General features: G+C 41.0%; 58 protein-coding genes and 1 pseudogene (1 of these 59 running past the window's edge). 19 read left to right on the top strand and 40 right to left on the bottom strand.

Annotated elements, in window-relative coordinates; all coding sequences use genetic code 11:
- The 14 genes and pseudogenes from Q0C11_RS00290 to Q0C11_RS00225 all read right to left on the bottom strand — a co-directional run.
- A protein-coding gene (locus Q0C11_RS00290; RefSeq protein WP_293004706.1) for an oligosaccharide flippase family protein crosses the window boundary here: on the bottom strand, positions 1-136 show its beginning. It extends 1,388 nt beyond the left edge of the window; only the first 136 of its 1,524 coding nucleotides appear in the window; it begins with the start codon at positions 134-136; the stop codon falls past the left edge of the window.
- Positions 133-1,347, bottom strand: a complete 1,215-nt coding sequence (locus Q0C11_RS00285) for a glycosyltransferase (RefSeq protein WP_293004704.1) — start codon at positions 1,345-1,347, stop codon at positions 133-135. Before Q0C11_RS00285 ends, Q0C11_RS00290 begins: the two co-directional genes overlap by 4 nt.
- Before the next feature lie 449 nt (positions 1,348-1,796).
- Positions 1,797-2,672 (bottom strand): sulfotransferase domain-containing protein, encoded by an 876-nt coding sequence (locus Q0C11_RS00280; RefSeq protein WP_293004702.1) that lies wholly within the window; start codon positions 2,670-2,672, stop codon positions 1,797-1,799.
- A gap of 62 nt (positions 2,673-2,734) precedes the next feature.
- A pseudogene (tnpA, locus tag Q0C11_RS00275) lies at positions 2,735-3,123 on the bottom strand (IS200/IS605 family transposase).
- A gap of 44 nt (positions 3,124-3,167) precedes the next feature.
- The gene (locus Q0C11_RS00270; protein WP_293004701.1) at positions 3,168-4,322 is read right to left on the bottom strand and encodes a glycoside hydrolase; all 1,155 of its coding nucleotides are present in this window, start codon (positions 4,320-4,322) and stop codon (positions 3,168-3,170) included.
- Between the two features lie 263 nt (positions 4,323-4,585).
- Complete coding sequence (locus tag Q0C11_RS00265; protein WP_293004700.1) at positions 4,586-5,449, bottom strand: sulfotransferase; 864 nt, start codon at positions 5,447-5,449, stop codon at positions 4,586-4,588.
- Between the two features lie 42 nt (positions 5,450-5,491).
- Positions 5,492-6,211, bottom strand: coding sequence for a sulfotransferase family 2 domain-containing protein (locus tag Q0C11_RS00260; RefSeq protein WP_293004698.1), 720 nt, complete (start codon positions 6,209-6,211; stop codon positions 5,492-5,494).
- A 197-nt stretch (positions 6,212-6,408) separates the two neighbouring features.
- Positions 6,409-7,926, bottom strand: a complete 1,518-nt coding sequence (locus tag Q0C11_RS00255; protein ID WP_293004696.1) for a hypothetical protein — start codon at positions 7,924-7,926, stop codon at positions 6,409-6,411.
- A gap of 178 nt (positions 7,927-8,104) precedes the next feature.
- A complete protein-coding gene (gene epsI, locus Q0C11_RS00250; RefSeq protein ID WP_293004694.1) occupies positions 8,105-8,791 on the bottom strand; it encodes an exosortase-associated protein EpsI, B-type in 687 nt (228 codons plus the stop codon).
- Positions 8,792-8,906: 115 nt separating this feature from the next.
- Entirely contained in the window at positions 8,907-9,797 is an 891-nt protein-coding gene (gene xrtB, locus Q0C11_RS00245; protein WP_293004692.1) for an exosortase B, read from the bottom strand.
- A 15-nt stretch (positions 9,798-9,812) separates the two neighbouring features.
- Positions 9,813-10,718 carry a chain length determinant protein tyrosine kinase EpsG gene (epsG, locus tag Q0C11_RS00240; RefSeq protein WP_293004690.1) on the bottom strand — a complete coding sequence of 302 codons (906 nt, stop codon included), beginning with the start codon at positions 10,716-10,718 and terminating at the stop codon, positions 9,813-9,815.
- 28 nt (positions 10,719-10,746) lie between these two features.
- Positions 10,747-12,111 (bottom strand): chain length determinant protein EpsF, encoded by a 1,365-nt coding sequence (gene epsF, locus Q0C11_RS00235; RefSeq protein WP_293004688.1) that lies wholly within the window; start codon positions 12,109-12,111, stop codon positions 10,747-10,749.
- Between the two features lie 83 nt (positions 12,112-12,194).
- On the bottom strand, positions 12,195-13,010 hold the full coding sequence (gene epsE, locus Q0C11_RS00230; protein WP_293004686.1) for a polysaccharide export protein EpsE: 816 nt from the start codon (positions 13,008-13,010) through the stop codon (positions 12,195-12,197).
- 63 nt (positions 13,011-13,073) lie between these two features.
- Entirely contained in the window at positions 13,074-14,039 is a 966-nt protein-coding gene (locus Q0C11_RS00225) for an EpsD family peptidyl-prolyl cis-trans isomerase (protein ID WP_293004684.1), read from the bottom strand.
- A 703-nt stretch (positions 14,040-14,742) separates the two neighbouring features.
- Here Q0C11_RS00225 and Q0C11_RS00220 point away from each other — a divergent pair.
- On the top strand, positions 14,743-15,054 hold the full coding sequence (locus tag Q0C11_RS00220; RefSeq protein WP_293004682.1) for a cupin domain-containing protein: 312 nt from the start codon (positions 14,743-14,745) through the stop codon (positions 15,052-15,054).
- An 88-nt stretch (positions 15,055-15,142) separates the two neighbouring features.
- Here Q0C11_RS00220 and rpmE read toward each other — a convergent pair whose 3' ends face one another.
- The 5 genes from rpmE to Q0C11_RS00195 all read right to left on the bottom strand — a co-directional run bounded on the left by rpmE (position 15,143) and on the right by Q0C11_RS00195 (position 19,571).
- The gene (gene rpmE, locus Q0C11_RS00215) at positions 15,143-15,355 is read right to left on the bottom strand and encodes a 50S ribosomal protein L31 (RefSeq protein ID WP_293004681.1); all 213 of its coding nucleotides are present in this window, start codon (positions 15,353-15,355) and stop codon (positions 15,143-15,145) included.
- Between the two features lie 332 nt (positions 15,356-15,687).
- Positions 15,688-16,320: a response regulator transcription factor gene (locus Q0C11_RS00210; RefSeq protein WP_293004679.1), complete on the bottom strand. Its 633-nt coding sequence runs from the start codon at positions 16,318-16,320 to the stop codon at positions 15,688-15,690.
- 3 nt (positions 16,321-16,323) lie between these two features.
- Positions 16,324-17,766: a response regulator gene (locus Q0C11_RS00205; RefSeq protein WP_293004678.1), complete on the bottom strand. Its 1,443-nt coding sequence runs from the start codon at positions 17,764-17,766 to the stop codon at positions 16,324-16,326.
- A 6-nt stretch (positions 17,767-17,772) separates the two neighbouring features.
- Entirely contained in the window at positions 17,773-18,219 is a 447-nt protein-coding gene (locus Q0C11_RS00200) for a response regulator (RefSeq protein ID WP_293004676.1), read from the bottom strand.
- Positions 18,220-18,224: 5 nt separating this feature from the next.
- Positions 18,225-19,571, bottom strand: a complete 1,347-nt coding sequence (locus Q0C11_RS00195) for an ATP-binding protein (RefSeq protein ID WP_293004674.1) — start codon at positions 19,569-19,571, stop codon at positions 18,225-18,227.
- A gap of 616 nt (positions 19,572-20,187) precedes the next feature.
- On the opposite strand from Q0C11_RS00195, the gene hypA reads away from it, so the two are divergent.
- From hypA to Q0C11_RS00170, 5 genes are all read left to right on the top strand, one after another.
- Positions 20,188-20,532 carry a hydrogenase maturation nickel metallochaperone HypA gene (gene hypA / locus Q0C11_RS00190; protein WP_293004672.1) on the top strand — a complete coding sequence of 115 codons (345 nt, stop codon included), beginning with the start codon at positions 20,188-20,190 and terminating at the stop codon, positions 20,530-20,532.
- A 10-nt stretch (positions 20,533-20,542) separates the two neighbouring features.
- On the top strand, positions 20,543-21,436 hold the full coding sequence (gene hypB, locus Q0C11_RS00185) for a hydrogenase nickel incorporation protein HypB (RefSeq protein WP_293004670.1): 894 nt from the start codon (positions 20,543-20,545) through the stop codon (positions 21,434-21,436).
- Positions 21,360-22,571, top strand: a complete 1,212-nt coding sequence (locus Q0C11_RS00180) for a carbamoyltransferase HypF (RefSeq protein ID WP_293004669.1) — start codon at positions 21,360-21,362, stop codon at positions 22,569-22,571. Before hypB ends, Q0C11_RS00180 begins: the two co-directional genes overlap by 77 nt.
- A gap of 33 nt (positions 22,572-22,604) precedes the next feature.
- A complete protein-coding gene (locus Q0C11_RS00175; RefSeq protein WP_293004668.1) occupies positions 22,605-23,459 on the top strand; it encodes an Hsp33 family molecular chaperone HslO in 855 nt (284 codons plus the stop codon).
- Positions 23,460-23,777: 318 nt separating this feature from the next.
- The gene (locus Q0C11_RS00170) at positions 23,778-24,167 is read left to right on the top strand and encodes a response regulator (RefSeq protein ID WP_293004667.1); all 390 of its coding nucleotides are present in this window, start codon (positions 23,778-23,780) and stop codon (positions 24,165-24,167) included.
- A 998-nt stretch (positions 24,168-25,165) separates the two neighbouring features.
- On the opposite strand, the gene Q0C11_RS14645 is transcribed toward Q0C11_RS00170, so the two are convergent.
- On the bottom strand, positions 25,166-25,243 hold the full coding sequence (locus Q0C11_RS14645) for a hypothetical protein (protein WP_367273714.1): 78 nt from the start codon (positions 25,241-25,243) through the stop codon (positions 25,166-25,168).
- Here Q0C11_RS14645 and Q0C11_RS14640 point away from each other — a divergent pair.
- The gene (locus Q0C11_RS14640; protein ID WP_367273713.1) at positions 25,242-25,667 is read left to right on the top strand and encodes an ATP-binding protein; all 426 of its coding nucleotides are present in this window, start codon (positions 25,242-25,244) and stop codon (positions 25,665-25,667) included. The genes Q0C11_RS14645 and Q0C11_RS14640 overlap by 2 nt on opposite strands.
- A 61-nt stretch (positions 25,668-25,728) precedes the next feature.
- Here the strand turns inward: Q0C11_RS14640 and Q0C11_RS00160 are convergent, their stop codons facing one another.
- A complete protein-coding gene (locus Q0C11_RS00160; protein WP_293004664.1) occupies positions 25,729-28,119 on the bottom strand; it encodes a DNA internalization-related competence protein ComEC/Rec2 in 2,391 nt (796 codons plus the stop codon).
- 500 nt (positions 28,120-28,619) lie between these two features.
- Here Q0C11_RS00160 and Q0C11_RS00155 point away from each other — a divergent pair, with 500 nt between their 5' ends.
- The gene (locus Q0C11_RS00155; RefSeq protein ID WP_293004662.1) at positions 28,620-29,669 is read left to right on the top strand and encodes a class I fructose-bisphosphate aldolase; all 1,050 of its coding nucleotides are present in this window, start codon (positions 28,620-28,622) and stop codon (positions 29,667-29,669) included.
- An 80-nt stretch (positions 29,670-29,749) separates the two neighbouring features.
- On the opposite strand, the gene Q0C11_RS00150 is transcribed toward Q0C11_RS00155, so the two are convergent.
- Entirely contained in the window at positions 29,750-30,427 is a 678-nt protein-coding gene (locus Q0C11_RS00150) for a tetratricopeptide repeat protein (protein WP_293004660.1), read from the bottom strand.
- A 34-nt stretch (positions 30,428-30,461) separates the two neighbouring features.
- Complete coding sequence (locus tag Q0C11_RS00145) at positions 30,462-31,211, bottom strand: ankyrin repeat domain-containing protein (protein ID WP_293004658.1); 750 nt, start codon at positions 31,209-31,211, stop codon at positions 30,462-30,464.
- A gap of 364 nt (positions 31,212-31,575) precedes the next feature.
- On the opposite strand from Q0C11_RS00145, the gene Q0C11_RS00140 reads away from it, so the two are divergent.
- From Q0C11_RS00140 to purD, 5 genes are all read left to right on the top strand, one after another.
- Positions 31,576-32,748 carry an FAD-dependent monooxygenase gene (locus Q0C11_RS00140; protein ID WP_293004656.1) on the top strand — a complete coding sequence of 391 codons (1,173 nt, stop codon included), beginning with the start codon at positions 31,576-31,578 and terminating at the stop codon, positions 32,746-32,748.
- Between the two features lie 173 nt (positions 32,749-32,921).
- Positions 32,922-33,929, top strand: a complete 1,008-nt coding sequence (dusB, locus tag Q0C11_RS00135; RefSeq protein WP_293004654.1) for a tRNA dihydrouridine synthase DusB — start codon at positions 32,922-32,924, stop codon at positions 33,927-33,929.
- Between the two features lie 3 nt (positions 33,930-33,932).
- The gene (locus tag Q0C11_RS00130; RefSeq protein ID WP_293004653.1) at positions 33,933-34,175 is read left to right on the top strand and encodes a helix-turn-helix domain-containing protein; all 243 of its coding nucleotides are present in this window, start codon (positions 33,933-33,935) and stop codon (positions 34,173-34,175) included.
- The gene (gene purH, locus Q0C11_RS00125; protein ID WP_293004651.1) at positions 34,172-35,731 is read left to right on the top strand and encodes a bifunctional phosphoribosylaminoimidazolecarboxamide formyltransferase/IMP cyclohydrolase; all 1,560 of its coding nucleotides are present in this window, start codon (positions 34,172-34,174) and stop codon (positions 35,729-35,731) included. The genes Q0C11_RS00130 and purH overlap by 4 nt, the downstream gene beginning before the upstream one ends.
- A gap of 14 nt (positions 35,732-35,745) precedes the next feature.
- Positions 35,746-37,053 (top strand): phosphoribosylamine--glycine ligase, encoded by a 1,308-nt coding sequence (purD, locus tag Q0C11_RS00120; RefSeq protein WP_293004649.1) that lies wholly within the window; start codon positions 35,746-35,748, stop codon positions 37,051-37,053.
- A gap of 21 nt (positions 37,054-37,074) precedes the next feature.
- Here purD and flgL read toward each other — a convergent pair whose 3' ends face one another.
- From flgL to flgB, 11 genes are all read right to left on the bottom strand, one after another.
- A complete protein-coding gene (gene flgL / locus Q0C11_RS00115; RefSeq protein WP_293004647.1) occupies positions 37,075-38,283 on the bottom strand; it encodes a flagellar hook-associated protein FlgL in 1,209 nt (402 codons plus the stop codon).
- A 27-nt stretch (positions 38,284-38,310) separates the two neighbouring features.
- Positions 38,311-40,227 (bottom strand): flagellar hook-associated protein FlgK, encoded by a 1,917-nt coding sequence (gene flgK / locus Q0C11_RS00110; RefSeq protein WP_293004645.1) that lies wholly within the window; start codon positions 40,225-40,227, stop codon positions 38,311-38,313.
- An 82-nt stretch (positions 40,228-40,309) separates the two neighbouring features.
- On the bottom strand, positions 40,310-41,317 hold the full coding sequence (gene flgJ / locus Q0C11_RS00105; RefSeq protein ID WP_293004643.1) for a flagellar assembly peptidoglycan hydrolase FlgJ: 1,008 nt from the start codon (positions 41,315-41,317) through the stop codon (positions 40,310-40,312).
- A 16-nt stretch (positions 41,318-41,333) separates the two neighbouring features.
- Positions 41,334-42,443, bottom strand: coding sequence for a flagellar basal body P-ring protein FlgI (locus Q0C11_RS00100; RefSeq protein ID WP_293004641.1), 1,110 nt, complete (start codon positions 42,441-42,443; stop codon positions 41,334-41,336).
- A gap of 46 nt (positions 42,444-42,489) precedes the next feature.
- Positions 42,490-43,206, bottom strand: coding sequence for a flagellar basal body L-ring protein FlgH (locus Q0C11_RS00095; RefSeq protein WP_293004639.1), 717 nt, complete (start codon positions 43,204-43,206; stop codon positions 42,490-42,492).
- A gap of 25 nt (positions 43,207-43,231) precedes the next feature.
- Positions 43,232-44,014 carry a flagellar basal-body rod protein FlgG gene (flgG, locus tag Q0C11_RS00090; protein WP_293004638.1) on the bottom strand — a complete coding sequence of 261 codons (783 nt, stop codon included), beginning with the start codon at positions 44,012-44,014 and terminating at the stop codon, positions 43,232-43,234.
- A gap of 27 nt (positions 44,015-44,041) precedes the next feature.
- Positions 44,042-44,785 carry a flagellar basal-body rod protein FlgF gene (gene flgF, locus Q0C11_RS00085; protein WP_293004637.1) on the bottom strand — a complete coding sequence of 248 codons (744 nt, stop codon included), beginning with the start codon at positions 44,783-44,785 and terminating at the stop codon, positions 44,042-44,044.
- A 28-nt stretch (positions 44,786-44,813) separates the two neighbouring features.
- Entirely contained in the window at positions 44,814-46,088 is a 1,275-nt protein-coding gene (gene flgE / locus Q0C11_RS00080; protein WP_293004636.1) for a flagellar hook protein FlgE, read from the bottom strand.
- Between the two features lie 13 nt (positions 46,089-46,101).
- The gene (locus tag Q0C11_RS00075) at positions 46,102-46,770 is read right to left on the bottom strand and encodes a flagellar hook assembly protein FlgD (protein ID WP_293004635.1); all 669 of its coding nucleotides are present in this window, start codon (positions 46,768-46,770) and stop codon (positions 46,102-46,104) included.
- Between the two features lie 11 nt (positions 46,771-46,781).
- The gene (flgC, locus tag Q0C11_RS00070) at positions 46,782-47,186 is read right to left on the bottom strand and encodes a flagellar basal body rod protein FlgC (RefSeq protein ID WP_293004633.1); all 405 of its coding nucleotides are present in this window, start codon (positions 47,184-47,186) and stop codon (positions 46,782-46,784) included.
- 3 nt (positions 47,187-47,189) lie between these two features.
- Positions 47,190-47,600, bottom strand: a complete 411-nt coding sequence (flgB, locus tag Q0C11_RS00065) for a flagellar basal body rod protein FlgB (RefSeq protein ID WP_293004631.1) — start codon at positions 47,598-47,600, stop codon at positions 47,190-47,192.
- A 217-nt stretch (positions 47,601-47,817) separates the two neighbouring features.
- On the opposite strand from flgB, the gene flgA reads away from it, so the two are divergent.
- The 5 genes from flgA (at position 47,818) to pbpG (ending at position 51,044) form a co-directional block, all read left to right on the top strand.
- Positions 47,818-48,540: a flagellar basal body P-ring formation chaperone FlgA gene (gene flgA / locus Q0C11_RS00060; RefSeq protein WP_293004629.1), complete on the top strand. Its 723-nt coding sequence runs from the start codon at positions 47,818-47,820 to the stop codon at positions 48,538-48,540.
- Positions 48,541-48,667: 127 nt separating this feature from the next.
- Positions 48,668-48,946, top strand: a complete 279-nt coding sequence (locus Q0C11_RS00055) for an acyl carrier protein (protein ID WP_293004627.1) — start codon at positions 48,668-48,670, stop codon at positions 48,944-48,946.
- A gap of 95 nt (positions 48,947-49,041) precedes the next feature.
- Positions 49,042-49,410 carry an Mth938-like domain-containing protein gene (locus tag Q0C11_RS00050; RefSeq protein WP_293004625.1) on the top strand — a complete coding sequence of 123 codons (369 nt, stop codon included), beginning with the start codon at positions 49,042-49,044 and terminating at the stop codon, positions 49,408-49,410.
- A 205-nt stretch (positions 49,411-49,615) separates the two neighbouring features.
- Entirely contained in the window at positions 49,616-49,843 is a 228-nt protein-coding gene (locus Q0C11_RS00045) for a hypothetical protein (RefSeq protein ID WP_293004623.1), read from the top strand.
- A gap of 310 nt (positions 49,844-50,153) precedes the next feature.
- Positions 50,154-51,044 (top strand): D-alanyl-D-alanine endopeptidase, encoded by an 891-nt coding sequence (gene pbpG, locus Q0C11_RS00040; protein WP_293004621.1) that lies wholly within the window; start codon positions 50,154-50,156, stop codon positions 51,042-51,044.
- On the opposite strand, the gene Q0C11_RS00035 is transcribed toward pbpG, so the two are convergent.
- The gene (locus Q0C11_RS00035) at positions 51,041-52,546 is read right to left on the bottom strand and encodes a carboxypeptidase M32 (protein ID WP_293004620.1); all 1,506 of its coding nucleotides are present in this window, start codon (positions 52,544-52,546) and stop codon (positions 51,041-51,043) included. The two genes, pbpG and Q0C11_RS00035, sit on opposite strands and share 4 nt — an antisense overlap.
- Before the next feature lie 120 nt (positions 52,547-52,666).
- Between Q0C11_RS00035 and hemJ the strand changes: the two genes are divergently transcribed.
- A complete protein-coding gene (hemJ, locus tag Q0C11_RS00030; RefSeq protein ID WP_293004618.1) occupies positions 52,667-53,110 on the top strand; it encodes a protoporphyrinogen oxidase HemJ in 444 nt (147 codons plus the stop codon).
- A gap of 146 nt (positions 53,111-53,256) precedes the next feature.
- Here the strand turns inward: hemJ and Q0C11_RS00025 are convergent, their stop codons facing one another.
- Genes Q0C11_RS00025 through ligA form a run of 5 tightly spaced genes read right to left on the bottom strand, consistent with a single transcriptional unit; the run spans position 53,257 to position 57,550 of the window.
- Positions 53,257-53,646 carry a hypothetical protein gene (locus tag Q0C11_RS00025; RefSeq protein ID WP_293004617.1) on the bottom strand — a complete coding sequence of 130 codons (390 nt, stop codon included), beginning with the start codon at positions 53,644-53,646 and terminating at the stop codon, positions 53,257-53,259.
- A 27-nt stretch (positions 53,647-53,673) separates the two neighbouring features.
- A complete protein-coding gene (def, locus tag Q0C11_RS00020) occupies positions 53,674-54,207 on the bottom strand; it encodes a peptide deformylase (protein WP_293004615.1) in 534 nt (177 codons plus the stop codon).
- Positions 54,197-54,943 carry an S-methyl-5'-thioinosine phosphorylase gene (locus Q0C11_RS00015; protein WP_293004613.1) on the bottom strand — a complete coding sequence of 249 codons (747 nt, stop codon included), beginning with the start codon at positions 54,941-54,943 and terminating at the stop codon, positions 54,197-54,199. Before Q0C11_RS00015 ends, def begins: the two co-directional genes overlap by 11 nt.
- A gap of 19 nt (positions 54,944-54,962) precedes the next feature.
- Complete coding sequence (locus Q0C11_RS00010; protein WP_293004611.1) at positions 54,963-55,508, bottom strand: hypoxanthine-guanine phosphoribosyltransferase; 546 nt, start codon at positions 55,506-55,508, stop codon at positions 54,963-54,965.
- A gap of 14 nt (positions 55,509-55,522) precedes the next feature.
- Positions 55,523-57,550: an NAD-dependent DNA ligase LigA gene (ligA, locus tag Q0C11_RS00005; RefSeq protein ID WP_293004610.1), complete on the bottom strand. Its 2,028-nt coding sequence runs from the start codon at positions 57,548-57,550 to the stop codon at positions 55,523-55,525.
- Positions 57,551-57,671 lie beyond the last annotated feature (121 nt).

The raw sequence follows: 57,671 nt of genomic DNA, 5'->3' as shown, positions 1-57,671 counted from the left end.
AATTTACCGGAGATAATAAGCGAACCAACCAGATTATAAAAATGAAAGAGGCAATTGCTTGCGCAGTTCGCCCTAGTAGATAATGCAGTATAGCTTGACGAAAACGGTTGCCGGAATAAAGACCGGAACTATTCATGCTGCCGATCCAAGCAATATCTTATATTGTGATTCTACTAAGTCGGCAATAACATTATATGTACGATACTCTCGCACCCAATCTGGTCCTTTTGATGCCAGCATTCGCGCACGTTCAGGGTCATCCAGCAATTTACAAACTTCATCAACAAAAGACTGCTCACCCCACGATACACAACGACCAATTCCACTCGACTCCATCACTTGACATTGCTCAGGATGCTCATTAGCAACTATGCATTTCGCCATGGCCATATATTCGATAAGCTTTGTGGGCGAAGTGGAAAGTAACACAGGAACAGGATAGAAAGGCGAAAAGCAGATATCCGCCTGTGCAACCAGTTCCCAGGCTTTCTCCATAGGCATAAAACCAGTCACTGTAACAGCTTCTGACAATTGCAGTCGAGATGCCTCTTCCTCTACTGCTTGACGATCGCTTGGCAACTGACCATCGCCCACATATAACAAACGAGCGTTAGGATAACGTAAACGCACTTGCTGCAGCACACGCACCAGCATCTCAGATTGACGCAGTTGCATAATGCTCCCAAGGTGCAATAACATGGGCGAATGCACATTAGGGGCTTTAGCATCTTCCGCTTTACCTACTTGATCAGCGCGAATACCCATAGGAACGGCAGTCATCTTGGCAGGAGAAACACCCTCTTGTGCAACATCTTCTTTCATTCGGTCGCTTTGCACAAAAATATAATCTGCCGATGGCAGGATTACCTTGTAAAGTAAATTACGGATAATCTGCCCTTTGAGCCAAACAAGTCGATGATGTGGCACAAGCTTATTATGGGCTTGATACAATTTAGATTCGGCGAACGGATAAGACATCCAGTAAATAAAGCGAGCACCCGTCAAGCGGGCTGCCAACCAAGCAATCAAGCTAGCAAAAAACTTATCGCGCACTTGAATTACGTCATACCGATTCTTGAAGGCAAGGTACAAAATCATTAAATCGCCCTGCATACCCAGCAAGTTGTTCAGTATCCGACCGAACAATCCCTGTCGTTTACTCCGCGGAGTGAGATAGACAGTATTTCCCAACCAATCTGTAGGTGATGACAAACTGAGCGCATCTGCCCCTCTTTGCATCAGCCAATCGATTTGATGACCGCGGCTTGGCATCTGTTTAGCGAACAACTCCACCACATCTGCACGGAATGGAGGAAAGCGATCTTCTACAATGTAAAGCATCTTCATAACATCTTTTCTATTAGCAGATTACAAGAATTCAGTATGCTCACTTCCAATCCTTAATTCTTCATTTTTTATTCTGTAAGCAAAGAATTACCATGCTTTTCCGATTAATCAATTTACCGAACGCGCAATTTTTCTGACTTAATTTATTGCTCAGAATCCGCTCTTCACTAGACTTATTAAAACATTAGTGCATTCGGCCAAATATATTTGAACTTAGACAAATTCTGCACACCAGATTAAGTGAACAAACACAACGCTAACGACATAGAATACTGAATTATATCAATACAGTAACATTAGATTAGCATATTACACCAACCTGCTTTTCTTCTAAATGAAAGTTTGAGGCAAAAAAGTCAGGCATTTATTAGCTTATCTCGATCTAATTTTACACAAGTAGCGTAAGTTATACTCTTTAGGAAACACAAAATAAATATCTTACCAAACAGCTATATTGCTTGATTTCTAGGCGCTTTAACTTTTAACCAGCACGATAGATCTAGTTGCAAAATATCTTGCACACGTAAAATATCGTCCCGATAATATCTTAGCCATTGTTGTTGCACATCGACTGCTAATACTTCTGCAGGCGCAAGATTCTTATCTCTAATTCGCGCAAGACGGTTTCTAATAAAAGGAGGAGTATATCGCCGTAACCCAGGTATACGCTTTAATGCACTCAAGCCATCATGTAACCAAGGAAACTTAGGAGTGCCACCGGGGTTGAATCTATATTCAGTATTGACCTGAAAATTTGAGTCGACACCGACAAAGTCAAACAACTCAGACATCAATGTTTGTGGGTCATCAATAAGATCATCAAACAATACAAATTTAAGTTGATCATGACAAAACATCTGCTGATAATTTTGTATTGCATCGGCATACAAGCTAGCTTTTACCCAAAAAGTATCTTCAGTAAAAGCTTCTTCAGGTGATTTTGTTTCCTTCCCCGAACGAAGTCGCATTAGATAATGCGAATAAGCTCGCCCGACCGGATTTCGTAAACACGCAATCATTTTAATAGTCGGCACTACTTTTTTCATTCCTTGCGCAGCAACAGAGCTATATAAATAATAAGGAGAAACTTCCCCTTTAATTTGATCAACCCGGGCATCTTCAAAAAGTGACTCATACTCGGCAAGATTGGATACCATAAACTGCTGGCGATTCATTTCGGCATGTGCTCTATTATTTGGATCAAAAGCAAAAAAATTGGGTTCTTTTACTTTTGTCATAAAAACATTAGGGTGCTGGCCAAAGTAATGATGCAATGAAGTTGATCCCGCTTTAAATGCGCCAATTACTACAAAGTCAGGTAACATTTTAATAACTCTCACTTAGAAAATTACCTCCGGCAAAGCCAGAGGCTTATGGGGTGAGCGCCTCAAAGGCGCCCTAAACCATGAGTCGCCCAAGGGCGGTTAACGTCCAATATAAATTGGTCGTAGCGTTCATCCTCATGCTCTTGATTTCGGATATACGTCCTGACTATTCCTTCTCAAGCCATAGTCGAAACAAAATACCCTCGAGCCCAGAAAACCTTGCCAGTGAGATTCTTTATTCGACCTCCGAAATGCCTCGCTATTACAATTGCACTCTTCCCCTTGATGTACTCCATCACGTTCGATACCGCATATTTTGGCGGAATGCTGAGGCACATGTGCACGTGACCCGACATGATGAGCCCTTCTACAATCTGTGCTTCTTCGGAATGAATACCACATGGCACTTACAATCCCACCTTGTGTGGGACAAGCTCTGATACTCTTTCATCTTGAATTTCCTTCACTTAGTCGAAATAAAAAATAAAACTATTTTTAATCAACACAAGAAGTATAGGCCTTGGGGCAAATCGAGTTCAAACCACCAAAAGGATCTCTCGCTATATCAGGTCCATTTAGTAGTTCAAGCACCTTGGAATAGTATTTCGGATTACGCGTCCAGAAAATATAATTGGATTTCAGATTATCTCGTGCGAAAGCAAATATTTCTGGAACAGTTGGCACACTACCTGCACCATCGTTACGAGTATTCATATAATTTTTGTGCATCACCTGAGGAGCTAAGGGTATGATTCCTGAAAGTTCGGGATAAAAATGATAAATGCCTCTTGGTGCGTTTCGCACAGCATTACGATTCAACCCCGGCTCATCTTTAAAAACATCCGGGCCACTTAACGCCGTTCCCATTTCTTTTAATCTCCTCACAAATGACTCTAGAATTGGGTGGGGGTAATTTACTTCCTGAATCGTCATAGTATTCGGAAAGTAAGACCGCATTTTCTGGTGAACGCTAAGCAAATTTTCATAGAATTTAGACAACTGATGAGCAGGCTGGGGAACGATCGGTTCTCCATATGCAGTTTCTATCATACCAATACCCTCAAAGTATGGGTGAGAATTGTAACGCTCCCCCATCACCCTGAATAACTCAACCAAACGATCATGCACCTGCGAATTCCATAATGCAATATTGTATCCTCTTGGCGCCGTGCTGCCATGGCTACTATAAGCAAACTCACCACCATCATAATCACTTGCCTTCAAGTAATCTGGCACAAGCTTCCCTGTTGGCTTCCCTATTGGAACAAATGACTTTGTTTGCACCTGAATGACAAGACGTTTTCCTATTGCAGCAAGTTCAGCAAGCCGCTGATCAATCGATGTGAAGTCATACACACCTTTTGCTGTTTCTAGTTCTGCCCAGAAATAGCGAATTTGTATCCCACGCAATGCTGGTGTTGCTTTGAGCTCCTTATAAACTTGTGTCATATATTTCGGGTCATTTTTACCCAGACCTAAAATAGTACAGTAATGTCCTGGATGCCATTTCACTGGATTAGCTTTTGTGCTATGACTAAATAAGAAAGTACTAATGGTGAAAAGCAATACAAGTCCGGTGAAATACTGCTTTTGTCTAACCCCGATGATGCTAGGTGTTATTAATGTGATTATGACACTCGCAGCTTTCATTAGTATTTTAAAGTTTCTATATACGGATATCATCTAAATTTAATTAAAAGTTGAACCAATTTAGCGAAGTTACTCTGCGACAGAGCACGAATAACACCTTGCGAGGAGGTCTGCAATGAAGAACTAATTGACACGCCAACATATTTTCTCGGCAACATTCATAATAGTGACGAGGCTATGGCAGCCGCTAATTTAACCCAAATCTTTTGACCTCCGCGAATTAATTAGCATAAAGCCAGCTTATCTACCGTAATTGATCTTGATCAATCCTGCAACGCTACCCAGCTCTGCCAAGGTAATTTCTTTAGATTAAGCTGACGCAATAATTCGTTCATGTCATTAGCCAATTCTTCTTGCAAATGTTTTCGTGTATCCTCACGCATCGGTGGAACAACTTGCCTCAATTCAATTTGATTATGATTTCGACGCAAATTACGGACTAAATCATTATTCTTAACTGCTTCGACAATTCTCTTTCCACCCACATATCGGCCAATTCTTCCAAATTGTTTAAGCAGCTGATCCAATTTAGCATTTTTAACAACAATACTTTCATTCACTTTTTTCTCTAGAAACCAAGATTGATGATCCTCATTAATGCTTAAGAAACGGTATAAATTACGTGCTTGTATCTTAGGATTATCGCGAATATCTTCTTGGAAGATTACTGACACTTGATTTTCTGGGAAGATTTCCAACCAACGAGCGAGGTGCTTAGCGTAGCGAGACTGTTCTACATACATTGGATTATTGGCTAGTCCATCTTCAAAACTTAATTTCTGGCCAGAAAAATATCCTTGTCTTACCACGTGCAAATGGTTGGAATAAGCACGTTCAATTGGGTCTCGCAGCAATATCACGATCCGCATTTCTGAATTGTATAGAAAAACACGACTAGGTGTATCGCTATCAGCAAAGTACGAAGGTGAAATTTCTCCTTTGGCATTTACCGCACTGGCATCCCCTACTTGTTTCTCGTACCACTGATAACCACGACCATAATAAGTTGAGAAAAAATCGCTTTCCTTACCTTGAAATATCGCCACTTCCGGATGATCTGATAGAACACGATGCACCCATGTAGATGCGCATTTCTGTGCACCAACACCTATAAAATTGATTTTCATATTTAATTTATTTTAGGAGATAAAACGACATCGGCGTGGCAATTAATGGTCAAATGAATAACCAAACAATTCAATATCGCGCGAATATAACTTAGCCACGACCTCAGCGCTAGCATCATTGTAATAACTACGATAATCTCCTTTCAGGCTATGATTTATTTTTACTAAATTAGTCGCCACTCCCAGTCTTTCGGCCAAGATTTCAAAATCGCTCCCCAAGGCTTCGAATCTACCAATAAAATCTACATCGACTTTGCCATTCTTGCCGACTACATATTCCCACTGTGGAATAAAATGTAAAACACGGTAAATGTCAGAGGATGTCAATCCATACAAAATAAAGCTTTGGAAACTATCAAATTTATCCAGATATTCACGTGACCATACTTTATCCTGCTCAGTTAACCCCCCCTTCTTTAAAAAAACATAAGCAGATACTAATCGATCCCAAGGATTGCGTACAAAGGCAAACTTAAAATAATTATTATAACATTCGGCTCCAAATATCACTTGATAAGTTCGTGCTGTAAGGTGTCCCCCACCTAAACAACCGAAGAATGCTTGACAAACTGATATACCGGCAGTTTTGGGAATATGTATAAAAATGCATTGCAAGTCGTCATACGGTTTTAAGGAATAACCATCACTACTGACCTGCTGCCTTAGCGCTTTGTATTGTCTCCGCCGAGTATATCCTTTAATATCTTGGCGCACTCCGAAAGGAATTATTTTTCCATAAACCTCTTTGAGCCATCCTTGCATCAGATTTCCTTGAAAATTATTATAAAAATATCTTTTTATAAAATATAACTGATCATAATCTTTCTTCAGTGTGTCGTACTTGCAATCCCATGTCCTATGCGCCAGTATCTAATAATCTCTCACTTGATTCATTGATAACTTATGTAAATCAGGTAATCGATTTCTCGGAAAAATCTTTATCAGTCTCCTGATATAACTCAAGAATTACCGCATTTATTTAAGAATCTCGACCAGTAAGCAGCCTGACCTAACATCAGCATCATAAGAAACTGAATCGGGTTCGAGTACAAATGAAAGTTCTTATAAGGCATTGTTAAAATCAATAAGAATAATCCTACCGCACCTATCCTCAAAAAAATACGATGAATTTCTGGAATAACATCATAGCCAGCAGCACGCTCCGAAGCTTTTGCTCCTAGTAGTAATATAAAGAAGAAAACCAAATGTCCCAAAATACCTACTTCCCATAATAATATGAGGGATGAAGATGTATTTATCTTGTAGAGGAAGCGATCCACTAGTTCCCCTGTTCCGATTCTACTTTCATAAGTTGCTCCCATACCGTAACCAAATAAACTGTGTTGCAAATCACCACTACCAACGTTAATATTCCACCAATTTAGTAACAGATTTACACGACCCAATTCACGACCATCATATGTCTCCGTCTCAGGATCTAAGGCTCTCATCACTCGATCATAAGTTGAAGTAACTTGATTTTTCTTGAATGTATGCGTTGAGACGTCTCCATAGTGAAGTTTCTCATAAAATGTAAATAAAGCTCCAACTAACAGAACAGCACCTATCATAACAACAATAAACTCAACAGGTCGCTTCAGCAGCACTTTACGATAATACAGGCCTATGATAACCGGAAGCAGTATGACTGCTGCTTTAACTTCCGCCAAACCAAGCGTAAGAAGCCCAAACAATACAACTAAAACCACCTTTAAACCAGTAAGTTTTCCTTCACGCCATAATGCAATCGCAGTTAACATAGCAATCAACAACATAATGGCCATTGCAGCGCTATCTCCTCCGCCCTCTATAACACCATGAAATGTGCCTATCACAGCATCCCACGGTGACGTCCGTACACTACTTGGAACTACAAAAAAATATTGATAAATCGCCATCGGGAACTGTAGAATAGCTACAATCATAAGAGCTTGCCACAATTGCATTATCATTTTCTCAGATATTAAGCCAAACATGATAACCAGCATTAATGGCCACATGAGAAGATAATACCGTGATGCATTTATAATTTCAGAAAAGTAAGGTCGATCAATCACAGTAGAAAAAAGTACCAGTACAACTAGGATGATAGGACCCCAAAGTTCACTAGAGAATGAAACTGACTTTATACTTGTTCTAGCACGTAACAAATGAAGCAGCACTGGTAACAACAATGCCGCACTTACCAAAACTGTAAACCATTGAAGCTGTGAAAAACGGAGAAAATAGGCGCTTGGTCCAGTGACTAGAAATGCCCCCCAAAATAATATCCAAACTGTCCAAGCAACCGGTGCAGCAAGAATAAAAAAAATGCCAAATAAAACCAGCAGAGGAACCAGAAGAATTAAGTTTCCAGATGCGGCAAGTATGCCACTAAGAATTGATAAAATTAGTACACTAAATAGCAACAAGACAAAAACTAACGTTTTGGAATTTAGATTACTATTAAAAAGTCTGGATGATATTTCCGCTTTCATAATAAACAAGGCCTACTTATATCTCACTTAATTTTGTTGTATACATGAAAGATTGACCAAACTCATATGCTCACTATTTTTGCACGCTGAATTTGTATTTCCTATTTTATAATCATGGATTTATAGACCAATACTGACCATGTCTCCAGCACTCTTCCCAGCATCCATAGATATACTACTATGCCTGAAAAGAACCTATTAATCTTACTCGTTCATTAACATTAACAGCTAAAAGTAGATCTTGAATAAAGATAGCTTGAAGTTGATAAGCCACATCATTATCATTATCTATAGAAGAAATTCTCACCAAAATGCCGTCTGGAATATTTCCTGTCAAACCGTAACGTAATTGTTGCAACTTTTGATCAAATCCTGGCAAAACAGCTTTATTGCCAACCGTAACCCAATATGTAATTGGTTCATTTCGATTACCTTTGGTAGCCAGTAAACGCTTAATCGGTAATTTTCCATATTGAGTCAGTAGCTCTCCAGGAAAAATCTTCCTTATCTCGAAACCCTGTGCGTAATAACATACTTCAGGCTTATGTACCGACAGATTATCACTCTGATCTCCCCCGTAAGCCACTGAAAGCATAATGCGCTCACCTTGGGAATTGACATAAGTTCTGGCTAGTGTTTGGTTATAAATTTTGTCAAGATTAGCTTGAGTCTCAGCGTCTACTTGTAATGGAACAATTGTTCTGTCGATTTGCCAATCTCCAAATCTATCAGGAATCATCGTTTCAAGATTGATCTTTTCCTGATAATCAGCAATTTTCTCGGTGGGAGTAAAAGCCATTGTTAAAGCACCTGATGACACCATCAATACTCCAATTAATATATTAATTATTAGAGGCTTATTCATTAATACTCTCCTTTTTTACTAATAGCACTAAAGAAATGTTGTTTTATAAAATTATTCTTAAGCAACCTAATTCACATCTCCACCAACCACTAAGTAATATCTAATTAATTGATAACTAGATATTACTTAGTGGTTGAGTAACATTGACACGCTGCGCTCGCGAAAAATACTGCAACAATCCGTCCACTCCAAGAATTAGTACTAATGCACTAATAAATAAAACCATGCCAGCAAACCCATGAAGAAACCCTTGTCCTGCAGCGTCACCATAGTGGTAAGTTATCAAAGTAAGTACGATAACGCGAATAACGTTAGCAGTAAAAGAAATAGGTATTATAAGAATAGCCAATGCCACGTTTCGAAAAACCGAAGTATGATTGACAAGATTCAGATAAAACAAACCTAATGCCTCCAAAGTTAGTAATGTCTGTAATCCCGCACATGCATCAGCCACAAGAAGTTGATATTGACCAATTTGCAAAATCACACCATTTCTCGCGATAGGATAATTTGCCCAAAACAAAATATTCTCTGCAACATACGAAACTGCCATCTTCATCGGCATAGTAAAAAAACTAACTATTGCACCTGGTAACGGAATCATAAATAACAAGAAAAACAATGGGAACCACATGATTTTTAGCGCAATATAACCGCGCTTAATAAGTAATATCGCTGCTAAAACCAGAATAAAAGAACCAATCTCTAATATTAATATCTGTTGAGAACCGCCAATAATGTAAAAAATTAGAGCGACCACGAGGATGACCCACCCGAAGACTGAAGTTGATTGGGCATCACTTTCTTTAATCATTATTTTCCACTTTCGGAACATAAGCCACAATGAAAGTATCAAAATTATTGGCCCGTGAGCCTGCTCTTCATTTGTCCATATTCCATTTGCCAAACCATAAAAAGTGGGAATATATAAAGCCAATGCGCCTAAAATTATAGGCCACCAGTTTAGTATCTCTGATTTAGTACTACTTAATTGATATGAAGGCATGATTAAATTTATCTACTAAAAATCAATTAGCACTGAGCCTACAATCTCAGCGCCGCTATATTTTAGTTGTTCACTCATTGCGTTGATATCAGTTAAGCGAGTATTGTTCTTGTGCGCAACTATGAGTGCGCCATCAGTGCGAGCGGCTATAGCAAGCGCATCAACTCCATTAGAAAATGCTAAAGTATCATAAAGAATAACATCGTACTGACTCGCAAGTTGATCATTCATTTCGTCGAAAGAAGAACGATTAAGGAGTTCCAAGGGATTTGGTGGCAACGTGCCCGCAGGCAACACCGAAAGATCAACAAATGAATCTATTTTAGCAATAACCTCAGACACATTAGCGCGAGCAACAAGCACATCAGACAAGCCTTGTTTGTTTTTCAAATTAAAAATCTCATGCTGCTGCGGACCACGTAAATTGGCATCGATTAACAGTGTCCGCTCACCAAGTTGAGAAAACACTACTGCAAGATTCGCAGTAAAAAGACTTGCCCCTTCATTTGGGTTACAACTAATTATTGCTAGTGCTTTACGTTCAGAAGTAAACCAACGTAGCATTAATTGGCTTCTTACTGCGCGAAAAACTTCAACCTGAGTGCCAAATGGTTGATATGCAACTACCAATTCCGGCGGATGATTTCCTTGTCCAGGTAATAAATACGGATAATCGAATTGTTGTGCTAATACTAACTGGATATCTGCTTCAGTAATTAGGCCTAACTTTATTGCCGCATCACCAAAGCGCAAGCCACTTTCTTTCTGCAATCGTAATATACGCTCAGCCTCAACAGGAGTAATTTTCCCCATATCCAACAAAATGTGCCCGATACTAAACTTACGTACAGCAGCCGCGTTTGTAGTGATAGAGCCGGAACCGCTCAGCTTCTCTGTTTCTAAAGAATCTGGAATGCTCATTTTCTTTCCTTTAAACTTTCTGAATCATTCATCGTAGCAAACGAGGTAATGCTAATTGTAAGCGTCTTTGTTTTGGAATGCCTCGCTTTATAATGCCAAGCACGGGAGCATGGAGTACATCTATCAAATCCTCTGCTGAGCGCACACGACGATCAATCATCTCTGCAAGTAATCCTGCCCCTACCCCCAACAAGGTTCCCAAAAATGCTGAAAGAACTAAATTGAGTAGTATCTTAGGACTATCTGGCTTATCCGGAATTTTTGCTGTGTCAAGTATGGAAACACTTGATAAGTTAGATTGTCCCTCAAGAGTCGTTTGATTTAAACGTTGCATTGCACTGTTATATGCCTGTTGCGCACCTTCCACGTCTCTTTCAAGAATTTGAAGCTCATCTCTCGAACGATTCAATGTTAGTATTTTCTTTTTCTGCTCTTCAAGAGCCTTACTAATCTCGGCCTCTTGATTAACAGCGCTTCTGTCAGTAAAACTTATGTGCCTACTAAGTTCAGATCTAAGTTTGTCAACTTCTGCTTTTGCTCCAATGTAACTGGGATGATTTTTTCCCAATTTTTGAGAAATATCAGAGAACCTTGATTCGGCTTGCGATAAATTTATTTTAAGATTGTTAATGACCGCATTTCTAGTAACACTAAGTCCTTCGCTTGTCCGGCTAGTACCATCTAACTTTGAATCCGCACCAATCAAATCCGCTTGCGCTGCCACCAATTGACTTGCAAGATCGTTCAAGCGCTTTGTTTCAATATCAAGTCGATAATCTGCGTCAACAATTCCTTCTGAATGTTGATATTGTGATAGTTTTTTTTGTGCAATTTCCAATCTGTCACGTAATACATTCAAATGATCAGTAAAAAAAGATGCTGCCTTTTGCGAAGGTTCAACGGTGAGGCGTATGCTTATTTCTTGATATGCATTTGCAAAAGCATTGGCAATAACGGAAGTAAAAACAGGGTCTGCACCCTTAAAGCTGATACGAATCACACTACTATCACGCGAAGTTTCAATTTCCAGATTTTTAAGAAGTAAAGCAGCCAACCATTCGCGCATCCCCAAGGTAGAATTACTTTGTTTATGTTGGCTTACAACAGCTTCATTTTGATCAAGCCGCAGTTGATCAACTACCATCAATGCGGTTCTTGAGCTTTTTATAATATCCAATTGCGTAGCCATGTAACCTGTGATTTGCTGGTGTGACATTATTAATCCTGTCACAGGATCTGCACCTTTATGGGTAAGCACCATTACAGCTGTTGACTTGTAGCTCTTTGACATTAACAAGCTAACCAATAAAGTAGTTGACATCGTCACAACAAGTGTCAAGAGTATCAGTTTATGGCGCGCTAATATAATAAGAAAAAATCGAGAAAAATCCATACGCACAATCCTATTTTGAACCTCATTAAGTTACATTACGCTATTTACTTCATAGGTTAAATCGAGAAACTCTAGATCAGATATTAGAACAGACTTTCTTTGATAAAAATTACATCGTCAGGCTCCACTAAATCACTCGATTTAAGAGGTAAAATCTGCAGATTTCCCGCTCCGTCACGGCGCTGAATCCGCAAACCACGCTCGGTACCTCGTGTAGTTAATCCACCGCCCACCGACAGCGCCTGCATAACCGTCATGTTGCGCTCAAGCTTATATACTCCAGCACGTTGCACTTCACCATAGATATAAAAACGAGACGCTCTTTCAACATAGACTAGATCATCACTTCTTACGTTCAAATCACGAGTCAAATTGCCAGAACGAATCATCTCTAAAACATCAATTACTTCTTTAACATATTGATTACCATTCGAACGAATCAAGGTAATCTGATCTGCTCCATCAGGGACGATCCCTCCCGCCATAGCCAGAATTTCGGTCAATCTGCGTTTACCTTCGATTGGATATCGCCCTTGGTTACGTACATAGCCAAGCACAGATACCATTTGACTTTGCAACGAAGCAGTAATGATATTTACTTGTGGTTTACGTAAGATATCTTTACTCTCCAGCAGATTAACTATCTTTCTTTCCGCTTCAGAAGGTGTTAGTCCATCAATAAATATTTCGCCCAGCAATGGAAAAGTTATGTTTCCAGCCTCACTTACTTTTACCTCAGTTGTCATGTCCGGTTGACCAAACACAAATATTTTTAATGTGTCACCTGGACCTAAAACACTTTCTTTTTTCTCTCCGGCAGCCGCATTAGCGATGCCAATCGTCGAAAGTAGTGCCAAAACCATAATCAATAACTGCCCTTTCTTCATAATATTTTCCATTTACCTATATCCTTAATTTATCCTATGTCAAATAGATTAAATATATCCTAAGCATAAACATACTTATTTTAAACCAGAAATACCTCGTTCAATTACTCCTTCAGATACTGCTCCAGATGGATTGTCGTTGCTATCCAAAGTTTCAGGAGAAATTATGGGTAACTGATCACCTGATTTCTCTGTATTGGGTTCTGGTACTTTTGCATTTAGATATTCGATCTTTGCCGAAGCGCGTAGACGCGCAATTTCAGCGTCTGTTTCTTCTTTATATTTTTGATTGATCAAGAATCTTTCAATTTGTGGTGCCGCAGCAGTTTCTGAAACTGAATTATCTTTAATCGCATTAACTGAAATCAACACAGTTTTTTCTTGTTCATTTATAATAAAAATAGTGTCTTTGCTTTTCTCACGTAACATTGATACTAACTGCAGCGGAAGATCAGCACTACTTCGTGTTGCAAGGCTGCGAAAATATTGAATTTTGTTTTTATCAAGCCAATTTACAACCTCATCTACAGACTTTGCTGCATCTATTATTTTCTTCAGTTCTTCACTAACATCCTTAGTTGCTACTCGCACAGTAGTTAAATCAAACTGTTTTCGCTGAGCAAACAACTCTGGGTTTTTCTGATAATAATCATCAATCTCAGCTTTAGATGGTTTTGCAATCTTGCTAACAATTCCTTGCAAATATGCTTGTGCAATTACTTGAGCATTTGCACGCTCACGTGCCTGCATCACGTCAGGTGTACGATCAAGTTTATTTCTTATGGCTTCATCTACGATCAACTGACGAGCAATCAGTGATTCCAATAATTTCTCGCTAGCGGTCTCATACTGATCAGCGCGGATACTACTTCGCCTTACCTCATCGTTAAGTTGAAGCATTGTAATCTCGGAGCCATTAACACTAACTATTGATTGCCCAGATTTTTTTGCTTTAGGCTCTTTATCGCAAGCAGTAAGAGCGAAAACGATAATAAGTGCAAACCCTATTATCGAAATCATCCTTATATGTGCTACTGCCATAGTACTTTCCCCTTTATTTATGACAAAAATTTCAATCAGACTGCTCCATATATGCTTAACATGGCAAACTATTCCATAGCAAAATTACAAAAAATATCAAGTAAAATTAAACGCTTACATACATCAAGGGAGCCAGCAATCATTTCACGCTAGCTACGACAATTCAACTTAAAACTTTAATACTTATTATGAATCAGATATATATTAATATATTCAAAGAAAAATCAAAAATAGTAAATTTAAATAACCTATACCACTGTAAGTAGCATAATATTCACTGCGGATTTATTTTTAATCATTCAAATCAAGAAATGTAAATTTGAATCCACAGAGATTAATCCTGATTTACTAACATCATCTTACATCAAATTTCATCTCGAGTTGGTGTATACCTCTATTCTGAGGCTTCTAAGAAATATTAAAGTAATAAATATCCTAACTATTACACCTTATTTTATTCTTCATAATTTGGGATGTGAAGTAATGGCCAGAGGATCAAGTGAGCTAAAAAGTACGCGAATTATGTTTTCTCTCTCAGATATGAGAAAGCAATCTTTTAAAGAAACGTGTGCTAGTAGGCATTCAACTAAATTGACTTTCAATAAACTCACACGATGCTGTAAGGTAGCCAGCGCTACAAGCGAAAGAACCATTAACACTGACCATTGTGACTTATTGAGCAGCCTTACTTATCAAAACAAAAATGAAATCGCAAAATATTTTCTCAGAAATTCCTAAGAATTTGGAACATGAAATTTTCGATATTTTAATCAAAAATGATACGTTAACAATTGAAAGAATTATTTCGAAAGGCCAACAATCGTCGTCTTGGTATGATCAGAAAGAAAATGAGTGGGTGATGGTTCTCAAAGGGGAAGCTATACTTACTTTTGAGGATCAGACTTCTGTGCCACTTAAAAAAGGGGATTTCATTAATATTCCTTCTCATAAAAAGCACAGAGTCTCATGGACAGACCCAGAAAAAGAAACTATCTGGCTTGCTATTCATTACTGATAGCATATTTACATCGAATTTGGATATCATAAAGTCTTCAGTCGTACACCTGAAGTTGATGGTTAATCAATAGCAAAAGTACTAAAAATTACTTGGATGGTTGTTTATTGTATTTTTGACGGAATTTCTCAACTCTACCCGCAGTATCGACAATTTTCTGCTTACCCGTATAAAACGGATGGCAAAGTGAACACACCTCAATATTTAAAGGTTTATTCATAGTTGAGCGCGTATTAAAAACATTACCACAACTGCAAGTCACAGTTATTTCATGATAATCTGGATGAATCTCTGCTTTCATTGCGAATATCCTTAATTATTCAATCCCAAAGGGAAACTAAAAGTGGCGTATTATCCTTTAATGTTTGTATCGGCGCAACTATCAGTTTCTCCCTGTGATAGAACAAAAACCTTGACATGATACTCAGCACGATCAGAAAACTGATCCCCCACACAACTCATTACGCTCTGGACATTCATGACGATAGGATACATCTATTGCCAGAAGCAGTCTTGCGAAGCAAGACGCTTACGTCACACAAACCCATCGTTGCCTCACTTTTTAGCAAAGAGCGACCAAAGGCGAAATATTAAGCTATTTTTTCATAATTAGAGAATTGAATTTGCACTCTCTTACTCAAGTAGTTTGTGCTGAATCGCATATCGAATCAATTGCGCATTATTTTTCATACGCATTTTTTCCAGAATGCGTGAGCGATAAGTACTAACAGTTTTGACACTGAGGGACAATTTCTTGCCTATGGAGGTTAAAGGCTCTCCAGAGACGATAAGTTTAAAAACATGGAATTCCCGGTCTGAGAATGTGGTATGTGTCAATTTCTCTGAATCCATAATCGGATTAAACAGGAGTTTCTCTGCTAGCTCGGGATTAACATATTTTCCTCCATTGGAGAGTCGACGCACCACATTAATGAGCTGATCAGTTGGACTGTCTTTTGTCATATATCCAGATGCTCCAGAACGAATTGCCCGGATCGCATATTCATCTTCAGGATACATGCTTAACACCAGCACACATGAGGATGAATCTGCAGATAAAATTCGTTTCAGAACTTCCAATCCATTCATGTCGGGAAGGTTAATGTCCAGCAAGATAATATCCCAATCGCATTCCTTTGTCTTTTTTATGACATCTTTCCCATCAACCGCTTCTGCAACAACTTCAATATCATCTGTTTCACTAAAAATTCGTTTAAGCCCATCACGAAATAATGTGTGATCATCTGCAATCAATACCTTAACCATCTGTTAATTCTCCTGCAATGCTGTTAAGGCTAGTGGTATTCTAAGTATTACAACACTGCCCTGTAACGGTGTGCCTGATATTTCAAATTTACCACCAAGTTGTTGTGTTCTTTCATTCATGCCGATAATTCCAAATGACTGAGGATTTAATATTTGCGACTCTGTAATACCAACACCATTATCTTTAATCGTAATAACAATATCGTCTTCACCTTCTACAAGCTCTACATCAACTTTGTTTGCATGTGAATGCCGGGCAATGTTGATAAATACTTCCTGGATAATTCTAAAAATATTGGTTTCGTAGTTTTTATCGTGACAAGATAAATCAGATAGTGCAGATTCCAGTGTACAAACAATATTTGTCCGCTGTTCCAATTCACGCACCAGCCATTCGATGGCACCCAATAATCCTAAATTATCCAATACATTAGGACGTAAATTTACTGAAACCCGACGCGCGGTATCGATGGCTTCACCCGTTAATTGATATAACAATTTAATTCGTTCGTGTATGGGTTCTGCAATTATTTTTTTAGAAAGCCAATCCAGATCCATTCTCAGAACTGCCAAAGTTCCGCCAAGAACATCATGTATTTCACGGCCAATCCTAGTTCTTTCCTCTTCTCGCACATCTTGCAAATGCACGGCCAATCGACGCAGATTCTCAACCATCTGCTTATGTTCAGTAATATCTTCTATCATACATAAATAACATATTTCATCATTCGCAATGACTTCGAACTGCACAATAGAAATTTCAATCCAGATAACTGACGTATCCTGACGAAGAACTCTTTTTTTTATCTTACAATCAGCTAGATCATTAACTAGAAATAGTTCAATATCATAATAATAAGACTGCAAATCATCTGGATGGATAATATCCGCATGACTAATATTAATAAGCTCCTCCACACGTCTACCAACAATGGATGCATATTTCGGATTCACATCGTAGTATTTTCCGGTTTTTAAATTAACCAATGCAATACCTAAAGGGGCTTTTTCAAAAATTGTCTGAAACCGATTCTGTGCTTTCCTATTACTTTCCTCAATACGCTGCCTTTCAATTGAATAGCGAATCACCCGTGCAAGCACACCTTCAGTAAGACTGCCTTTCACGAGATAGTCTTGTGCGCCGGCTTTTATCGCTTTGATTGCAAGTTTTTCATCATCCCTAAAAGATAAAACGGCAATCGGTATACCTGCCGCATGTTCCCGTAATTGATTTATAGTTGCAATTCCATCGCTATCGGGCAAAGTGAGGTCTGATAATATTAAATCAAAAGATTCTTTGTGAATTAGCACTAATGCAGAACTTAACCGCTCTACATGAGTCACCGTCACCTGATCACCCATTGCATACTGTAGATCACTCTGCACCAGTATCGCATCAGTCTCATTATCTTCAATTAATAAAATATGAATCTTAGGTGCGATCATCACACATTAAGGCTCATAGAGCGTTGAAGTAGAGAACCAATAATCATTGATTGAATTTGCTATTTTTATACAATCATCAAAATCAATCGATTTTTTAATATAACCATTTGCATGGTTCCGGTATGCAGATCGCACATCTGCTTTAGTTTTAGATGAAGTATAAATAATGACAGGTATGCTTTTCAAATCAAGATCATCCTTCAGCTCTTTTAATACTTCCAATCCACTTTTTCTCGGCATATTTAAATCCAGCAAGATGATATCTGGACGAGGCACATGACAATATTGTCCTTGTTGGCTTAGAAATTCTAATGCATACGCACCATCTTCAGCTACATACACATTACAATTCTCACTACATAAAGCAAAAGCTTCTTTAATCAACAAAACATCAGTGGGATTGTCATCAATCATCAAAATGATATTGGGTTCAGTATTATTTTTAAGGTGCATTGTATTTATTTTATTTTGGGGATCGTGAAATAAAATGATGAGCCTACGTTAAGTTCTGAATTGACCCATATCCTTCCTCCATGGTGTTCCACTACTTTCTTACATATTGCCAAACCAATCCCTGTGCCTGCATAGTCTTTGCGGCTATGTAATCGCTGGAATACTCGGAAAATTCGTTCTTGATATTGTTTCTCTATGCCAATTCCATTATCCGATACTAAAAAAATCCACTCATCTGATTTTTCTTTTACGCCAATATGGATTATGGGTGCCTGAACTCCTCGGAATTTAAGCGCATTATTGATTAGATTAGTAATTAACTGAATAAACTGAAACCGGATTCCTTTAACAACTGGAAGCTGATCATGCGTAATGATCGCATTACATTCGCTAATGGTAACTAATAAATCCGCTTCCACATCTTTTAGCAGTTGCTCACAGTCTATTTTCACAAGTTCTTGACTAGCACCTACCTGTGCGTAGGTTAACAAATCATCAATAAGTTGTTGCAAACGATGAGTGCCGGCCACCGCATGTGAAATCAAATTAATCGCACGTTGATCCAATTGCGTATGGCAGTATTTATTGAGCAATTGAACAAAACTGTTAATAGCCCTGAGCGGTTCTTGCAGATCATGAGTAACAACATACGCAAACTGTTCCAGCTCATCGTTTGACCGTGCCAATTCTGCAACTTGTTTTTCCATTCTTTGCTCTAGCAGCTTGTATTCTGTTACTTCGTTAAGTATCGCAATGTATTGGTACGGCAATCCGGCAGCATCAAGAAAAGGTACAATTGTCATAGTAACCCAATAAAATGTTCCATCTTTAGCACGGTTCTTGAGTTCCCCTTTCCACGCTTTTCCTTTTGTAATTGTGTTCCATAAATTAAGAAAAAAATCTTTGGAGTGATAACCGGAATTAACAATTCGATGATCTTGCCCAATTAGTTCATCAAAAGAATACTTAGAAACAATGCAAAATCTTTCATTGACATAACTAATTTTTCCTAAATTGTCTGTGATTGCCATGATCGCATGCTCATCAAATGCGCTCTCAATAGCACTAGCTGCATCCAGAGATACTGTTTTTTTATCCAAAAGCCAATTTCGTTCCAGCCATAAACCTAGATCATCGGCTATGCTCTGCAGAAAGATTGCATGTTCATTTTCAAACAAAGATATAACACCAATATCTTTAGAAGATATTCCTATCTGGCCACGAATTCTGCCATTCGTCATTATCGAAATAGAAAATTTATGATCCAGCGTGTGTAAAACGCTGCTCTCTCTGTAGCTTTTATCATCGATGTCGATAAAGGGAAAAATTTGATTGGGCAGATACCCTATCATTTTTATATTCTCTATCAACTTTTGGCACAATTCGTCAATAAAATGGATTCTCAACATGTCGTGTGAGCTTTCATACAAGCAAGCCAATTTAGTCCACTTCAATTGAGATTCTGTTTCAGCCATATCTTTAAAATCTAAACTAAAATAATGTGTTATGAACTAATTGAGAATTATAAATCACGATTGTTGGAATCAATTTAATTTCAAAGTCGCGCAACCTATTATTTATTGGACCTAACTAAACTTATTAAGGATATTTTTTATATCATGCCAGGCTCTTTATGCAATTTGTAAGATTTTGAATTTAATCTGACATTTGATATCTTTTTAGAACTATAAAGGACTGTTAGAAATGAATCAAGCAATGAAGTTAGGCCGCGTTTAGATATATCGAAGTAGTTAATAACCAGGAGCAATTTTCAACTAGCAACAATTCATTTCTCATAGGCTATGAATTGCGGCAAAATGCTGCTTAACCTTGCGTCCGGACAAATGTTCGCACTTCAAGATGAACTGGCGCTGGCAACCAAATACTTGCTAACATCCCATGAGCGCGTTTTAGCGATACCATGATCACTTATTACAATGACTTTTTAATAATCCAGTAAAATATGGCATGCATGAACTTTCGCTCGCTGAAAATTTATTACAAATTATCGAGGAAACTGCGACCGAACATCAACTTACAAAGGTTAAAACTGTATGGCTGGAGATTGGTAAACTAGCTTGCGTTGAGCAAGGATCATTACGGTTTTATTTTGATGTGGTAACACAAGACAGCATCGCCCGGCAAGCCAAGTTAGAAATCATAGAAATTGCTGGGCAGGCAGTATGCACACAATGCAATCACAGCAGCTTGATTACAATCTATTATGAGGCCTGTTCACATTGTGGTAGTTATAATACATTGAAAGTCACTCAAGGTCGCGAAATGAAAATCAAAGAATTAGAAGCTGAATAAAGAGGATCATATGTGTACGACTTGTGGATGCAGCATCGGACAAACACGCATTAATGGAAAAACGATTCAATCAACTCATCTTGAGAAACCAATTCAGTTCCGTCCACTGAAACATTCTAATATTCGCGATCATACTCCATCATTGCCGATTAAAAACAACCGCTCCTCAGAAACACTTGCTTTCGGAACAGGTCTCGTCACTGCGCACGCACCCGGCATGAGTCAGGCCAGAATGATCAAAATAGAACGCGACATTCTGGAAAGAAACAACCAATACGCCAATGAGAATCGCCGTTTTCTATCTGAGCAAAACATCCTCGCACTCAACTTGCTCTCCAGTCCCGGTTCAGGTAAAACCACCCTCTTAGTCAATACTATTGAAATACTTCGTAATAAATTACCAATCACTGTAATCGAAGGCGACCAACAAACCAATCATGATGCCGCGCGTATTCGTGAAACGGGTATTTCAGCAACACAAATTAATACGGGTAAAGGTTGTCACCTAGATGCATTTATGGTGCAGCAAGCACTACAGCAAATATCGCCACAACAAAATAGTGTTTTGTTTATTGAAAACGTAGGTAATCTAGTCTGTCCATCCAACTTTGATCTGGGTGAGGCATATAAAGTAGTTATATTGTCGGTTACCGAAGGTGAAGACAAACCACTTAAGTATCCTGATATGTTTCATGTGGCTGATCTATTGCTGTTAAATAAATGCGATTTATTACCATACTTATCCTTTGATGTCGATTTGGCAATTGAATATGCGCATCGCATTCATCCCGGTTTGCCAGTAATTCAAATCTCAGCTATGAATGGTAGTGGCATACAAGTCTGGGCTGATTGGATTGAAGCTAACCGTCTTGCTATTTCATCCACAGCCCAATACCAAACATAAACCAATTCGACACTTGTTTAACCAAACAGACATTATTATTCCGCTAGCAATCAGTGGACCCGCTATTTTGGCTTGTGGCGCCTGGTTAAAGAATACCGTTTGTCTGACGCAAGAAAACAACGCATATATCTCACCTCTTATCGGAGATTTAGCAACAGCGAATACCCGACAACTACTAGATCAAACCGTGTACCGCATGTGTAAAAATTATTCGATTCAACCTGAACTAGTTGCGCACGATTTACACCCGGATTTTTACAGCACTCATTTTGCTCAAACTTTTGCTGAGCAACAGCAACTACCACTACTCGCCGTACAACATCATCACGCTCACATTGGCGCTATCTGCGCTGAGCATCAACTTACTCAATCGGTAATAGCTCTGGCGCTGGATGGTGTAGGATTAGGAATTGATAACGCCCCTTGGGGTGGCGAGTTATTAATGGTGGACGGTGCCCGATCCGAGCGGCTGGGCCATTTAACAACATTAGCTCTGCCAGGCGGGGATCTAGCTGCACAAGAGCCTTGGCGTATGGCTGCAGCTGCACTAGCTCGTTTAAATCGTAGCGAAGATATTACACAACGTTTTGCTGATCAACCTGCTGCTGCAACTGTCACCGACATGCTGACCAAAAGCTTGAATTGCCCACAGACTTCTAGCATGGGAAGATTATTCGATGCTGCAGCAGGCCTTCTCGGTGTCTGTCTCACTCAATCTTATGAAGCACAGGCAGCGCTTCAATTAGAGCGATTGGCTGCACAACATGGATCGGTACTTGCCATGACTAATGGTTATCAAATCACAGAAAAAAATAATTTGGATTTCTCTCCATTATTAATGACTTTAATCGACGACCATGATTTAAAACAAAACCTTCCATACGCTGCTGCCCTATTTCACGCCACATTAATTGAAGGACTAGTAACTTGGGTTAAAATAATTGCAGAAAAGCTTCAAGTTTTCAATCTGGCATTCGGTGGCGGTTGTTTTCACAATACGGTTCTGCGACATGGCTTAATCAAACAATTGACCACACCTGACTTTAATTTATTTTTTTCACAACAATTACAACCTGACGATAGCGCTATTGCGCTCGGTCAGGCTTGGGTAGCATTGCAAAATGCCCACTCATAACATTGATCAATTCTTACAATTAAAGGTTTAATAATGAGCAATTATGTACAACGCTTCTTGCTGGAAAATTTGGATATACGTGGCGCAGTCGTGCATCTCGATTCCGTCTGGCAGGAAATGTTATCCGGACGCAACTATCCTCAACCTGTCACACAGCTGTTAGGTGAAATGAGTGCGGTTACCTTGTTGTTGGGTGAGAACCTCAAACAAACAGGGCGTTTGACCATTCAATTAACGAGTAGCGGCCCTATCTCTATGCTGTTATTGGATTGCACTGAGAGTCTGCACTTGCGTGGCATGGCAAAATGTGAGCAAACCGTCGAAGTGCAATCAGTTCCAGATTTGCTTGGCCATGGTCATCTACTCATTACACTCGATAAGCCATCAATGCGCGAATCTTATCAAAGCATTGTTCCGCTTGATGGTAAAAATGTTGCTGAAATTTTTGAACATTACTTCAGGCAATCTGATCAGTTGCCATCACGTTTATTTTTAGTTACCACTAACAATGCCATTTTTGGCTTGTTACTGCAAAAACTGCCAAACACTGACTTGCAGGATGCCGATGGCTGGATACGCACCGAAGCTCTAGCAAATACAATCCACAATCATGAGCCATTTGATCTAACCGCAGAAGAAATCTTGACACGTTTATTTTATGAAGAAACTATCCGCATTTTTAATGCTCAATCCGTTCAATACGGTTGCCAAGAGGATCCCGCAAAGATTTATGCCATGCTTCGTTCACTAGGGCGCAAAGAAGTTAATTCGATTTTGAAAGAATTTGGTGAGGTCATTGTCAGCGACGATATCTGCAATCGCGAATATCGCTTAGATGCACTGGCTATTGATGCGATATTTCGAGAAGCAGAACCAACGATTCACTAAGACTCAATATACAACATTTCCATGCTGTTAATACCATAGCACGAGTCACTTACATTCAATAGTCACTACTGGATTCATTCATTCGTATAATAAGTGCAATTGCCCGGCTAAAGAGAATATATTCAGAGCTTTCGTAAGCTAATTATTTCAGAAGACTATATTTTTCTGATATATCGCCGATATTCACATTTCACACATTATTCACATGTGCTACGATATCATCCACTCAACAATAACCTCGATAAACGAACGGTTTATTCTAACTGCTTCTAAGCCGTGGTTTCCAAGAAAGAATTTAAGCAAGGAGAATCAATTATTATGCCACCAAGAATTGCCCACGTTGACGACGATCCAGATATTCGTGAATCAGTTCAGCGCATATTATTTAAACATGGATATGAAGTAGATAGCTATTTGTCAATGCAGGAGTTTATCGATTCATTACAAGATGAAACAAAAAAGCCAGATTTGGCTATTCTGGATGTTATGGTTGAATCCATGGATGCCGGGTTGACAACTTATGCAAAAATTCACAAGCAATATCCGCAAATTCAGACTATTTTTCTGACATCGTTAGGTGACATGATTCGGCCATATTTTGAAGATGGTTCACATGAATGGGTTTGCATTATGGAGAAACCAGTTGAGCCGATTAGTCTCATGGCAACGATTAATGAACGCTTGAAGAAAGCAGGAGAGGCTGCATAATTTTGTGCAATACTCAATAATAATATTATGGCAAGCACTGAATTCTCTTGGGATAAGCCGAATACTCAAAGCGTATTGCTTGAAATAAAGGGAGATAAGTTAAAACTTAGCGACGATGTTTTAATCAGCAATATCCGTTGGTTCATAACTTTCCGCTGGATACTGGTTGCTATACTGGTTTTCTTTGAAATCCTGATGCTATCAGCATCAGATGCGCTGATGCAATTAGGCATCAGCGAACAGCAAAAATGGCCGATCGCCATTATTATCGTACTGATTGTAGCCAATATTGCTTACATCTTCGCGCTAGATCATTGCAAACCAGGCAAATATAACTCGCCTTCGATAAATTTATGGGTTCAGATTATTGTTGACCTGATCTGCTTGTCAGTCGTCGTGCATTATATTGGCAGCACTTCCACACCAATTTCTTTTTTCTACGTACTACATATTGCTCTTGCCTGTATCTTTTTTTCTACCCGTGAAAGCCTGTATGTAACAATCTTGGTCTGCTTCATGGATTCGATCGTCATCATAATTGATAACTTTCTAATTACTCAAGCACCGCTTTCTACACTGATAAACAGTCAATTTTTGTCTGAAAGTGCTCGCATAGATGGCGCTTTGATATGGATGTTTTTCCTTGATATACTTTTTTTTGTCGTTTGGTATGTTGTTTCAAGACTTTCTCTAATCGTTCGCGCACATGAGCGCCACCTTCTCGATGCATACAGGCAAATCAACCAAGCACAAGTTGAGAAAGATCAATATGCGTTATTGATCACGCATCAACTTAAATCCCCGCTTGATGCTATTCGCAGCAAAATAAATTTAATCAAAGAAGGTTATTTGGGTGAAACAACACTTGAGATAAGTACTGCACTAGAGCAAATTGATCACCGGGCAACAAATATGTCTAGCCTAATACTTGATCTACTTCGACTGGAGCGTTTGAAAGATACTTGTCTTGACACTGCAGTTTTCGAGCATGTTGACATTCAATCCGCCTTACAAAAATGTATTGAAAAACTGACCCCAGTCGCCAGTTCTAAAAGTGTTGCACTCAATTTATCCATTGAGAATTTTATTTGCAAGGTAATCCCCGATCAATTAGAAATACTTATAGAAAATATCATCACCAATGCGATTACCTATTCGCACCAAAATACTAGCATTGAAATCTCATCTAAAGTAGATCGCAATAATTTGCGCGCTAACATTACCATCACCGACCATGGCATTGGTATCGAAGAGAAAGATTTGCCCAACATATTCAACGAATATTTTTATTCTCCTAGAGCAGCACTCCATAACAAAGCAACTAGCGGAATTGGTTTATCCATCGTTAAGATCGCGGCAGAAAATAATCAATTAAGAATTAAGGTCACCAGTGAGCCAGGAGTAGGAACTACATTTACTGTGGTTTTCGACACTATCGAGTTTCCAGTAGCAACTGGATGTGCCACACCAATAACTTTAATCAATACCAGCTTATCTTAGCTGGATAACTCAGTGTAATATGCAGGAAGTTGCTCCATGCTTCGAAGGAGCTATTGCAAGTTTAATTCAGTTCAGAACTACCGTGCCAATAGCGCCGATTTAATTTTCTCCAGCTATTGACAGACCAATCATTATTTTCAAAACGTATCAGAATAGCACCATCGCTATCGCTACGCATCAACTGACTACTCGAATTATGATAACGCAAGGTTACAGTTTCGCGCGGATGACTATAACGATTAAGATAACCAACCGTAAAAATTGTCAGAGCAGGATTTACTTCTTGAACAAAAGCATCGGTTGATGAAGTATGACTGCCATGATGCGGTGCAATCAATACTGTTGCAGGAAGTTTATCACTGGATCGAGCTAGCAATGCTAACTCGTCTTTCCTTTCAATATCAGCCGGCAATAATACGCTACCATGAGCTGATGTAATTTTTAATACACAACTTTTTGCATTGGTACTACGTTTTGAGTTCAAATAATCCTGTTCTAATGGATGCAGAAATTCAAAATGCACACCGTCCCATTGCCAGATCTGTCCCGCGCGACACTGGTCCTTTAAGATTCCCGCCTGCACTATGGGATGCCGATCATCTAGCGATGACCACAGCTGCATAACCGACATCTGATTCAACACTGATAGTGCACCGCCACTATGATCCGAATCAGCATGCGACACCACCATAGCATCAAGTCTGCTAATTCCATCTCCGCGTAGAAAGGGCACAATAATGCGACTACCACTGTCGGTTTCACCGAATTCAGGACCCGTGTCAAATAATAATGCATGATGCTCGGTACGTGCCACGACCGCAAGTCCTTGACCAACATCAAGCACAGTCAGCCACAAATCTCCAGTTTTTGGTTGATCCAACTTAACTAAGAACATGGGCAAAACTGCAACCATGCCCAGCCAACGTGCGGGAAAACCAGAAAAAAAGCCCACCCCCAAGCTTCCCGGCAACAGCATCCACAGAATTCCAATAATAGCTACACTTATCGTCCATATTGGCGGAAAGTGCTGCTGCCATACAGCATGGGGCAAATTGCTTAGCGACTGCAGCATTGCCATGATGACACTTAACACATAATGGATGAACGGTAACATAAAATCGAATGCAGGTATCGTTGCTAGCAATGTTAACGGAACTACTATAAGACTTATCAGGGGAATGGCGATGGCATTAGCGATCGGTGATACTAAGGATATCTGTTGAAATAGCGCCAACAATAAAGGGATTAAAGCCAGCGTAATAGCCCACTGAATCCGCAACCAACCGCTGAGCCAATGTATTTTTCCGATCCGGCCAACAGTTAATAGCATTATGACAGCAACTGCGCCAAAAGATAGCCAGAACCCAGGAGCTAGAATGGCCCATGGATCTATTAATATCACTCCAAACAACGCCCATGCCAACACCGTAGTCGCCGGTATCTGACGCCCCATCCATAGCACAATCGCCACCACCGCCAGCATATAAAATGCCCGCTGTGCCGGAATTGCAAAACCTGAAAGCACAGCATAGCTAAAAGCTACAATTAATCCAGCCATCACAGCAGCACGCCGTGCCGGCACGCGTAATGCCAGATAAGCACTACAACGCCACAACCAATATACTATTGCAAATACTACGCTCGAAATCATCGTGATATGCAAACCGGAAATCGCCATGAGATGATTAGTTCCAGTACGTGCAAAAACTTGCCATTGATCACGGGGAATTGTATTCTGATCACCTGTTGCCAACGTTTGCAATATTCCTACATAATTCTGATTTGCTAAGCTTGTAGCAAAACGGTGTTGAATTCCTTCGCGAATATGCGCTATCCAATATACAGGACGTTGAACCATCGGTTGCAGGCGTTGATTTTCAGGCGATACACCCACATATCCAGTTGCACGGATATTGCGCTCCAATGCCCATCTTTCAAAATCGTAACTATGCGGATTTTGACTGCCATGTGGCCGTTTTAAATGCACTGTAAGTTGCCAACGCTCACCTGCATTAACCGTAGGTAATGCTGCCTGATTAGCTCCCGACTGTCGCACTTTATACCAAGACAATGCAATCCGCTTGGGCACGATCGCACCTTCAGTATTCACATGCTCAACGTCAAGCTGAAAACGCACACTTCGATTATTTTCTTGCGGCAAATTAGCTATCACACCAACTATTTGTATGGCTTTACGCTCCCAGACGCGAGGCAGAGAATCGCTCAAACGCCAGTGCGCTAAAATTGCCGCCCAACAAAACCCAAACACGAGAAAAAAAATTACAAACAAGATTCTGCTTATTACAATATGAGTGGCTGCTCGCAAAAACCCAAACAGTCCAACTGCAACTGCCATTGAGAACAACAACCAAAGGCACTCTACTTCTGGCAGTACAGTTCGGTACTGCAACCAACCAACGCCCAAAACAAATGCTAGGATATTTAATCTCACGCAAGTATTCTTCAAATTTAGTTCATCTACGATAATACTATTTATTTACTTTATCTGGAACTTCATTGAACATTTACTATGTTTTATATCATGTAATTAGCATGTTACAATCAATAATAATTTGTTTCCATACGCATACCGGTGGCATTTCCTCTGAATGTAATGCACAAAATCCATCCAATATTCAAAAAATAATTTTATAGTTACAGATAGTATCCAAAACTTAACAACAAAAGCATAGAGGAAAAGACGATAATATTAGATGCAGCAAATTCAAACTACCCAATGAATTGCGGATCTTCGAGTAGAAATTATAGGTTCATTATTGGTATCCCAGAGTTACTCAACAACAACTCGAAGAATCACATAATCATTATGTAAATCTTATGATTGAGCAACACGGAACAAAGAAAATACTTATTTCTCAAAAATGATGTCTACACTATAAAGTATCAGATTGAATTAAAAACTTAACACCATATCCCCCAAAAGGAGTAGAAATGACAAATATTACTGCAATTCTGGGCAATGAAAGCGAATTACTTCTCAACCATGTTTGCAATACGATACCAAAAGATAATTTGCAACTGCCAGGTTCCGATTTTGTCGATCGTGTGATGTTATTGAGCAATCGCAAGCCGAATGTTTTGCGCAATCTTCAGGCACTTTATCATCACGGACGTTTATCCGGCACTGGCTATTTATCGTTATTGCCTGTGGATCAAGGGGTCGAACATTCGGCGGGCGCTTCCTTTGCGCCTAATCCAATGTTTTTTGATCCAAAAAATATCGTTGAACTTGCTATTCAAGGTGGATGCAATGGCGTTGCTTCCACCTTAGGGGTATTGGCAATTGTGTCACGCCAGTATGCACACAAAATCCCTATGATTCTCAAAATCAACCATAATGAATTACTGACTTATCCTAATAAATTTGATCAAACAATGTTTGCGAGTGTTAACCAGGCCTTCAACATGGGGGCTTGTGCTGTAGGTGCCACTGTTTTTTACGGCTCGGATGAATCGCGTCGCCAAATTCAAGAAGTTTCTGCAGCATTTGAACATGCACATGATCTGGGTATGGCCACTATACTATGGGCATACGCACGTAATAGCGCGTTTAAAGTTGCAGACAAAGATTACCATGTGAGCGCCGATTTAACAGGTCAAGCTAATCATCTGGCAGTCACCATCGGTGCAGACATCGTTAAACAAAAAATGGCTACCAATAACGGTGGCTATAGCGCAATAAAATTCGGCAAAACTCACCCTAAAGTATATAGCGAACTCACAACAGATCATCCAATTGATCTCGTGCGCTATCAAGTCGCAAATTGTTACATGGGACGGATCGGCATGATCAATTCGGGTGGTGAGTCGGGCAGTGATGATTTGCACCAAGCCGTTAGAACTGCCGTAATTAACAAACGTGCCGGGGGCATGGGGCTCATATCCGGACGCAAGGCATTCCAGAAACCTATCGCTGAAGGCGTCAAGTTGCTCCACGCAATCCAAGACGTATATTTATCACAGGCGGTAACGATAGCTTAAGAGATATGGTTAGAATGTAACAAGTCAAACCTGATATGACAGTCACCCCCTCAACGGGGGACTGTCTATAAACCATACAATCACTTAGATTGTGATTGCTGTATAGCATCCAGATTGCTGCGCGCTTCTTCATTTCCTTGCGCAGCTGCTTTCTCAAACCATTCGATAGCTTTCTTCTCATTCCTTGCCACGCCTTCACCGGTAAAGTACATGGCACCTAAATTATTTTGGGCATCTACATGTCCTTGTTCTGCAGCCTTTTTAAATAACTCGACAGCTTGTTCCATGTCTTGAGGCACCCCCTCACCATTGGCGTACATAAGCCCTAAATTGAATTGCGCATCGGCATATCCCTGCTCCGCCGCACGGTAAAACCATCCGGCCGCAAGTTCTGGATCGTTGTTTAACACCTGCCCCGAAGCTGTCTTGGAAACAGCATCACCGGTATAATACATCACACCCAAACCATTCTGAGCAATCGGATCTCCAGCTCTCGCGTCTTCCATAAGTACCTTAAATTTTTCCTCGGCGAAATTTTCATCTCCCATACCTGACGGCATAATTTGCTCCTTCAACTCGGCCTTTTCTTCTTCCGTCAAGCCTTCACTCATAAAAGACGGGATCTCTCCCATCCTGGTGATTTCGCTCATGGGTTTTGGTATTGAGCTACTTTCTGATTTATCATTTTTTGCATCTTCACCGCAACCTTGAAGTAATAAAACTGCTACGGCAAATAATAAAACAGCAAAAACTTTCATTTATAATTTCCTTTATTTTTGTAATTGATATTTACTAATTAGCACCAGACTTTCTTAACAATTCAACAATCTCCCGATAACGATAGTGACTAGCAAGCATCAACGCAGTCATTCCATTGCTAGCTTTAAGATCCAGATTGGCATTTGCTGCGATCAATGAATAGACCGCTCTCAAATTACCATGTTGAGCCGCAAGCATTAGCGCGGTAGCTCCATTTTCCAACTGATAATTTACTTCTGCTTTTGCATTAACCAAAATTTCAATGGTCTGTTGATGTCCCTCTCGTGCAGCCAGCATGAGAGCTGTCATACCATCGTCTCGTTTAGTATTTATATCAGCCTGGGCATCTAACAATAGAGTAATTACCTTCCTTCTATCTTTTTCAGCAGCTAAGATTAAAGCTGTGCCATCTCCTTCAGAAGCAGCATTTACATCAGCACCGGCTCTCAGTAAAATTTCAACAACCTGCTCACGACCATCCCGAGAAGCTCTCATCAAAGCCGACAAACCATCCTCTGCTCTTAAATTCACATCCACACCGGCTTGCAGGAATCGTTCAACGATAGCAGAATTTCCTTTATTAACTGCAACTAGAAAAGCCGCACTTAATTCTTGCGAATCAATCTTTTGATTATCAAGAATATTCTTAACCAAAGAGAAATTGCCTTTCTCTGCAGCAGTAATCAATTCATCATCAATATCCACTGACCAAACATTAAAAGCTTGAGAGGCAAATAAAAACACTATTCCTGGTACAAATTTTTTGATAAAAAATCTTGGCATGAAAAATTCCCTCTGATAATTCAATAACATTCACACAGACAATTCTAACAATTCCACTTGAATCCTAATCAACTTATCGGTTTCGCATTTATTAATCAAATGACAGAATTATACAATTTAAATAATTCTTTTACTGCTGTCTCGCCATGAATTCTCATGTCGATTACATTTCAAGACCATGTGCAGTATGCTATTCTTGCAAGAGCTGTATTAGGCCGTACCTTAATACAAAAGAATCTCATTCAAACCGCTAATTTGAGAGATATCAATTGGAATGTTTTAATCTTGGCATCTTGGCAGTTTATGTGATTATAGTTAATAAGCAAAAGTTCTTACTCCAATAACCATTCAAAAAATTAATTTTATGATCATTGATCATTATGACATTGTTATTGTGGGTGGTGGCCCGGTAGGCATGGCATTAGCTCTTAGCCTACGCGATAGCGGGGTATCGAGTTTACTTCTTGAAGCTCGCGGGTTACCAGAAAAAGACGAAGATCCGCGCCCATTGGCATTATCACATGGCAGTTATTTGATATTGCAGCGCCTAGAAGTATGGAACAGATTAATAAAAAATACCCCGATTCAAACAATTCATATTTCTAATCGCGGCAGCTTTGGACGCACTATTTTGGAATCTCAGGATGCCGGTGTTCCTGCATTAGGTTATGTAGTGAATTATCATGATCTTTTTAGTGCCATGCATGCGCAATTGACTACCTCTCAATCCAATTATATTACTGGTGCTTTAGTAACCCGAATCGATACTACTGAAAGCTCAGGTAATGTATTTTTTGACCATCACGAAGAACCAAAGCAAGTAACCGCTAAGCTTCTTGTCTTAGCTGATGGCGGTCAACTGATCAAGCAAATACCCGACATCAATTATCGATCATATGATTATCAACAGTGGGCTGTAGTAGCAAATATTAGAGCCGAAAAAAAACAAACAGGTATCGCTTATGAACGCTTTACTCCTGATGGACCTGTTGCACTACTTCCAAATGATCAGGATTTTTCTCTGGTATGGACCGTAGCTCCAGATATTGTAAAAGAAATCACTGAACTGAATGACAAGTCTTTTCTGTTCCAGTTACACCAACATTTTGGCGACAGGCTTGGGAAATTTATTGGCGCGGGAAAAAGATCAGCATTTCCATTAGCGCTTAAGTATGCCACATCCACCGTATCTCAAAGAATAGCGCTCGTCGGCAATGCAGCACAAACTTTACATCCGGTTGCAGGACAGGGGTTTAATCTGGGTCTGAGAGATGCCTATGAATTGGCATGTGAAATCATTCACGCGAATAATGCATCCCAAGAACTCGGCACACCTACCATGTTATCCAAATACCTTCAAAGAAGACGAAAGGACAGTAACGCTGTTAGAACCTTTACTGACACTCTGGTCAAGTTATTTTCTAATGATAGTAAAATACTCAATCAAGCTTGTGGATTCGGTTTAAGTACTTTAGATTGTGTACCGCCACTTAAACGTTTTATTGCCCGTCGCATGATATTTGGCGCAAAAGAATAATTCCCGATCTTTATTCCACGGTCAATTTGACAAAGGTTATAATAAAGCTCGTAATAGGATATACAATTTCATTTCCCTAACTAAGCTTTAAGCTAACTACTGTTCAAATAACAGCAATACTCAACATCAGATTTAACTGCTTACTATTTATAATCTCTCCCAAAGATGTTTTCATGCAAATTGGCTCTCACATTCTAAAAAATAAATTGATTGTTGCTCCAATGGCTGGTGTTACCGATCGACCATTTAGGCAACTATGCAAATCAATGGGTGCTGGCATGGCTGTCTCCGAAATGGTGTCGTGCAACTCACTGCTATGGGGTTCTATAAAAACGCAACGGCGAGCGAACCATGAAGGGGAAGTTTCTCCAATCTCTGTTCAGATTGCTGGCGCTGATCCTCAGATGCTTGCGGCGGCAGCGCAGTACAATGCAGAAAATGGTGCTCAGATTATCGATATCAATATGGGGTGTCCGGCAAAAAAAATATGTAATGTCATGGCCGGTTCGGCGCTATTACAAGATGAAAAATTAGTAGAAAAAATCTTAATCGCAGTAGTAAGATCCGTCGATATTCCGGTAACACTTAAAATTCGCACTGGATGGGATAAACAACATAAAAATGCCTTATCTATTGCACATATTGCGGAAAGCTCGGGTATTCAAGCACTCGCAATTCATGGGCGTACGCGGGCATGTGCATACACTGGCACTGCTGAATACGACACCATAGCCGCTGTAAAGGCAGTAGTTAAAATTCCTGTCATTGCAAATGGTGATATCACTACCCCAGAAAAAGCGAAACAAATACTCGCTTATACTAAAGCGGATGCGATTATGATAGGTCGTGCTGCGCAAGGAAGACCCTGGATTTTCCGTGAAATAGATCATTTTCTTACAACAGGGCAACACCTCCAAGCACCTGAAGTATCTGATATACATCAAGTTTTAATCAATCATCTTCATGATTTATATCATTTCTATGGTGAATACTCGGGTGTTCGCATCGCACGTAAACATATATCTTGGTATACCAAGGGACTCATAGGATCAGCTGGCTTTCGTCAGGCAATGAACCAATTACAAACCAGTGATCAACAACTTTTTGAAACCAATAAGTTTTTTACCCAATTAGCTAGACAAGGCCAAAGATTGAGTTATATCAAAGAGGGGAGTAATTAGTTTATGAGCGCAGTAAAGGAGAATGAAATTGCATCATGTATACGTAATGCCATAGGTGGATATCTCAATGATCTAGATGGAGAAAAACCGGGAAATATCTATAGCATGGTGATTCAAAGTGTAGAAAAACCTTTAATAGAAGTTGCCATTCAGCATACCCATGGCAACCAAACGCAAGCGGCTGAATTACTTGGGATAAACCGCAATACACTACGTCAAAAAATGAAACAATATCGAATTAAATGACTATTAAACAAGCACTCATCAGTGTTTCTGACAAAACCGGAATTATTGAGCTGGCTCAAAAATTGACCTATTGCGGTATCAAAATCATCTCGACGGGTGGTACTGCTAAATTATTAAACGAAGCTGGAATATCCGTTCATGAAGCAAGTGATTACACAGGTTTTCCAGAAATGTTGGATGGTCGAATTAAAACGCTTCATCCTAAAATTCACGCTGGTATTCTCGCACGTAACGATTTATCAGATCATCAGCAAGCACTTGATCAAGCATCTATACTAAATATAGAACTGGTAATTGTTAATTTATATCCATTCAGGCAAACGATCGCAAAACAAAACTCTACGCTCATTGATGCAATTGAAAATATTGACATTGGAGGCCCAACAATGATTCGGGCAGCTGCCAAAAATTATCAGAAGGTCACTGTAATCACCGATCCACTAGATTATTCTTCATTCTGCACCGAACTAGAAGTTAATAATAAATCGATCAGTTTGACTACTCGTTTTAAGTTGGCTCAAAAAGCTTTTGCACACACGGCTTCTTATGACAGTGCTATCAGTAATTATTTGACTGCATTGGATGAAAATTTTCTTCACAAAGATTTCCCAGAATCACTGAATCTGAATTTCAATATCGTACAGAATTTACGCTATGGAGAAAACCCGCATCAAAAAGCGGCATTCTATCGAGATTCAACCATAACCTCTGGCAGCTTAGCAAATTATCAACAGCTGCAGGGCAAGGAATTATCCTATAATAACATTGCTGACACTGACGCAGCTTGGGAGTGTGTTAAAGCGTTTGATAAACCGGCCTGTGTAATCGTAAAACACGCTAATCCTTGCGGGATAGCCATTTCAGAATCAATATTAAATGCCTACCACCTAGCATTCGCAACCGATCCGGTATCTGCTTTTGGTGGCATCATCGCTTTTAACCAAGTTATCGACAAGGACACTGCAGAAGCTATCCTTAAACAATTTGTTGAAGTGATTATTGCACCGGAAATTTCGTCCGAGGCGCAACAGCTCTTGTCGCAAAAAAATAATATCCGGGTGTTGGTTGTGCCGCTGCAAATGAAAAACTCTATCTATGACTTGAAAAGAGTTAATGGCGGACTTCTTGTTCAAACACCGGACACTTCCAATATTACAGCGTCCGATCTAGCTATAGTCACCAAAGTAAAACCCACCCCACAGCAGTTAGATGATTTATTGTTTGCTTCGCGAGCGGCAAAGTTTGTTAAATCTAATGCTATTGTATTTTGTCGTAATGGCCAAACAATTGGCATTGGCGCCGGTCAAATGAGCCGGATTGACAGTGCGCGGATCGCATCCATAAAAGCCCGGCAGGCAGGTTATACACTAACAGATTCTGTTGTCGCATCGGATGCATTCTTCCCTTTTCGCGATGGTTTAGATGTTGTTGTACAAGCAGGAGCAACAGCGATAATTCAACCTGGCGGCAGTATTCGCGACGACGAAGTTATTGCTGCTGCAGACGAGCAAGGAATCTCGATGATATTCACGAGCATTCGTCATTTTCGACATTAAACAACCTCTATATCATGAAGCTATTAGTTATTGGTGGAGGGGGTAGAGAACACGCGCTAGCGTGGAAGTTAAGTCTTTCACCGCGCGTACATAAAGTGTTTGTTGCACCTGGTAATGCGGGCACAGCACTCGAGCACGGTTTAGAGAATATTCCAATTACATCAATCCCTGATCTAATCGAATTTGTACGGAAAGAACAGATTGCAATTACGGTTGTCGGGCCAGAAATACCACTTGCTGCAGGTATTGTTGATGCATTCCAGGCCAGCGGCTTAAAAATCTTTGGACCAAAGCAACAGGCAGCCCAGCTTGAGACTTCAAAGATTTTTGCCAAGAAATTCATGCAGCGACACCAAATCCCCACCGCATCTTATGAGAGTTTTACTGACCCTGAACTGGCACATCAGTATATAGACCAACAGCATGTCCCTTTAGTAATTAAAGCGGATGGCCTCGCAGCAGGAAAAGGGGTTATTGTCGCGCAAACCTACGATGAAGCTCACTCGGCTGTTAATTCGATACTGGTTGAGAAAAATCTTGGCGCTGCAGGCTGCGAAATCATTATTGAAGAATTTCTTCAAGGCATCGAAGTCAGCTTTATCGTCATGACTGATAGCCTCCATATTCTCCCATTAGCGACTAGCCAGGATCATAAACGCCTTTACGATGGAGAATTGGGCCCTAATACTGGTGGAATGGGCGCATACTCGCCTGCTCCTTTTATTTCGCCCAATCTACATGGACAAATCATGCGCAATATCATTGATCCCGTCATTAGCGGATTAAAACAAGAAGGCATCCACTACACCGGATTTCTTTATGCCGGTTTAATGATTACAGCGGATGGCCATGCAAACGTACTGGAATTTAACTGTCGTCTGGGAGATCCGGAAACGCAACCTATTATGCTACGCTTAAAAAGCGATCTCTTGACACTCATTGAGCATGCTATCAATGAAACGCTTAATAAAGTTGATGTCGAATGGGACAAGCGTACTGCACTTGGCGTTGTAATGGCTGCACATGGTTATCCGGAAAATCCAAGAAAAAATGATGTAGTTCATGGCCTGCATGAATTCATCAATGAACAAGAAGATAATGATAGTTTTCATATTTTTCATGCCGGAACGATCATGGGTGGAAAAGATGAAAAGGAAATTATGACTGCAGGTGGGCGGGTTTTATGCGTAACGGCACTTGGAGAAAACGTGAAAATAGCGCAGGAAAATACTTATAAACTCATTAAGAAAATTCACTTTGATGGTTATCAGATTCGTCACGATATCGGCTACCAAAGCATAAATTATCAGAAAAAAAGCTAAACCAAGCGCAATTAAGTGTTTTCAAATATAATTGAATAAGGACAACCCGGAAATTTTAACATAGGATTGCTGTGCAGCCTGAAGGTATAACTGCTGTCTTTGGAAATTAGAAATCACTTCCGACAAATCAGCGTCTTGTAAATTAGAAAGTAATTTTTCAAATTGAATGTTTTGATCATCACCAACACTTTCTAAGCTATCGATTTCATTCATCCGGGCCCCAATGGCAGCTTGTTTTGTAAGCACATGTTCCAGGCTATTGTTAATGTTTTGTAGCGCTGCAACTAAACTATTTGACAACCGCGTGCCTCCGGGTTGACCGCTGGATGGTGTTTCGAGCGCCGTAATTAAGTCGCTCATGGTTTTAAAAATACTTTGATTGCTGCTTGGGGAAACTGTAAATTTATCTCCATTTTCTGGATCACCTTTAATACTTAACTGTATTCCATCAAAACTAATTGCACTGTCACTTGTATAAGGATTTCCTGATGAAACCGCCAATCCAGTAGTTGTATTGACAATGTTATAAGTTGTCACGCCAGCAGCAACAGTGAAATCAATCTCATAATTCGCACCTGTAAGACTAGCTGGTGTAATTACTGATCCTTTATCAATGATGCCAGTACCATTGTTTAGTGAGTCAGCTGCCGTTGAAAAAACACCATTTCCGTTCTTTATACGTTCAAAAACATCAGTACCCGAATCGCTGACAGCAAGTTGACGCGCCGGACCAACCTGATTCATTCTCTGTCCTTGATCCCCTGCATACTGCACACTAAGCCCCGTTTTCACAAAAGGTTTTGTATTAGCCTGAAATCCTGAAAACAAGAATTGTCCATTCTCGTCCGTAGTATTGGCTAGGCCAACTAATGAGTCAAACTTACCACGCAATTCAGTAGCAAGAATTTTTTTATCCGCATCGTTTAGTGATGAATTTCCAGCGTAAACTGTTGAGCTGTGCACGCTTTGAAGAATCGAGGTCAATTCCTTTAATACATTCTCTTCTAACCCCAATGAGGAGCTTGCACTGGCACGATTAACTGAAAATTGCTTATTCAATGATGCTGCTTGAGTGATATTCAATGCTTGTGCTGCAGCAATTGGATCATCTGAAGGTGTTAGGATTCGTTTACCGGTAGATAGCTGCTGTTGAGTCTTAACTAAAGTGCTCTGGTTCTGAAGCATCAAATTTGTTCCGGTTTCATAAATTGTATTTGTACTAACGCGCATGATATTGTCTCCAAGTTAGAAATACATCTAACGAATGCGAAGAATTGAATCAAATAATGTATTGCTCATTTCAATGATCTTACTTGCAGCTTGATAAGCCTGCTGGAAGCGCATTAAATTAGCAGCTTCTTCATCTAGATTAACACCTGATGTAGACTGTATAGTATTTTCAATTTGTGCAAGAAAATTAGCTTGCGACTTACTGGTCACTTCTAACTCCCGTGTCTTATTACCAACTTGACTAACCAGCTGTCCGTATGCAGATTGGTATGATGCCGTCCCATTTCCTACGGTATTTTTGGTTTGCAAAGCACCCAGTAACAATGCATTACGATTATCAGCAGATCCGTTAAGGTTAGGTGCAATTGTAAAGATATCTCCTGCAGCGGGGCTCCCACTAATTTGGAAAGTATAACCATTGAAGCTAATATCCGCTCCTTCGGCATATGCTTGATTCGTAGCCGGCAACCCAGTGCCAGTACCAGTCACATCATATTGACCATCGTATGGTGAATGAAATGTTATAGTTAATGGTTGCTGTAGATTAGGATCTAGGGGCAATGGATTTACAGTTCCGGCACTGATTTTTCCAGTGCCCGTATTCGCAATTGCTGCACTGGCACGATTAGGCCCCGCTGCAGCAATTTTGGATGTGTCATTAATATTTACTGCAATATCTTTCGCACCATTTACAGTAGGTTGTATCCTAAATCTTTCATTGGCAAGAATAGTCGCTCCCGTAACGGAAATACCATCAAGCATTAATGGCGCCCCTCCTGATGGAGCAACTAAAGTGCTTATCGAAGTATTATCCGACAGTCTTGTCAATGTATAGTTAGTACCATCGTACGAGAACTGATAGTCGCTCGCAGTTAAGGCACCATAATCACTTATACTTGCAGTAATACTAGAAGTCGGATTATTGGTTAAGGCTGATGTTACTTTGGGTGAAGACACAGTGAAGAAATTCCCCCCCATATCTCCATTTAGATCCACACCCAATTGATGTTGCTCATTAAAACTATGAGCTAAAGTAATGGCCACTCTTCCTAATGCATTTTGTGCGCTATCCAGCGTATCACTTCGAAAATGTAAAAGTCCTCCTAAAGCTCCGCCTGTGATCTGACTCTCAGGAATTTGAATAGTGCTATTTCTAGAAACAAGACCTAAGGTTAAATCGCTTGGATTGTCAGATGATTGAATCGCTTGTAACGTTAGTGCTTTACTTCCTACAACTAATGCTTGGCCATTACCAACGAAAACATTTATAGCACCACCACTTTCCCGAACAGTATCCGTATTGATTAATTTACTTAGTCGATTTATGAGTTCATCGCGCTGATCCAGCATATCATTAGCGGGCTGCCCACCAGCCGCACCTTCCGCCAATGTGATCTGTTGATTTATATCGGCCAATTGGCTTGCTAATGAATTTACCTCAACCACAATACTGGTGACTTGAGCGTTAATACCTTCTCTCATTTGTGACATACGCTGATCCATGTCTTGGAAACGCGCCGCAAGCGCTTCTCCATTACTTATCATAGCCTGTCGTGATGGAACTACCGATGGATTTGATGCCACATCTTGTAGCGCACTAAAAAAATTTTGAAGTGTCGGAGAAAGTCCGGAAGCAGTGTCTCCCAACAAATCGTCTAATTGTTTTATTTGTGCATATTGACTATCGAGCGACTGGCTTTGTGTTTGAATCTGTAACGATTGGTTAGCAAGAAATTGATTGTATACGCGTTGAACTGTGGTCGAGTGAACTCCGCGCCCAACAAATCCGGCTCCCGATGATTGTGGCATATTGGTATTAAGCATAACCTGCTGGCGATTATACCCAGGGGTAGCCATATTACTAATATTATGGCTGGTTGTTAGTAACTGATTCTGCGCAGCTAATAAACCAGAAATCCCAATGTCAAGAATACCATTTCCCATAGCTTATATCCGACCTTTAATTTATAAAAATCTATAATAGTTATATCGGTAAGTTAATAAAAGAATTGAAAATTTTTCTTCATCAGATGAACTCACGATTCTGTAATGCTTCACTATTATTTATTCGAATCAACTTCTCGGCATATTTTGGATCGGTTGCATAACCGGCTCGCTGCAGACCCGTTGCAAACGCCGAGAAATCAGAAGATTCTAAGACTTTTGCATAACGTGGATTATCCAATAACAATCTAGCATAATCATTAAATCCTTCCGCATAGGAGCTATAAGCACGAAATTTATCGACTATTTTTTGCGGTGTACCATTGATATATTCAGTAGTTACCTTCTCCACAGTGTCACCTTTCCAGCTTGCACTGGCTTTAATACCAAACAGATTGTAGCTTGGGCTATTATCAGCACGACGAATCTCATGTTTACCCCATCCACTCTCCAGCGCCGCTTGGGCCAGCATAAAATGAGGAGGAATACCCGTCGATTGTGAGGCAATCTTTGCATGTGGCAGAAGCGTATTGATAAAATCCATTGATCGATTAAATGACTTCTTCATTTGTAATTCGACTTGGGCAGGTGCAACAAAAGCTTCATCCGACGAATTCATTTTTTCTACTGAGGTCAGCGTTTGCCTTGAATTATATGTACTAGGCCACAATTGTTCTGATCTATCATTTGGATGCCCATTTTTTATCAATAATGGTTGATTGACTGCATTGATAGAAGACAAAATGGCATCGGCCTGGCTTATCGAAGTCTGTGGTTCAATCGACCCATCAACTCTACTTAATTGTTTTACTAATATGTTAGCAATGCCAATCCCTTTGGTTGACAGGTGCTGAGCAAGCTGTTGGTCATACATTTGCGTAAAAAACTGTGTTTGCTGACTATCAAACATTCCATCCTTAGGAGTTGCTTCCCGCATGCTTTTAAGTAACATGTTCATAAACAATGCCTCGAATTGCTGTGCCGCCTTGTGCAAAGCCTGCTCCGGGTTACGCTTAGCCATCAAGTGCAAATCATCAATGCTTTTAGCATCAATCGCAAGCTTGCTTGAAATATCCGGTGATATCATCATGGGTGTACTCTCGGGGTTAAATAATTTCCAAGTCTGCGCGCAGCGAACCTGCCGCTTTTAGTGCTTGTAAAATTGACAATAAATCTTGTGTTGTTGCGCCAATCGCCGTTAAAGCTTTAACAACCTCACCAAGATCAGCACCATTTGGCAACAGCATTAAATTTCCTTCGTCAGTACGTATTTCAACTTGAGATCGTTGTGTAACAACAGTCTCACCGCGCTGTGCGAATGGGCCTGGTTGACTAATGACAGGTTCAGTATTGATAATGATCGATAAATTGCCATGCGCAATAGCACTTGTTTCAAGCGTGACCGATTGATTCATTACAATAGATCCGGTGCGGGAATTGACAATGACTTTTGCTGTTGCTTTAGCGGGAACGACATCCATGCTTTCAATCTGAGAAATAAACATAATTCTCTGACTAGTTTCTATAGGCGCTTTTACTTGCACAACACGTCCATCAACCGCAACAGCAGAAGATGGGTAAAGTAAATTGATGGCATCCACAATTCGATTCACCGTTGTAAAGTCGGTTGAATTTAACTCAAGATTAATATAATCCCCCTGCCCGACTACTGTTGGAATTTCACGCTCAACTATACCTCCCCCACTGATTCTCCCAACGCTAAGATGATTAACCTGTACACTGCTTCCTCCAGCAGCCGCTCCGATACCGCCTACCAGAATACTTCCTTGCGCCATCGCATAAACTTGATTATCGGCTCCTTTTAGCGGAGTCATTAACAATGTACCTCCACGCAAGCTTTTTGCATTACCCATGGATGACACCGTAACATCAATATGTTGCCCGGTTTTAGTAAATGCAGGCAGTGTTGCTGTTACCATCACAGCGGCAACATTCCTTAGCTGCAAATTGGTGCCGGGCGGCAGATTAACGCCTAATTGTCCCAGCATACTAATAATGCTTTGTACCGTAAATGGCGTCTGGGTAGTCATATCACCACTGCCATCTAAGCCAACAACTAAACCATAGCCTATCAATTGATTATTACGCACTCCCTGAATCGATGCTAAATCCTTAATTCGATCCGCAAAACTTATGCCCGGTAACAACAAACATATCATCAGTAGGCTATGGATAATTAGGTGCGGAATTTTCATAATGGCATGTGTTTTCTTAGGAAATCAGATAAATGTATTAAAACCATCAAAAAGGTGTCGCATTTAGAAAAAAGCGTGATAGCCATCCCATTGTCTGTGCTTCATCAATATAACCGTTGGCGCGGTATTCAATGCGTGCATCGGCTATCTGTGTTGATGATATGGTGTTTGCCATAACATGTATTGGATTGATCACTCCAGAAAGCCTTATAAACTCTTGTCCCTGGTTTATTCCAATTTGTTTCTCTCCGCTGACAACCATGTTTCCATTTGGTAGTGCCTCAATCACTGTTACCGTAATCGTTCCTATAAAATTATTCTTACTAGAACTTTCACCGCCGCCATCAAAACTATTGTTGGATTTAGCTTCAACTGTGGCATGTTTTTTTAAAAAACTTAAAGGTATCCCCAAAAGACTAGGAACCGAGAAATCAATACTTCCAGAGCGATCCACATTACTTTCTGAACTCTTACTTGCATTTGTTCGTTCGTTCAAGGTAACAATGATTGTATCGCCAACACTTCTTGCGCGTCGATCCTCAAATAATGGTGTATAGCGCACTCCATTCGTCGTGCTATTAAGGGCTTGCAAAATGGAGCCATTAGGCTGAATAACCGCCAAGCTTTGATGGGCTGGACGCAAAGAATTAGGTTGATGGGTAACTGTCGCTGGAATGGATGTGCAACCCGATGCAAGCATGAAGAGTATCAACACATACAGAGAGCTATATTTATTGTCTATCAGCAGTTGGCTGTTAACCATTCTATTACTCCCGGTAATTAACCAGTTATAGTTGCGCCAGTTTTTGCAACATTTGATCAGATGTTTCAATAGACTTTGAATTCATTTCATAAGCGCGCTGGGTTTGAATCATATTAACCAACTCCTCCACTACACTTACGTTTGAAGTTTCAACAAACCCCTGATCAAGAATCCCCAGTCCATTGGTACCAGGCGCATTCTGATTGGGTGTTCCGCTGGATGCAGTTTCCATGTACAAATTCTCACCCATTTTCTGTAATCCCGATGGATTAATAAAACTTGCCAATTGAATATTGCCAAGCTGTATCGGTGCAGTTGCACCTGGCACTGTTGCAGATACGGTACCATCTCGCCCTACAGTGACGGTCTGTGTATTTGGTGGAACAACAATTGCCGGCTGCACCATATATCCACTGGATGTTACAAGTTGACCATTAAGGTCTAATTGAAATGCTCCATCACGTGTATAAGCTGTTGTACCATCAGGCATTAAAACCTGAAAGAAACCCAACCCCCGGATTGCCACATCGCGAGGATTATCAGTTGGTTGTATTATTCCCTGAGTGAATATACTTTCAGTTGCAACTGGTTTAACGCCCGTACCAAGCTGTAAGCCGGAAGGCAATTGAGTCTGTTGCGAAGACTGAGCGCCTGGTTGTCGCAATGTTTGATACATCAAATCTTCAAATACTGCACGAGACCGCTTAAAGCCATTGGTATTAACATTCGCCAAATTATTAGCAATAACATCCAATTTAGTTTGCTGTGCTTCTAAACCCGTTTTGGAAATCCATAATGAACGTATCATTTGATCAATTCCTATATTTAATTGTTGCTAAGCTCTAACTAGCATAATTTGACTTGCCTGTTGCGCATTGCGCTCCGCGTTCTCCAGCATCTTCATTTGCATATCGAACTGACGAGCCAGAGCGATCATACTGACCATTTCATGCACAACATTCACGTTACTTCCTTCCAGTGTTCCATCAATCAATCGAACTCTGGCATCAACGATCGCTTCTTTGCCATCTTTTTGACGAAACAAGCCATCGGCACCTTTTACAAGATTTTCCTCTAGGGGATTAACCAATTTAATTCGCCCAACTATAGCCACCGTATTTGGCAGGGCATTAAGCGGGACTGTCGATACAGTTCCATCTACACCGATAGTAATGCGTGTTTCCGGCGGAACAGAAATGACCCCCACATCACCTTTAACTTTCAATCCATTTTGTGTTAACAACAAACCATTGGCACCAACTTGCAAGCTGCCATTCCGGGTATACGCCTCTTCACCATTATCAAGTTGTACGGTAATCCAGCCAGGGCCACGAACAGCAACATCAAGATCACGTCCAGTTGTCTCCAATGGACCCGTAGTGAAATCGGAGCCTGTCGTAGAATCCACAACAAAAGCACGTGTCGGCAATCCATCGCCATATATTGGGACAGCGCGGAATGCATTAGCCTCAGCCCGAAACCCCGTTGTCGATGCATTAGCGAGATTGTGTGCAACGGTCGCTTGTTGATTCAGCGTATGGTTCGCACCAGTCATCGATGTATAAATAAGTCGGTCCATGAATGCTTACTCAGCTCGGGTAATAAAGTTAAAGATTAACCAATGTTTGCAAAACAGCATCCTGGGTCTCAATGGTCTTAGCATTTGCTTGATACATGCGCTGCGCGGTAATCATTTTCACCAATTCAGAGGTTAAATCCACATTGGCAGCTTCAACGGCTGAAGGTTGAAGTGTTCCTAATGTTCCCGAGTTTGGCTGCCCAACCAAAGGTTGGCCTGAACTGGGTGTTTCTATCCAACGGCCATCCCCAATAGGATTTAGGCCTTGTGGATTAACAAAATTAGCCAAGACAACTTGTCCCAGTGACCTATTTTGCCCATTACTATAATTTCCTTGAATCACACCATCAGCAGCTGTGGTAAAACCAGCCAACCGACCCGATGCATACCCATCACCCTGTGCTAAATTAACGCCAAAAGCAGGTCCAAATTGTGTGGCTGTTGTGATATCCAAAGCAAAAACCATAGGAGAGCCTGCTCCCAGCGTCGGTTCGATGGTTGCAAAATCAACCGACACGTCAAAAGGTGCAGACGGTGCAGTCAAAATTCCATTACTATCGAACGTTAAGGTTACTGAAGCAGCGCCGTCTAGAGTAACCCCAATAGGAACACCCGTTGTTGGATCAACTGCACCATCGACACTCGCATACATATTCCATGTATTGGCTGTTGTATCTGATTTCTGAAAATAATAGGTAAATATATGCTCATTACCCAGGCTATCGAAAAACCTCCCAGAATTTGTGTCAGTAAAGCTCCTGAGGTTATTCGCATCAAAAGTAGCCACTTCAGGTGCTGTTGCATCTGATTTCAAATTAAAACCCAAGTTGAAAGTTGATGTAATTTTTGGTGGAATATCAGAAGTACTTAATTTCAAAAGGGTTGGTCGACTGGAGTCTATGTTTCCATCGGCACCTGCAGCATATCCCGTTAAATTTGTTCCATTTGCATCTGTAAGAAACCCATTCCCATCAAGACGAAACTGACCGTTCCGACTATAACTGATTACACCGTTATCACTCATGCGGAAAAAGCCTTGTCCATTTATCGCTATATCCAGCGGATTATTAGTTGGCGCAATATCCCCTTGATTAAATGATTGTGCGACCGTGGCTACCCGCGCACCGATACCTATCTGCGTACGGGAAGAACCTGCCCCGTCCAACGAGTTTGCAAATATATCGGTAAATTGAGCTTGAGCTTGTTTATACCCAACAGTATTCGCATTGGCAATGTTATTGCCAACGACATCAAGATTTGTCGATGCCGCACTTAAACCACTTAAACCTTGTTGAAAACTCATCTTGTTCTCCTAATCAAAAAACCTGTTTAATGTCAGATAAACTGACTAATCCCAACTTACCCATATCCAGATGCGTTCCCAGCTCACCATGGGAAACACTGTTTACTGTGCCAAATGAAAGTGTGTCGACTTTTACTTCCTTGTCACCCTGTTTTGCCGTGACTGCAAAGGTATAGTCACCATCGGCAGCTTTAGTGCCGCTATTTGTCATGCCATCCCAACCAATAGTACTAACACCGGCCGGTTGCACACCCAGTTCCTTGGTGTGAATTACAATCCCCGAACTATCAAATATCGTTACAATAGCTTGATCAACCGATTGTTCTAATTCGATCCCAGCTATGGCACCCTCTCCTTCAAGAGATATTGACTTGCCGGGAACGAAAGCGCTATGTCCAATCATTCCCAACGCCTCTACTGATCGACTATCATCAGTACTAGAAACCAATTGCTGCAGCGTTGAATTTAATTTATCGATACCTGTCACCGTGCTAATTTGTGCCAACTGACTGGTCACTTCTGCGTTATCCAGCGGTTTCAATGGATCCTGATTTTTCATTTGGGTGACCAGAAGCTTCAGAAAGCGATCTTGAGGATCCTCGGCTTGTTTCTTAGTTGTGATACCTGTCGTGGTTCCCAATGATACTGATTGCGAATCGGTTTGTTGTTGTACTGAATTCATGAAATGCTCCTTTATTGGCCTATAGTCAGGGTTTTTTGCAGCAGTGATTTAGTAGTGTTCATCATATCGACACTATTTTGATACGAGCGTGAAGCCGACATCATATTGACCATTTCATCGACGACACTGACATTCGGCATCGTTACATAACCGCTTGGATTCGCAAATGGATGATTGGGCTCAAATACTTGTCGCATTGGCGAGGGATCATGAATAACACCTGCAACCTTAACACCAGCTGCACCATTAGCATCCGCACGTAATGTGCTGAAAACAACTTGACGTCCACGGTAAGGCTCTCCAGTCGAGCTGGTTACACTGTCCGCATTAGAAAGATTACTCGCCACCACATTCAAACGTTGCGACTGTGCAGACATGGCCGAGCTTGCTATACCAAATACATTAAACAATGACATTTATTATCTCTCCTGCAATGCTAATGATAAAAATCTAAATTCATAATTTAAAAAAGCGATACTCGCATCGTACTTAATTGCATTATCAGCAAACCGGGTGCGTTCCATATCCATATCCACCGTATTCCCATCTGCACTAGGTTGTAGGGGGACGCGATATAGAATATTGTCTCCGAATAATCCGGGGGTAGAGGAATTAATATGCGTTGTCGATGTCGTATTAAGGCTTACTTTTTTCAGGTCTCGAGTTGAAGAAACCTTTTCTTGAAGCATGCTGGCAAAGTCAATGTCTTTAGCTTTAAAATTAGGAGTATCAGCATTAGCCACATTGCTTGAAAGCAATTCCTGCCTTGCGACCCTTAAACTTAAAGCGTTATGGTGATAATTTAATTCTTTATCAAGTTTGTTGATCATCTTCTTTATCGCCTTAATCAAATATTTTCTATTCATTTATTAGCAGTTAGCATGCCAACTATGTTAAATGTTAAGATTGATAGACGAATCAACAATAAAGACAAGAAACAGACGTTATCTTTGAGCATCAATCCATTTGCAATTGTTTAATATGTGGATATGGCGGCAATATTTGCCGAAACCGGCAAGAACGAATGGCTCAGCGGATAAAAAAATTATGATACGTTACTCAACATTAATTCTTTGCCTATTCATGTTGGCACTTGTTTTTTTTACCCCTGCACTTGCATCTCGGCACAAAACTGTTCTCTCTAATCAAGAAATACCTCTGATAAATAATGCAATTGAGAATTTCCTTTACAACAACACAGCTAATCTACCTGGACAAGTCATCGTGAATGTCGGTCAAATTGATAAACATCTGGCGTTACCAAAATGTCCGCAATTAGAGCCCTTTATTCCCGTAGGCAATCGCCTGTGGGGGAAAACTTCGATTGGTGTCCGTTGTAATAGCGAGCTTGCAACTTGGACCATCTACGTGCAAGCAGAGATAAATGTAATGTCGGACGTATTACATACCACGCGGCCTATCGCTACTGGACAAATTATTACATATGAGGATATAGCACCTCAGAATACCAATTTGACACAATTACCCGAAGGCATACTCACCGATGCCGCGCTAATAGTTGGCAAAGTCGCTGCAACCAATTTACCCGCCGGCCAACCACTGCGCCCGCAGATGCTACGAGCTCCTCATGTAATCTTGCGTGGACAAACCGTCAATCTAGTCGTACAAGGCCGCGGATTTAATATCCAATCGGAAGGACAAGCTTTAGCTGATGCAGCTGATGGTCAGGTTATTCAAGTTCGCAATAAATCAGGACGAATCATTAGCGGATTAGCACGGCCCAATTCTATCGTTGAAATAAGGCCATAATTCGTCGCTAGCAAAATAATTCCCATGCAATAACCAAGCACAAAAAATTATCACCCTGTAAATCAGTGATAATGATCTAAATCAGATTTATAATCACGCAATACCGAATAACAAATAATTTTTTACTGTGATTAATACAAACCATACGCTGGAAATCAAAAAAATTCTGACTGATACCCTGGGATTAGGCAAACGACTTGATGCAATGGAACCGGACACAAGATTACTTGGAAGCATTCCTGAGCTTGATTCAGTGGCAGTCGTTACGGTTATCTTGGCTTTAGAGAAAAAGTTTTCCATCTCAATAGAAGATGACGAGATTAGTGCCAAGACTTTTGAAAAACTCAGTTCATTAGTTAACTTTGTAGAAATAAAGCTAGCTGAAAAAAATGAGCAGTTAGTTTGAATCTGCCCAAAAACACCTACACAATGCTGGTTGTATTCTGATTTAATTCATGCATAATCGCTGTTGATGTGATCAAATCATTATGGAGCAAAGCGTTGAAATTACACCCTGCCAATTTCTCTCATCAATATATTTTCACTGGGTATGGTGACGGATATGTAGTAATCAATCAAATAAGATATGAAAAGAATTTGATTGTATTACCGGATCAGTTGATTGAAAACTGGCCGATTATTTCAATTTCTGAACTAGAAATTCAACATTTTGAAAATTTGTTGCCTCATGCACTTGAAATCATTATTCTAGGCACGGGTATTTCACATCAATTTCCAAATTATTCCTTACTGAGTCAAGTGGCTAAAATGGGTGTTGGAATTGAAATTATGGATACAAGAGCTTGTTGCAGGACTTATAATATTCTAGTTGAAGAAGGGCGTCGCGTCGGAGCAGTTCTATTTATATGACAAATCAATTAGTTTAGTAAAGTCTGCTATCTTACTTAATCAATTTAAAGTTAATCAATCACAAAAATACACTCGTTCACCGTTTCTTTATTATAAGATTTAAAAAAAGAAATGGCCATATCAGTCATGATTGTGATAAATTCATGGCTGGTAAGTCAGGTATAAAAAATTGGCTTCCTTCATAACATTAATATAGGAGTTGAAAATGAGCAAATTTCTAATCGCTGCAATTGGTTTAGTCTTCTTATTGGGATCGTCTGCCACTATGGCAAGCGGAAACAAAGAATCTTCAATGCCACCAATGGCTGCCCAAGACATCTTGAATAAAATGCAATGCGATAACAAAAAAGCCGGTGAGAAAATTAAAGATCGTGTTGATGGTGAAATGGTTACCTGTCCTGCTAAAATAAAACACCCAAACTTTGGTAAATAATAAATCAGCAGCAGGATAGCTATAGATAGGTCAAGTTTGGATAGAAGAGTTTTTTTGCTTCATCTAGGGAATTGTATAGATTGGATGGAGAATAAATAAAGCAACTGTCAGCTTGGCCTATATTTTGTGTATCAAACGCAGAAAACACATTTTGGAATGCGCATACAATCGCCCAACTAACTAAATATTTTTTGTTATAAAGTATCTTGATAATAAAAAAATTAAAAGATATTTTCCTCGCTCATAAAAATGCGTGAATTAATACGTACTGGATTTGATTTGCAATTTTCACCCATTGAGAAGGAAAATAATGAAACAAATATTTATTCTGTCTTGCATTCTATTTTTTTATGCCAATAGTTCACTGGCACAAAATAACAATCTAGATATTAAATCTCAAGCGGCTCTTATTTTTAATGCAAAGAATGAGCACGTCATTTATGACAAGAATGCTGATAAGGTTATGCCCATTGCTTCAATCACCAAGCTAATGACTGCCATAATCATACTTGATGCACGTTTACCGCCGAATGAAATCATCACGATAGAAAATGCTGATGTCGATAAATTGAAGTACACGACTTCTCGACTTCCAGTAGGCAGCAAATTGTCACGACATGAATTGTTGAAGCTGGCGCTCATGTCCTCAGAAAACCGGGCAGCTGCTGCGCTAGGCCGAACCTATCCCGGCGGCGCCAAGGCATTTGTGAATGCCATGAACATTAAAGCCAAACAAATTGGTATGTCTAATAGCCAGTTTGTCGAACCTACCGGATTAAGCAGTAGTAATGTAGCAACCGCGCGCGATTTGGCAAAACTAGCCGCTACTTCCAACGGCTATGCTGTCATACGCGAATTCTCTACCGCATTTCAACATTCAGTATCTCCAGGAAATAAGCGCGGTCAATTGCAGTACGTCAATTCCAATAGCTTAGTGCGGAGCCAAAACTGGACTATCGACGTTTCCAAAACTGGCTACCTGAATGAGGCCGGACGCTGCTTAGTCATGCACACCAAAATTTCCGGACAACCCGTTGTCATCGTGCTACTCAATTCATGGGGTAAAAATACGCGTATCGGTGACGCAAATCGTGTCAAAAAATGGATAGAAAGTAATCAGGTCATAAGCAGACACAGCAAAACTGAATCAGATCAAAGAATTTTGCTTACTGCAAAGCCGAGTCTAAGTAATAACCATTAAACCAACCCATAAATTTCACTGTACTTATTTTTTAAGTAACCAATAAAATAGTCTGAATTCAATGCCTCGCCTGTCACACGCTGAACAATCTCTTGCGGTGTGTAAAGCCTTCCTTGACGATGAATTTTCTCATTTAACCAACCTTTAATCGGTGCAAAATTTCCTGTTGCAATGTTTTTTTCCGTCTCCGGTTGCTCATTCAGCAATGTATTATAAAACTGACACGCATACATCGCACCCAGCGTATACGAAGGGAAATACCCAAACGCCCCACCGCTCCAATGCGAATCTTGTAATACGCCCAACGTATCTGTAGGCGGCTTAATTCCCAGATATTTCTGCATCAACTCACTCCAAATGCCAGGCAAATCATCGACCTGCATCGAACCTTCAAATAAGCCCTTCTCGATTTCGTAGCGCAATATGACATGCAACGGATACGTCACTTCATCCGCCTCCACGCGAATAAAATCCGGTTTACACGTATTGATCGCCCGATAAAAAGAATCCACAGTAGCGGATTGTAGATTGTCCGGAAACGTCGCACGGATCGTGTCGAAATAATGCGAGCAAAACGGCTTGCTTTGCGCAACCATGCGCTCCCAGAACAACGACTGGGATTCATGAATCCCCATCGTTAATGATTCGGATGCAGGCAAATCTCCCAGCTCATGCGGGCGCCCCTGCTCGTACAGTGCATGCCCCGTCTCGTGAATTACTGAATACAATGACTCGATAAAATCGCTGTCCTTATAGCGCGTCGTAATCCGCACATCGGTCGGATGGCTACCGCCGCAAAAAGGGTGCACCGACACATCAATACGGCCTTGTTCAGTATTAAAACCGATATCCTGGCTGATTTTTCGCGCCAGTGCTTCCTGCTTGTCCAGCGCAAACCTGCCCTGCAAGAAAGACGTATCCGGTTGTTGAGGATGGTTCTGAATGGCCTCAATCAACGGTATTAATTCCCGCTTCAGGCGCTCAAATATGGGTGTGATCATATTGATTGTTGTTCCGCGCTCAAACAGATCGATATTAGCGTCATAAGGCTCCAAATCCGGCGACACCCGCTGCGCCCATTCTGTTTTCAATTCCAAGAAACGCTTTAACACTGGCGCAAAGTCAGAAAATTTGTTTTCTTTCCGCGCCATCACCCAAATGCCCTGCCCACGCGACCCCAGTTCCGCCAGCTCCTGCACCAGCTGTTTTGGCACTTTGGTTTCCAATTCATAACTGTGCAGCGCTTCGCGGATATTGCAGCGCTCCACTTCACTCAGGCAATCAGAATTTTTTTCTTTCAGCTCATTCAAACAATCCCCCAACGCAGGATCAGTCATGCGCTCATGAATCACCCCTGCCAGCGCCGCAATCTGCTTCGCGCGCGCCCCACTGGCACCCGCAGGCATCATCACCTCCTGATCCCACCCCAGCGTGCTCATCACGCCATTCAAGTGAACAATTTCTTCCAGTTTCTGAATTAAATTTTGATAATGTTGATCCATAATCATTCCGCTCTTTAATTAAATTACTAATCATTACACATAATCCCCTAATCTCAGGGAATAGCGCTAAAATCACAATCTCTATCTCGTACAACTTTAACACTAATCATTCACGCAATCATGCTCTGGATAAAATCGCTGCACATCATTTTCATGGTCACTTGGTTCGCCGGACTATTCTACCTGCCACGCTTATTCGTCTATCACGCCCAATGCGAAGATCAACCTGGCAAAGAGCGCTTCAAGATTATGGAGCGCAAACTCTATTATGGCATCATGACTCCCGGCGCAGTGCTGACTGTAGTGTTCGGCGTGTGGCTGTGGCTGGGTTACGGTTTCACGGGAAGTTGGTTATATGCCAAGCTGGCGTTAGTTCTGTTATTGATTTTCTATCACTACTACTGCGGAAAATTTGTCACGGCTTTTAAAAATGATGCCAATCAACATGGCCATGTGTTTTATCGCTGGTTCAATGAATTCCCGGTGCTGATTTTGTTTGTGGTAGTGATCCTGGTTGTTGTCAAACCGGATTTGACAGAATGGATTTTGGGACTATTTAAATAATAGCTAACAGATCAAAACACCAAAAATATCGAGTTATCAGTAATATTCGCTAAAATTTCCTGTTTGCTTCCGAAACAGTGTAGTTACCAAATAACTGCAAGTAGCCTGCTCTAATTCCAAGATCGTTGGATTAATTGTTAGTCAGTTTACTCAATTGGGCAGACAACGACTTTACAGTCCTCATATGCCTCAAGCATGGGCTGAAGAATCCGGTCCGTTTGAGAACACAGAGCAACCGACAAAACACTTCGAGGGTTGAAGTGCTGCCTAACAAGTTGAGCTGAGAATAAGGTTTGCCCCATTAAGTACATACCAAGACGACTGTTTTTGGTTTGTACAACCACGACATCTTTACCCTCTAGGCTAACTCGAGAACTCACAGGCATACGCGCGTTTTCCTGACCACGGATAATAACGGCATCAATTAGACGTCTACCTTGTCCATCTCTTTTAGGAATTACGAGAAACTCCTCAATCAGAATTCCTCCGATCTGTTCCCAATACCAAACTGTCATTGGAGTTTCGCGGCGACTCATGCGCTTTGCTGACTAATTGGTATAAACCTAATCATCCACAACCTCCTGTCCAGGAAATAGTACATCCGTAAACCCAAACGAACGAAAATCCTTGATCCGCATCGGATACAGAATGCCCAGCAAATGATCACATTCGTGCTGCACTACGCGCGCGTGAAATCCGCTGACTGTGCGGTCGATTGCTTTACCATATTGATCGAAACCTTGATAGCGCAAATGCGCATAGCGTGGCACCATGCCGCGCATGCCTGGTACGCTGAGACAACCTTCCCATCCATCTTCTTTTTCATCGGTTGATGGCGTTAATTGTGGGTTTAGTAAAACCGTAAAAGGCACTTCATCGGCATCGGGATAGCGTTGATTCTTTTTAAATCCGAAAATGACGACTTGCAGGCTCACGCCAATCTGGGGTGCCGCCAAGCCTGCACCATTCAGATCCTCCATGGTATCCTGCATATTATGAATCAGTTCATGAAGTTCGGGAGTATCGAACTGCTCGACAGGTTTAGCCACTTGCAGCAGCAACGGCTCACCCATTTTAAGTACGGGTTTAATGGCCATCGCGACTCACCACATGTTCCAGAATATTTCTGACGCCCACCATTGCTTGTTCCAACACGGCATAAATCTCCTTCAATGGAATGCCACTCACGTTAGTACCGCGTCCAGCGGCAGAATTGGCAACCACGGCAATACTGGCGTAATCCAGACCCAATTCCCTGGCCAGCGCAGCTTCTGGCATGCCGGTCATGCCCACGATATCCGCGCCGTCGCGTTCCAATCGGTTGATTTCGGCGGCCGTTTCCAGCCTGGGGCCTTGTGTGGCGGCATAAATTCCGCCATCGAAAACATCTTTATTGGCATTTTTTGCAGCTTGCAGCAGCAATGTGCGAGTGCGCTGGCTATACGGAAGAGTTAAATCAATATGCGTTACCGGTTGATCCTTGCCTTCAAAAAAAGTAAAGCCGCGTCCATAGGTATAATCAATAATTTGATCCGGAATCATCAATCGGCCCGGCGTCAGATCCGCGCGGATACCGCCCACTGACGCTACGGCAATGACATGCGAAGGCTTCAATGAGTGCAGCGCCCATAAATTTGCGCGATAATTGATCGCGTGCGGCGGAATCGTGTGTCCGTGTCCGTGCCGCGCCAGGAAAACGATGTCTTCATTCTTCATCTTACCAAAGGTCAACGGGCCGGAAGGCTCACCGTACGGGGTTCGTATGATTTCCCGACGGGATATTTCCAGGCAGGATAATTGCGTCATTCCGCTGCCGCCAATAATTGCAAACATGATCCTCCCAAAATTAGATTCAATCTTTTACTGCATAAATGGCGGGTAAATTCCGCCATGCGCCGTGTATATCCATGCCAAACCCGAAAACATAGCGGTCCGGAACTGTCAATCCAATAAAATCGGCTTGCAGTGGCTTCGGCCTGCCCGTTCTTTTTTCAGCAAACACCGCACTATAAAATGCTTTTGCGCCATTTTCCAACACTTTGTCACGAATGGCAGCAAGCGTAATGCCTTCATCCAGAATATCATCCAGCACTAAAATAACCCGATCTTTAACATCTTCTCCAGGTTCCACTCGCCACTGAATTTCCCCGCCATGTAGTTGTTTGTTATATCGTGATAAATGCAAATAATCAAAATCAAGCGGGAAAGGAAGTTTTGGCAGCAGTTGCCCGGCAAATACCACCGCACCGCCCATCACGCATAAAACCAGGGGTTGTTGCCGCGATAGCAACTGCGTGATATTCAGTGCCATATGATGCACCGTTTGCGCGACCGTATGCTCGGAATAAATGAGTTCAGCCGCATCGAGAATTTGTTGCGCTTGTTGGTAAGTCAGCATGGTTATTTTTAGCGTTATTGCAGCAGTTCCATTAATCCTATCTCATCCAGCACTGAAATTCCTAAACTCAGCGCCTTATCATATTTGCTGCCTGGATCTGCACCTACGACAACATAATTGGTTTTTTTTGACACACTACTGCTGACTTTACCACCCAGCGCTTCAATCTTTTCTTTGGCTTCTTCGCGGCTCAGTGTGGGCAGTGTTCCGGTCAACACAAACGTCTTACCATACAATGGTTTCGGTTCACCGACTAAAACGGATATTCCTTCATGCTCATTCCAATGTACCCCGCAGGCGCGCAATTGCTCAATCACTTCGCAGTTATGTGCTTCAGCAAAGAAATCCGCGATGCTTTGCGCAACCACCGGACCGATATCCGGAATCTGTTGCAGACGCACGCTATCAGCTTCGATCAGTCGGTCGAGACTGCCTAGATGTGCCGCCAAATCCTTTGCGGTTGTTTCTCCAACGTTACGGATTCCCAATGCATAGATAAATCTTGCTAATGTCGTATGTTTACTTTTTTCTATCGCGCGTAGAATATTACCGGCTGATTTTTTCGCCATGCGCTCCAGATTAGCAAGTGCGCCTAACCCCAATTTATACAAATCCGCTGGGGTACGCACAATCGCTTGATCGACCATTTGATTCACCAGCTTGTCCCCCAGACCTTCAATATCCATCGCTCGACGCGAAGCAAAATGCAAAATCGCCTGTTTGCGTTGTGCCGGACAGAATAATCCACCAGTACAGCGCGATACCGCCTCATCGGCAAGTCGCACTGCTTTAGCGCCGCACACCGGACAATGCTCTGGCATCGAAAAAACCCGCGCATCAGCCGGACGTTTTTCCAGTACCACCGATACAATTTCTGGGATTACGTCGCCCGCGCGGCGCACAATGACGGCATCACCGATGTGAACATCCTTGCGCTCGATTTCATCCGCATTGTGCAAGGTAGCATTGGTCACGGTCACGCCACCGACAAAAACCGGCTTCAAACGTGCAACCGGTGTCAAGGCTCCGGTTCTGCCAACCTGTACATCAATACCCAACAGTTGCGTGACCGCTTCCTGCGCCGGAAATTTGTGCGCTAGCGCAAATCGCGGCGCGCGTGACACAAATCCCAACTGTTTCTGTTGCGTCAAGGAATTGACTTTATACACTACCCCATCAATATCATACGGCAGGCGCTCACGCTGCAACTCGATCGCTTGAAAATACGCTAACAATCCTTGCAGCCCTTTAACTACGCTACTTTCTTTGGCAACGGGGAAATGCAACGATGCGAGATATGTCATTACATGGCTGTGTTTATCCAACGGCATGTGGCTATCCTGATATTCTCCAACGCCGTAAGCAAAGAAAGTTAAGCACCGGGTTGCGGTAATACCAGAATCCAGTTGACGTAACGACCCTGCTGCAGCATTGCGCGGATTGGCAAACTCTTTTTCACCTTTAGCTACCTGGCGCTGATTTAAATTCAAGAAATCCGCTTTCAGCATTAACACTTCGCCTCTCACTTCCAGCAATGGCGGCGGATTATCGACTGGAAGCGACAAAGGGATAGATTTAATCGTCTTTAGATTCAAAGTGATATCTTCACCTATGTAACCATCACCACGTGTCGCACCGGTTTTAAAAATGCCACCTTCATAGCATAAGCTGACAGCCAATCCGTCGAATTTAGGCTCTACCGCAAACTCGACGCTGTCTACCAATAATCCTTCACAAACACGCCGATTAAATGCCTCCAGTTCCACCTCCTCAAATGCATTACTCAGCGACAACATTGGCTTACGATGTAAAATTTGTGAAAAAGCTTTAAGCGGGGCCGCACCAACGCGTTGCGTCGGTGAATCGGCCCTGATGAGTTGCGGATAGTCTTGCTCAATGCGTTGTAACTCGCGCAGTTGTTTGTCGTATTCGGCATCGGGAATGGTCGGATTATCCAGCACATAATACCGGTAATTATGCAGTTCGATCTCAGCACGTAAATCTTGTGCATGTTGTTTTATTTTATCGATTTTTTCATTCATAGCGAATTAGTATAACGAATACCGGTGAAACACGGTTTCAGTTCTTGACCAAAAATCCTTTATACTGCGCATTCATCAAAAAAATTAACCCTGCGACTTCATCTTGTCTTAGAAAGTACAT

It is taken from the genome of Nitrosomonas sp., from assembly GCF_022842015.1.
In the GTDB taxonomy this organism is placed as follows: domain Bacteria; phylum Pseudomonadota; class Gammaproteobacteria; order Burkholderiales; family Nitrosomonadaceae; genus Nitrosomonas.
Note: the sequence above shows the minus strand (reverse complement) of the source record. Positions and strands in the feature narration are given on the sequence as shown.

Coding starts and splice junctions, on each gene's coding strand:
- Q0C11_RS00285 (WP_293004704.1), bottom strand. CDS start 1,347: ATGAAGATGCTTTACATTGTAGAAGATCGCTTTCCTCCATTCCGTGCA.
- Q0C11_RS00280 (WP_293004702.1), bottom strand. CDS start 2,672: ATGTTACCTGACTTTGTAGTAATTGGCGCATTTAAAGCGGGATCAACT.
- Q0C11_RS00270 (WP_293004701.1), bottom strand. CDS start 4,322: ATGAAAGCTGCGAGTGTCATAATCACATTAATAACACCTAGCATCATC.
- Q0C11_RS00265 (WP_293004700.1), bottom strand. CDS start 5,449: ATGAAAATCAATTTTATAGGTGTTGGTGCACAGAAATGCGCATCTACA.
- Q0C11_RS00260 (WP_293004698.1), bottom strand. CDS start 6,211: ATGCAAGGATGGCTCAAAGAGGTTTATGGAAAAATAATTCCTTTCGGA.
- Q0C11_RS00255 (WP_293004696.1), bottom strand. CDS start 7,926: ATGAAAGCGGAAATATCATCCAGACTTTTTAATAGTAATCTAAATTCC.
- epsI (WP_293004694.1), bottom strand. CDS start 8,791: ATGAATAAGCCTCTAATAATTAATATATTAATTGGAGTATTGATGGTG.
- xrtB (WP_293004692.1), bottom strand. CDS start 9,797: ATGCCTTCATATCAATTAAGTAGTACTAAATCAGAGATACTAAACTGG.
- epsG (WP_293004690.1), bottom strand. CDS start 10,718: ATGAGCATTCCAGATTCTTTAGAAACAGAGAAGCTGAGCGGTTCCGGC.
- epsF (WP_293004688.1), bottom strand. CDS start 12,111: ATGGATTTTTCTCGATTTTTTCTTATTATATTAGCGCGCCATAAACTG.
- epsE (WP_293004686.1), bottom strand. CDS start 13,010: ATGGAAAATATTATGAAGAAAGGGCAGTTATTGATTATGGTTTTGGCA.
- Q0C11_RS00225 (WP_293004684.1), bottom strand. CDS start 14,039: ATGGCAGTAGCACATATAAGGATGATTTCGATAATAGGGTTTGCACTT.
- Q0C11_RS00220 (WP_293004682.1), top strand. CDS start 14,743: ATGAAATCGCAAAATATTTTCTCAGAAATTCCTAAGAATTTGGAACAT.
- rpmE (WP_293004681.1), bottom strand. CDS start 15,355: ATGAAAGCAGAGATTCATCCAGATTATCATGAAATAACTGTGACTTGC.
- Q0C11_RS00210 (WP_293004679.1), bottom strand. CDS start 16,320: ATGGTTAAGGTATTGATTGCAGATGATCACACATTATTTCGTGATGGG.
- Q0C11_RS00205 (WP_293004678.1), bottom strand. CDS start 17,766: ATGATCGCACCTAAGATTCATATTTTATTAATTGAAGATAATGAGACT.
- Q0C11_RS00200 (WP_293004676.1), bottom strand. CDS start 18,219: ATGCACCTTAAAAATAATACTGAACCCAATATCATTTTGATGATTGAT.
- Q0C11_RS00195 (WP_293004674.1), bottom strand. CDS start 19,571: ATGATAGGGTATCTGCCCAATCAAATTTTTCCCTTTATCGACATCGAT.
- hypA (WP_293004672.1), top strand. CDS start 20,188: ATGCATGAACTTTCGCTCGCTGAAAATTTATTACAAATTATCGAGGAA.
- hypB (WP_293004670.1), top strand. CDS start 20,543: ATGTGTACGACTTGTGGATGCAGCATCGGACAAACACGCATTAATGGA.
- Q0C11_RS00175 (WP_293004668.1), top strand. CDS start 22,605: ATGAGCAATTATGTACAACGCTTCTTGCTGGAAAATTTGGATATACGT.
- Q0C11_RS00170 (WP_293004667.1), top strand. CDS start 23,778: ATGCCACCAAGAATTGCCCACGTTGACGACGATCCAGATATTCGTGAA.
- Q0C11_RS14645 (WP_367273714.1), bottom strand. CDS start 25,243: ATGGATAAATTGAGTGCAACACTTTTAGAACTGGCGACTGGGGTCAGT.
- Q0C11_RS00155 (WP_293004662.1), top strand. CDS start 28,620: ATGACAAATATTACTGCAATTCTGGGCAATGAAAGCGAATTACTTCTC.
- Q0C11_RS00150 (WP_293004660.1), bottom strand. CDS start 30,427: ATGAAAGTTTTTGCTGTTTTATTATTTGCCGTAGCAGTTTTATTACTT.
- Q0C11_RS00145 (WP_293004658.1), bottom strand. CDS start 31,211: ATGCCAAGATTTTTTATCAAAAAATTTGTACCAGGAATAGTGTTTTTA.
- Q0C11_RS00140 (WP_293004656.1), top strand. CDS start 31,576: ATGATCATTGATCATTATGACATTGTTATTGTGGGTGGTGGCCCGGTA.
- dusB (WP_293004654.1), top strand. CDS start 32,922: ATGCAAATTGGCTCTCACATTCTAAAAAATAAATTGATTGTTGCTCCA.
- Q0C11_RS00130 (WP_293004653.1), top strand. CDS start 33,933: ATGAGCGCAGTAAAGGAGAATGAAATTGCATCATGTATACGTAATGCC.
- purH (WP_293004651.1), top strand. CDS start 34,172: ATGACTATTAAACAAGCACTCATCAGTGTTTCTGACAAAACCGGAATT.
- purD (WP_293004649.1), top strand. CDS start 35,746: ATGAAGCTATTAGTTATTGGTGGAGGGGGTAGAGAACACGCGCTAGCG.
- flgL (WP_293004647.1), bottom strand. CDS start 38,283: ATGCGCGTTAGTACAAATACAATTTATGAAACCGGAACAAATTTGATG.
- flgK (WP_293004645.1), bottom strand. CDS start 40,227: ATGGGAAATGGTATTCTTGACATTGGGATTTCTGGTTTATTAGCTGCG.
- flgJ (WP_293004643.1), bottom strand. CDS start 41,317: ATGATGATATCACCGGATATTTCAAGCAAGCTTGCGATTGATGCTAAA.
- Q0C11_RS00100 (WP_293004641.1), bottom strand. CDS start 42,443: ATGAAAATTCCGCACCTAATTATCCATAGCCTACTGATGATATGTTTG.
- Q0C11_RS00095 (WP_293004639.1), bottom strand. CDS start 43,206: ATGGTTAACAGCCAACTGCTGATAGACAATAAATATAGCTCTCTGTAT.
- flgG (WP_293004638.1), bottom strand. CDS start 44,014: ATGATACGTTCATTATGGATTTCCAAAACGGGTTTAGAAGCACAGCAA.
- flgF (WP_293004637.1), bottom strand. CDS start 44,785: ATGGACCGACTTATTTATACATCGATGACTGGTGCGAACCATACGCTG.
- flgE (WP_293004636.1), bottom strand. CDS start 46,088: ATGAGTTTTCAACAAGGTTTAAGTGGTTTAAGTGCGGCATCGACAAAT.
- Q0C11_RS00075 (WP_293004635.1), bottom strand. CDS start 46,770: ATGAATTCAGTACAACAACAAACCGATTCGCAATCAGTATCATTGGGA.
- flgC (WP_293004633.1), bottom strand. CDS start 47,186: ATGTCATTGTTTAATGTATTTGGTATAGCAAGCTCGGCCATGTCTGCA.
- flgB (WP_293004631.1), bottom strand. CDS start 47,600: ATGATCAACAAACTTGATAAAGAATTAAATTATCACCATAACGCTTTA.
- flgA (WP_293004629.1), top strand. CDS start 47,818: ATGATACGTTACTCAACATTAATTCTTTGCCTATTCATGTTGGCACTT.
- Q0C11_RS00045 (WP_293004623.1), top strand. CDS start 49,616: ATGAGCAAATTTCTAATCGCTGCAATTGGTTTAGTCTTCTTATTGGGA.
- pbpG (WP_293004621.1), top strand. CDS start 50,154: ATGAAACAAATATTTATTCTGTCTTGCATTCTATTTTTTTATGCCAAT.
- Q0C11_RS00035 (WP_293004620.1), bottom strand. CDS start 52,546: ATGGATCAACATTATCAAAATTTAATTCAGAAACTGGAAGAAATTGTT.
- hemJ (WP_293004618.1), top strand. CDS start 52,667: ATGCTCTGGATAAAATCGCTGCACATCATTTTCATGGTCACTTGGTTC.
- Q0C11_RS00025 (WP_293004617.1), bottom strand. CDS start 53,646: ATGAGTCGCCGCGAAACTCCAATGACAGTTTGGTATTGGGAACAGATC.
- def (WP_293004615.1), bottom strand. CDS start 54,207: ATGGCCATTAAACCCGTACTTAAAATGGGTGAGCCGTTGCTGCTGCAA.
- Q0C11_RS00015 (WP_293004613.1), bottom strand. CDS start 54,943: ATGTTTGCAATTATTGGCGGCAGCGGAATGACGCAATTATCCTGCCTG.
- Q0C11_RS00010 (WP_293004611.1), bottom strand. CDS start 55,508: ATGCTGACTTACCAACAAGCGCAACAAATTCTCGATGCGGCTGAACTC.
- ligA (WP_293004610.1), bottom strand. CDS start 57,550: ATGAATGAAAAAATCGATAAAATAAAACAACATGCACAAGATTTACGT.